This is a genomic window from Pseudomonas sp. p1(2021b), from assembly GCF_020151015.1.
GTDB lineage: Bacteria > Pseudomonadota > Gammaproteobacteria > Pseudomonadales > Pseudomonadaceae > Aquipseudomonas > Aquipseudomonas putida_K.
Genome location: NZ_CP083747.1, coordinates 1 through 57,094, shown reverse-complemented (window position 1 = coordinate 57,094; position 57,094 = coordinate 1). Strand labels below are relative to the sequence as shown.

Below are 57,094 nucleotides of genomic sequence, written 5' to 3'. Positions count from 1 at the left end.
ATTTCGTTAACACGTTGGCCAATTCCATCAAGAGCTGTAGCTGCTTCCTCTGCGTGAGCTACACTCGTGTGCGCTTGCCGACTACTTTGCTCCATGACTGTAACAGCGGATTGCGCTCGCTCTTGTAGAGCGCTGATCATGCTTTGAATATCCGTTGTCGATTGCTGGGTGCGAGCAGCAAGACTGCGAACCTCATCGGCGACAACAGCAAAACCACGCCCCTGCTCACCAGCACGCGCGGCCTCAATTGCTGCGTTGAGTGCCAACAAATTCGTTTGCTCGGCGATCCCTCGTATAACGTCAAGAACTTTTGATATCTCGTTACTTTGACCTTCAAGCTCATGAATAACCTGAGCGGCTTGCCTAATTTCACCTTCAAGGGCAATGATTGACTGGCTTGTGTGGGCTACCAGACGCTGGCCAGATGCCGTCTCAGTGTCTGCTCTTCCGGCCGCATCTGCAGCATGCTGTGCATTGCTCGCAACCTCTTGAATGCTTGCCGCCATTTGGTTTACTGCCGTTGCTATTTGATCTGTCTCTGCCTGCTGCTCAACTGTAAGTACATTGCTTGACTCAATATCCTTTAGTAGGCTTTGGGTGTGTTCGCTAAGCCGATTTGATGCATCACCTATGCGACCTACTACGCTGCCTGTTTCAGCTTGCATCATTCGTAAAGCAAACTCTATTTGGCCAAACTCATCGGTGCGCCCAGTGTAGAGGGATTGACTTAATGGGTTATTGGAAATATTCCTGGCTCTTTCAACCAGTCTTCCAAGAGGAGAGAGAATAGCCAAAACACTAACAGAGCTTAAGCTTCCTGACATTAAAGTAGCTAACAATAAGCTGCTTATTGATGTATCAGTAAGCATGCCGGCAGCCATTGCGCTTGATATAATACTACCCCATATGAGCAAGAGTATTTTCACGGAAAAGCTAGCAGCCCATTTCGGCCTCGCGGCCTTCCCGCTTCTCAATTGAGCATATAATTTTTCCGCAGCCAAAACCTGCTCAGGTTCAGGCTTGGTCCTTACAGACTGGTATTCAACAATCGAACCATTCTTAGCTATTGGCGTTACATAAGCACTTACCCAATAGTGGTCGCCATTTTTACAGCGATTTTTTATTAGCCCCATCCATGAGCGGCCAGATTTTAATGTACTCCACATATGCTCAAATGCAGCAGGCGGCATATCTGGGTGTCTTACGATGTTGTGAGGCTGGCCTAATAGTTCTTCCTCAGTGAAACCACTGATTTTAATGAAGTCAGGATTAATGTACGTGATATGGCTTTGAGGGGAGGTAGTCGAAAGAATATTGGTATCTTTTGGGAGTTCTAAGTTTCGACCCGTCACTGGTAAATTCTGGCGCATAAGAGCCTCAAGGGTTGGCTGTTTTATTTTATTGTATTCGGCATTAAGCCCAATTTCTTTAGCGTTACGATAAAGCTAGCATGGAAACGATAGGTGCAAGCAAGTTAAGGGTTGCATCGCGCATGTCAATCTAGGCTATACCCTAACTTGGCGTCAGACCATCCGGCGCTAAATCGTCAGAATAGAGTTGCCTTCCGAATTGATTGACATACGCCGTCAAGGGTCATAGATTTCTTCCTGACACATTTCCCTCAGGAGGATACCTTGCACGGTCAGCGCATCGGTTACGTCCGCGTCAGCAGCTTCGACCAGAACCCAGAACGGCAGCTCGAACAGATCCAGGTGGATAAAGTGTTCACCGACAAGGCGTCGGGCAAGGACACACGGCGGCCCGAACTGGAACGGCTGCTCGCCTTCGTGCGCGAAGGCGACACGGTCGTGGTGCACAGCATGGATCGTCTGGCGCGCAACCTCGACGACCTGCGCCGCCTGGTGCAGGGCCTCACCCAGCGCGGCGTACGCATCGAGTTCCTTAAGGAGCATTTGACCTTCACCGGCGAGGACTCGCCGATGGCGAACCTGATGCTGTCGGTAATGGGCGCGTTCGCCGAGTTCGAACGCGCCTTGATCCGCGAGCGGCAGCGCGAGGGCATCGCGCTCGCCAAGCAGCGCGGGGCCTACCGTGGCAGGAAGAAATCCCTGTCGTCTGAGCGTATTGCCGAACTGCGCCAACGTGTCGAGGCTGGCGAGCAAAAGACCAAGCTGGCTCGTGAATTCGGAATCAGTCGCGAAACCCTGTATCAATACTTGAGAACGGATCAGTAAATATGCCACGTCGTTCAATCCTGTCCGCCGCCGAGCGCGAAAGCCTGCTGGCGTTGCCGGACACCAAGGATGAGTTGATCCGTCACTACACGTTCAGCGAAACCGACCTCTCCATCATCCGGCAGCGGCGCGGCCCGGCCAACCGGCTGGGCTTCGCCGTGCAGCTCTGTTACCTGCGCTTTCCTGGTGTCATCCTGGGCGTCGATGAGCCGCCGTTTCCGCCCTTGTTGAAACTGGTCGCCGACCAGCTCAAGGTCAGCGTCGAAAGCTGGGACGAATACGGGCAGCGGGAGCAGACCCGGCGCGAGCACCTGGTCGAACTGCAAACGGTGTTCGGCTTCCAGCCCTTTACCATGGGCCACTACCGGCAGGCCGTCCAGTTGCTGACCGAGATGGCCTTGCAGACCGACAAGGGCATCGTGCTGGCCAGCACCTTGATCGAGCACCTGCGGCAGCAGTCGGTCATTCTGCCTGCCCTCAACGCCGTCGAGCGGGCGAGCGCCGAAGCAATCACCCGCGCCAACCGGCGCATCTACGATGCCTTGGCCGAACCGCTGTCGGACGCGCATCGCCGCCGCCTCGACGATCTGCTCAAGCGTCGGGACAACGGCAAAACGACCTGGCTGGCCTGGCTGCGCCAATCGCCCGTCAAACCGAATTCGCGGCACATGCTGGAACACATCGAACGCCTCAAAGCGTGGCAGGCGCTCGACCTGCCTTCTGGCATCGAGCGGTCGGTGCACCAGAACCGCCTGCTCAAGATCGCCCGTGAGGGTGGCCAGATGACGCCCGCCGACCTGGCCAAGTTCGAGGCGCAGCGACGCTATGCCACCCTGGTGGCGCTTGCCATCGAGGGCATGGCCACCGTCACCGACGAAATCATCGACCTGCACGACCGCATCCTGGGCAAGCTGTTCAACGCCGCCAAGAACAAGCATCAGCAGCAATTCCAGGCGTCCGGCAAGGCGATCAACGCCAAGGTGCGGTTGTTCGGCCGCATCGGCCAGGCGCTGATCGAGGCCAAGCAGGCGGGCCGCGATCCGTTCGCCGCCATCGAGGCCGTCATGTCCTGGGATGCCTTCGCCGAGAGCGTCACCGAAGCGCAGAAGCTTGCGCAGCCCGAGGACTTCGATTTCCTGCACCGCATCGGCGAAAGCTACGCCACGCTGCGCCGCTACGCGCCGGAATTCCTTGCCGTGCTCAAGCTGCGGGCCGCTCCCGCCGCGAAGGACGTGCTCGACGCCATCGAGGTGCTGCGCGGCATGAACAGCGACAACGCCCGCAAGGTGCCCGCCGACGCGCCGACCGAGTTCATCAAGCCGCGCTGGCAGAAGCTGGTCATGACCGACACCGGCATCGACCGGCGCTACTACGAACTATGCGCGCTGTCGGAGATGAAGAACGCGTTGCGTTCCGGCGACATCTGGGTGCAGGGGTCGCGCCAGTTCAAGGACTTCGAGGACTACCTGGTGCCGCCCGCGAAATTCGCCAGCCTCAAGCAGGCCAGCGAATTGCCGCTGGCCGTGGCCACCGACTGCAACCGGTACCTGAACGACCGGCTGACGCTGCTGGAAACACAGCTTGCCACCGTCAACCGTATGGCGACGGCCAACGAGCTGCCGGACGCCATCATCACCGAGTCAGGCTTGAAGATCACGCCGCTCGACGCGGCGGTACCCGACACCGCCCAAGCGCTGATCGACCAGACGGCAATGATCCTGCCGCACGTCAAGATCACCGAACTGCTGCTGGAGGTGGACGAATGGACGGGCTTCACTCGGCATTTCGCGCATCTGAAATCGGGCGACCCGGCCAAAGACAAGAACCTGTTGCTGACCACGATCCTCGCCGACGCGATCAACCTGGGCCTGACCAAGATGGCGGAGTCTTGCCCCGGCACGACCTACGCCAAGCTGGCTTGGCTGCAAGCCTGGCACATCCGCGACGAAACCTACGGGGCGGCGCTGGCCGATCTGGTCAACGCACAGTTCCGCCATCCCTTCGCCGAGCACTGGGGCGACGGCACCACCTCATCGTCGGACGGCCAGAACTTCCGCACCGGCAGCAAGGCCGAGAGCACCGGCCACATCAACCCGAAATACGGGAGCAGCCCAGGGCGGACGTTCTACACCCACATTTCTGACCAGTACGCGCCATTTCACACCAAGGTCGTGAACGTCGGCGTGCGCGATTCGACCTACGTGCTCGACGGCCTGCTGTACCACGAGTCCGACTTGCGGATCGAGGAGCATTACACCGACACGGCGGGCTTCACCGATCACGTCTTCGCCCTGATGCACCTCCTGGGCTTCCGCTTCGCGCCGCGCATCCGCGACCTGGGCGACACCAAGCTCTACATCCCGAAGGGCGACGCCGCCTATGACGCGCTGAAACCCATGATCGGCGGCACGCTCAACATCAAGCACGTCCGCGCCCATTGGGACGAAATCCTGCGGCTGGCCACCTCGATCAAGCAGGGCACGGTGACGGCCTCCCTGATGCTCCGAAAGCTCGGCAGCTACCCACGCCAGAACGGCCTGGCCGTGGCGCTCCGCGAGCTGGGCCGCATCGAGCGCACGCTGTTCATCCTGGACTGGCTGCAAAGCGTGGAACTGCGCCGCCGCGTGCATGCCGGCCTGAACAAGGGCGAGGCGCGCAATGCGCTGGCCAGGGCAGTGTTTTTCAACCGCCTGGGTGAAATCCGCGACCGCAGTTTCGAGCAGCAGCGCTACCGGGCTAGCGGCCTCAATCTGGTAACGGCTGCCGTGGTGTTGTGGAACACGGTCTATCTGGAACGGGCTGCGCACGCGCTGCGTGGCAACGGCCATGCCGTTGATGACGCGCTGTTGCAGTACCTGTCGCCGCTCGGTTGGGAGCACATCAACCTCACCGGCGATTACCTCTGGCGCAGCAGCGCCAAGATCGGCGCGGGCAAGTTCAGGCCGCTACGACCGCTGCAACCGGCTTAGCGTGCTTTATTTTCCGTTTTCTGAGGCGACCCCCTTCATCGCGAATTGCACCGCCCAAGACGATCTGCACTGAAATCAATACTTTCTGATGCCTCTTGATTAGAGATGCCAGCCATAATAATCTCATCGCCAACGCATACGGCGTTCGGCAGCCAACACACTCTCACTCACTACTGGAAGCTCAGACATGAAAACCATAGGCATTGAAAACTCGAAGTCCAGCGTACAGGCCCACTTAACGCTTGGAACCAAAACTATGGGGCTAGGTATCTATGGCGCGTACTTGGCTCTCGCTATTATTTACTTCTGGTTCGGCGGCATGAAATTTACCCACTACGAGGCCGAGGGCCTGGTTCCACTGGTGAGCAACAGCCCGCTTTTGGGATGGGTGTATAGCATTTTTTCGGTCGACATGTTCTCCAGCCTGCTCGGCATACTAGAGATTTCGATCGGCACTCTGATCGCAGGCCGCATGCTGTCGCCCAAACTATCCGTGGTAGGAGGCGCTCTGTCTGCAGGCCTGTTCTTCACAACCCTTAGCTTTATGTTTTCCACTCCGGGCGTCATTGAGCCTAGTTTAGGGTTTCCGGCGATTTCCGTTGCGCCAGGTCAGTTTCTGCTTAAAGACTTAGGGTTGCTTGCTGTTTCGATATTTGTGGCAGGCCATTCGCTGGTTGAACTGGAAAAACGTAAAATTAATGCATAATTTTTTCAATGGCTTAAGGCAGTAATGCCTTAGGCCTTTTTGCCATCATTTTCCCCCGCCAGATCTTTCAACCAGTCACGAGGGCTCAACCCCGTCTTGCGTCTAAATGCGCGAGACAGCGCCGAAGGACTTTCGTAGCCGACTTGAGCTGCAATCAGCGTAATCGAGCGCCCTTCTCGCATCAGCTTCTGAGCCAGGCTAACTCGCCAACTCAACAAATAATCAGCAGGCGTCTGTCCGATGACACTCTTGAAATGCACGGCATACGCAGCGCGTGACATATTTGACTCACTGGCCAGCTCTGCTATTGACCAGGCATGTTCCGGGGAGTTGTGCATCTGTAAAAGCGATCGGGCAAGCCGCATGTCGGCCAGTCCAGCCATCATTCCGGTGCGCAACTGGTGATGATCGAGCAGGTAACGGAGCAACAGAATGATTAGGAGCTCAAATAAGCGCTCAAGCGCGGCTTCCCTTCCACAATGCACATTTGCCGCCTCGGCAAACATCCACTCCAACGTGTCTGCCAGCATGGGCAGATCATCGAGTGCGAGCACCAAACAGTCCGGTAATGAAGCCGACAAAGGATTATCAATTCCGCCCTCAAACTCCATGGAAGCACACAACAACTTTGCGCCATCGGACTCACCCGCAAACAATTGATGCTTGGCGGGGCGTGGCATAAAAATCAAGCTAGGGCGAGTGAGCTGCAAATCCTTGCGATCGGGACCAAGCAACGTCACGCTGCCGGCCTGAAGCAGATGGATATAACCTCGCCGCTCGGCGCCATCGTAAGATGCAGAGCCGCATAGGTCGCCGTCATAGAACAGATTGGCCCGCACGCCGAACCGCGAGAGCAAATTAGACAAACGATCCATTGGCCGATCCTTGACGAGTCAGAACGCACAGACCATACCATTGTTGCCGCTGACCGAAAACTGACCCAGTAGAGGCTGTTCTGCCGACTGAAAACTGACCCAGGTGTTCAACTGCTTCTGCTCAATTTTTGAGCAGGAGAACACAGGGTGATCAGTATGGAAATGATGGGCAAAATTCGCCGGATGTATTTCCGCGACAAGCTGTCGCTGCATGAGATAGCCAAGCGCACCGGGTTGGCGCGCAACACGATTCGCAAGTGGGTCAGAGCACCTGAGGCCAAGCCGCCGGTCTACCAACGCCGCGCGATCTTCAACAAACTCAGCCCTTTTCACGCCACGCTGGAGCAGGCGCTAAAAGCCGATTCGCTGCGGCCCAAGCAACAGCGGCGCAGTGCCAAGGCGCTGTTGGCGCAAATCAAAGCCGAAGGTTATGACGGTGGCTACAGCCAGCTCACCGCGTTTATCCGTGCCTGGCGAGGGGGACAGGGCAAGGCGTCGCAGGCCTTTGTGCCGCTGACCTTTGCTCTTGGCGAGGCGTTTCAGTTTGACTGGAGCGAGGAAGGCTTGCTGGTCGGCGGCATTTACCGGCGTATGCAGGTGGCACATCTGAAGCTGTGTGCCAGCCGTGCGTTCTGGCTTGTGGCGTATCCGAGCCAGGGCCATGAGATGTTATTTGACGCCCATACACGCTCGTTCGGCTCCTTGGGCGGCGTGCCGCGCCGGGGCATCTACGACAACATGAAGACCGCCGTCGACAAGGTCAATAAGGGCAAAGGCCGGGCGGTGAATGCGCGCTTTGCGGTGATGTGCGCGCATTACCTGTTCGATCCGGACTTCTGCAACGTCGCCGCTGGTTGGGAAAAGGGCATCGTTGAAAAGAACGTGCAAGACAGCCGCAGGCGTATCTGGCTAGACGCCCAGGACTGCCAGTTTCACTCCTTCGAGGAACTCAATGCCTGGCTGGGCCAGCGCTGCCGCGCGCTTTGGAACGAGCTGACGCACCCTCAATACAGCGGGCTGAGTGTGGCCGAAGTGCTGGAGTTGGAGCGCGCTGAACTGATGCCTGTGCCAGCGCCATTCGACGGTTACGTCGAGCGGCCTGCGCGGGTCTCCAGCACCTGCCTGGTCAGCGTCGGGCGCAACCGCTACTCGGTGCCGTGTGAGTATGCGGGTAAGTGGGTCAGCAGCCGTTTGTATCCGACGCGAATCGAGGTGGTGGCTGACGACGCGCTGATCGCCAGCCATGTCCGCTTGCTGGATCGCGACCAGGTCAGCTATGACTGGCAGCACTACCTCCCGCTGATCGAACGCAAGCCCGGTGCGCTGCGCAACGGCGCGCCCTTTGCTGATCTGCCGGCGCCGCTGCGTCAGCTTAAGCACGGTCTGGGGCGTCATGCCGGCGGTGACCGGATCATGGCGCAAGTTCTGGCTGCCGTACCGGTCGCCGGGCTCGATGCGGTGCTGGTGGCTGTTGAGCTGGTACTGGAAAGCGGCAGCCTGAGCGCCGAACACATCCTCAATGTCGTGGCGCGCCTGGCCGCGACCGAACCACCACCCAGCGTCGAAACCCACTTGTCGCTCAAGGAAGCCCCGTCGCTAACACGGCGCGCTACGACCGCCTGCGTGGCCAGACCGAGGAGATCGGTCATGCGTGATTTGATGGCGGAACTCAGGAGCTGCGCCTGCACGGCATGGCCACGGCCTGGGCGGAGTTGACTGCGCAGGGTGAGTCGAACACAGCCTCGTCCAAGTGGCTGCTCGAACACCTGCTGGAACAAGAGCACACAGATCGCGCCATGCGCTCGGTGAGCCACCAGATGAACATGGCCAAGCTGCCGATGCACCGCGACCTGGCCGGCTTCGACTTCAGCGCCTCCAGCGCAGACGCTCGTTTGATCAGCGAACTGGCCAGTCTGGCCTTTACCGACACCGCGCAGAACGTGGTGCTGATCGGTGGGCCTGGCACCGGTAAAACCCACCTGGCCACTGCGCTGGCCGTGTCCGGCATCACCCGGCACGGCAAGCGCGTGCGCTTCTACTCCACGGTCGATCTGGTCAATCTGCTGGAGCGCGAAAAGCACGACGGCAAAGCCGGGCGGATCGCCCAAGCTCTGCTGCGCATGGATCTGGTCATCCTCGACGAACTGGGTTATCTGCCCTTCAGCCAGGCCGGCGGTGCGTTGCTGTTTCACCTGCTATCCAAGCTGTACGAACACACCAGCGTGGTGATCACCACCAACCTGAGCTTCGCCGAATGGTCGAGCGTGTTCGGCGACGCCAAGATGACCACCGCCCTGCTGGATCGGCTGACCCACCACTGCCACATCGTCGAAACCGGTAACGAGTCCTATCGCCTGCAACACAGTAGCTTGGCGGCCCAGGCCAAGATCAAATCACGGGAGCGAAAGCGTAAGGGCGGCCAGGAACCGGAGGACGATGAGCCGTTCTGATTTCATGGCGACGACGGCCTGCTACATGGCTGCGTGTGGCAGGTCTTAAACAACTGAACTGGGCTAGCGAAGGAGTGGGGGCAACAGCAGCTGCGCTGGTAGACTTATCCACAGTTGCTGGTAACAAAATCAGCAATCCGCCCTGGGTCAAATTTCAATCGGCAGGGTGGGTCAATTTTCCATCAGCGCCAACAGCGCTACCGGGCTAGCGGCCTCAATCTGGTAACGGCTGCCGTCGTGTTGTGGAACACGGTCTATCTGGAACGGGCTGCGCACGCGCTGCGTGGCAACGGCCATGCCGTTGATGACGCGCTGTTGCAGTACCTGTCGCCGCTCGGTTGGGAGCACATCAACCTCACCGGCGATTACCTCTGGCGCAGCAGCGCCAAGATCGGCGCGGGCAAGTTCAGGCCGCTACGACCGCTGCAACCGGCTTAGCGTGCTTTATTTTCCGTTTTCTGAGGCGACCCCGAGAACACCGAGGGCAAGACCGAACTGTCGCTCGGGGCGCTGGACAAGCTGGACGAGCCCTGCTCGTTGCTGCAACTGCGGGCGGCCGTGTCTGACCTGATGCCGCGTGTCGATCTGCCGGAAATCCTCTTGGAAATCGCCGCCCGCACTGGCTTTTCCGAGGCCTTCACCCATGTCTCCGAACGCAATGCACGCGCCGACAACCTGGTCACCAGCCTCTGCGCGGTGCTGTTGGGCGGGGCCTGCAACACCGGCCTGGAGCCCTTGATCCGCACCGACAACCCGGCGCTGCGCCGTGACCGGCTGTCCTGGGTCAGCCAGAATTATATCCGCGACGACACCCTGTCAGCGGCTAACGCCATCCTGGTCGGAGCGCAAAGCCAACTGGAACTGGCCCAAGTCTGGGGTGGCGGCGAGGTCGCCTCCGCCGATGGCATGCGCTTCGTCGTACCGGTGCGCACCGTGCATGCCGGCCCCAATCCGAAGTATTTCGGCACCGGCCGGGGTGTCACCTGGTACAACCTGATTTCCGACCAATTCTCCGGCCTCAACGCCATCACCGTGCCCGGCACGCTGCGCGACAGCCTGGTGTTGCTGGCGGTCGTGCTGGAACAGCAGACCGAGTTGCAGCCGACGCAAATCATGACCGACACCGGGGCCTACAGCGATGTGGTGTTCGGGCTCTTCCGCCTACTTGGCTACCACTTCAGTCCGCGGCTGGCCGATGTCGGCGGTACCCGCTTCTGGCGCACGCGCCCGGACGCGGACTACGGCAAGCTCAACGGGCTGGCCCGCCAGTCGGTCAAACTCGACCTGATCGCCGAGCACTGGGACGACCTGCTGCGCCTGGCCGGCTCGCTCAAACTCGGCCGGGTGCCGGCGACTGGCATCATGCGCACGCTGCAAACGGGAGATAGACCCACCCGGCTGGCCCAGGCGCTGGCCGAATTCGGGCGGATCGAAAAGACTCTGCACACGTTGACCTATATCGACGACGAGTCCAAGCGCCGCGCCACCCTGACCCAGTTGAACCGAGGCGAAGGCCGGCACAGCCTGGCCCGCGCCGTGTTCCACGGCAAACGCGGCGAGCTCCGCCAGCGCTACCGCGAAGGCCAGGAAGACCAGCTCGGTGCTCTGGGCCTGGTGGTGAACATCATCGTGCTGTGGAACACCCTCTACATGACGGCGGCCGTGGAACGGCTCAAGCAGCACGGCTATCCAGTGCTGGAAGAGGATTTGGCCCGGCTATCGCCGCTGATCTACGAGCACATCAACATGCTCGGGCGGTATTCCTTTGCGGTACCGGAAGAAGTTGCGCGCGGCGAGCTGCGGCCACTGCGTAATCCAGACGACGACCTGTGATCCCCCTAAACGCTATGAGCAACACCCAAGCTGCTGCTGGATCGGCGGGCACTTCACCGAGCCGAACGAACAGAAAACGCAGCAATCCCCTGGGTTGGGGCGCAGCAGCGCCTTGCAGTTGCTGCACTCGTAATAGAACTGGCAGGCGTCCGTGGGCATGGTTTCCGGCTTGGCGAAGCCGCAGCGCGGGCAAGTCAGCACGGACTCAAGGACAATGGCGCTCATCGTGACCTCACTTCTGCACTGTGGAGGGGTATCCCGCGTTCGCGGTCGCCTCAGTCAGTGCCTCGGGCTGGGCCTTATCGGGATCGTAGGTGACGGTCGCCGTCTTCTGGTCGAAATTGACCTGGACGTCACTCACGCCGGACACCTTCTCCAGCGACTTCTTGACCGTGATCGGACAGAGTCCGCACGTCATGTTCTGCACGTCGAGCGTGACGGTTTTCGGGGGAGCCGCCAGCGCCACGAAGGGCAAGGCGAAAAGCACGGCGATCAGCAGTTTGCGCATGGTTAATCTCCTTCAGTAGAACAGCGGGGCGAGCCACGGCACGGCCAATAGGCCGAGCAGCAGCACGCTGACGATCCAGAACACGAGTCACTGTCGCACGAGCGTGCGCGGATCGGCGCAGGGTGTACCTGGCGTACAAACCTGTGGCACCAGGTAGAGCTTGCGGAATGCCAATCCCAGGAACAGTAGAGTCAACCCGATGAAGAGGGGGCGTAGTGGCTCCATCATGGTCAGAGCGCCCACCCACGTACCGCCGACACCGAGTGCCAACAGCACCAGTGGCCCGACACAGCACACCGACGCACCGATGGCGGTCAGCGAACTCGCGACCAGCGAGCCTTTCCCGGTGAGTTGCATCCCCATTCCCATCTCCTGAGCCTGATTGCCTAGGTGCTATTCTAAACTCCGTACCAAAGTACGGAATCAAGGAGAAAGTGATGGCCACAGAGCTGACCATTGGCAAGCTGGCAGACGCCGCCGGGGTGAACGTCGAGACGATCCGCTACTACCAGCGACGCGGGCTGCTGGATGAACCAGCCAAACCCTTGGGTGGCCATCGGCGCTATCCGGTGGACATGGTGAAGCGACTGCGTTTCATCAAGCGGGCTCAGGCGCTGGGTTTCACGCTCTCGGAAGTCGGTGGACTGCTGACGCTGGATGAGTCGTGCGCCTGTGCCGAAACGCGAGCACGGGCTGCACGCAAGCTCGCGTTGATCGAGCAGAAGATGGCCGACTTGGTCGTCATGCAGCAACTGTTAGGCGAACTGGTGCAGCAATGTGATGCGGGAGACGGCGGAACGATCTGCCCGATCATCGAGGCACTGATCAGAGAGTAATGCCTGGCGGGTGAGCTGGAGATCGGAAAGCCCCTTTACGGTGGGATTCAGAGCTTACGTTGGTTTTTGGTTCCATTGCTCCCCAAACCCCAATGCTCTTTTCGAGTGCGGCGATCAGCCTGGACGTCGATGGCTGAGAGATCCCCGGTTCGCGTTCGGGCGAGGAAAGCTTCCGGTACGCGCGATCCGGACAGACAATCTGAGTGCTATTAGAACTGTCGATATGCATTTTCAAAGAACCGCCCAAGTCAAGTTGATTCTGAAAACGGTTCAGATGTGGGTCCGTGCATCGGATGCGTCTGTCTCCCTTCCGGCGCTCGATCTTGCCACTTTTCTGGAGAGAAGTAGCCGCTGCTCGACCTTCTGAATCTCAGACCGTCCACCTGATTTGACAATACGAGCATTCATGCGGAAACGTGAGGTCAATACGAAGTAGGGCGCCGTCCTTGGTCGGCTTTGAACTGCAATGGGCTCCGTCCGCCATAAATAGAAATACTTGCGCTTCCCAGTGGCAAAGGGTCCAGCCAAATTGGGATGGCAGGTACGCGGTCCCGCTCGATGTGCAAAACCTCGTATCTGCTTCTGATACGTTGCCAATGATCAGCCGGTAGGTATCTGATCCGGTTGTGGGGTGGTGCTTAACGCGCTCTGCTGGGATCCCCGGTGTCCGTTCCAAGTGCCCTCGGGCCCACGACGCACACTCAAGTGGATTTCGCAAAATGGGCGCGTGGCATTGCAGGGGATCGGCGCAAGGCGTTGGCGTGCCGACTTTCCTTTGCGCACGCTTCTCAGCACTCAGAACGCCTGGCAAATTTCGTCTTTGTTGTCGTGCGAAGTGGCAGTCCGACTCAGATCGCTGGCCGCCTCCGCAATCGTGTGTGCTGCTCGAAATCGAAGGCCAAGGAGAGAATCTCGCGATCGCTTCCTAAGCTTGTCCCAACGATGTCGACGGCGATTGGTCGGCCGTCGTCGAGGTATCCGGCGGGAACTGTGATTGCAGGAAGCCCCAGTTCGTTGACTTCTGTAGCGACCGACTGGTCGCCCAAGTATTTCGGTGTGTCACCGTCGAGGTCTGGCAGAGGATTTATCGAGCGAGGCATGAAAAGGGCGTCGATACGCTTGTCCTTCAAGATTGTTTGATAGTGCCGGAGAAGGCTCTTGGCTATCTCGATCACCCGATCCATCTCTGCACCGGAAATTGCCACGTTGATTCCGGTGTTGGCCAGCAACCCGTGCAAAGGCGCAGTGGTCCCGAGGCCAATGTCGAATCCGGTTCGAGCCCTGAAAGCGAGGCGTGAGTTCGGGTTGTCTCCACCCAGGGCAGCGAGGTAGGCGTCTACCCCAGCGAGATAACAGTTCGTGTCTACGAAGTTCTTGCGCGACGACCAGCGAGACTTCCAATCGGTATCACCAAAGACCACCGGGACCGTCTCCGCGCCAAGGTCCTCGATGATTCGAATCATTTTCGAGTAGTGCGACTGAACTTCAGGGTGCAAGGCGCCAGCCCATATCCCGGCTTCGAACAGGCCTATGCGCTTGCCCTTAAACGACCCGCGACGAAGCGAGTCGGCATACCTCAACGCGGACACGTCCGTCGATTCATTCGCTATCACATCCAGCGTGATTGCCGCGTCGGTCACAGTACGAGCAATAGGCCCCGCGACGTCGTGATTGGCAAGACCGGGAAAGATGCCTGCCGTCGGCACCAGATTGAAAGACGGCTTCAGGCCCACTAGGCTTTGCGCAGAAGCGGGGAAGAGTATCGACCCGGCTGTATCGGTCCCGATGCCGACCATGCCCATGCCGGTTGCGACCGCAGCCGCACTGCCGGAACTCGATGCGCCCGGAGCGTAACGGCGGTCGTAAGGGTTGAGGGTATCTCCCGCATGACTCGAATCGGCACGCAGGCCATCAAGCCCGAAGTCCGGTAGGTTGCTTTTGCCCAAAATGATGGCGCCTGCCGCCTTCAGCCGGCTCACCAACTCAGCGTCATGCCCGGGCATCAGATCAAGACCGTTGAACGCTCCCAGCTGAGAGTCAACGACTCGGTCCTCAGAGGCGAACCCTGCGTAGCCGGCCGTAGTTCTAACGCCAGCGATGTCCATGTTGTCCTTCAGTACGAGCGGGACACCGTGCAGTGGACCTCGCTGCTTCCCCTCGACGATCTCAGCATCCGCGCGTCGTGCGTCATCGAGAACGTCGGGATTCAGCCAAATGAAGGCATTGAGATACGGCTCCAAGTGATTGATGCGCATCAGGCATGCTGCCGCGAGTTCGCTCGGGAGGAAGGTTCGCTGCGTGAATGCTTCACCGACGTCCGATATCGACAGTTCTTCCACGTCAATGGCGGCAGCACTGCTCAAAAGCGGGGCAGGAATCGTGTACGGAATGAAGTGTCGCATGGTGGTCCTTATCTGGTAGGGAGCGCTGGGGAATTGCCGATCGACGAGCCCGAGCGATCGGCGATCGATCGGATGAGGCAAGCAAGTCTGGTGCCAGCGGGGCCTGTCGCGTTGCAGAGTTTGCGTTCGCTCAGTCGTGGCGGCTCGAGCCTGATGTCGACTTCGATGTGAGCTACGGCGATGAATACGGGCGTGGGGCCTTGACGTACGCCATCGATGAGCCATGTTGCGTATGAAATGAGCGACTCCGACTGATCAGGTCGATGCGTGATGTGACCGGAATGAGTGCACGCCTGTTGCCGCTGACCGAAAACTGACCCAGTAGAGGCTGTTCTGCCGACTGAAAACTGACCCAGGTGTTCAACTGCTTCTGCTCAATTTTTGAGCAGGAGAACACAGGGTGATCAGTATGGAAATGATGGGCAAAATCCGCCGGATGTATTTCCGCGACAAGCTGTCGCTGCATGAGATAGCCAAGCGCACCGGGTTGGCGCGCAACACGATTCGCAAGTGGGTCAGAGCACCTGAGGCCAAGCCGCCGGTCTACCAACGCCGCGCGATCTTCAACAAACTCAGCCCTTTTCACGCCACGCTGGAGCAGGCGCTAAAAGCCGATTCGCTGCGGCCCAAGCAACAGCGGCGCAGTGCCAAGGCGCTGTTGGCGCAAATCAAAGCCGAAGGTTATGACGGTGGCTACAGCCAGCTCACCGCGTTTATCCGTGCCTGGCGAGGGGGACAGGGCAAGGCGTCGCAGGCCTTTGTGCCGCTGACCTTTGCTCTTGGCGAGGCGTTTCAGTTTGACTGGAGCGAGGAAGGCTTGCTGGTCGGCGGCATTTACCGGCGTATGCAGGTGGCACATCTGAAGCTGTGTGCCAGCCGTGCGTTCTGGCTTGTGGCGTATCCGAGCCAGGGCCATGAGATGTTATTTGACGCCCATACACGCTCGTTCGGCTCCTTGGGCGGCGTGCCGCGCCGGGGCATCTACGACAACATGAAGACCGCCGTCGACAAGGTCAATAAGGGCAAAGGCCGGGCGGTGAATGCGCGCTTTGCGGTGATGTGCGCGCATTACCTGTTCGATCCGGACTTCTGCAACGTCGCCGCTGGTTGGGAAAAGGGCATCGTTGAAAAGAACGTGCAAGACAGCCGCAGGCGTATCTGGCTAGACGCCCAGGACTGTCAGTTTCACTCCTTCGAGGAACTCAATGCCTGGCTGGGCCAGCGCTGCCGCGCGCTTTGGAACGAGCTGACGCACCCTCAATACAGCGGGCTGAGTGTGGCCGAAGTGCTGGAGTTGGAGCGCGCTGAACTGATGCCTGTGCCAGCGCCATTCGACGGTTACGTCGAGCGGCCTGCGCGGGTCTCCAGCACCTGCCTGGTCAGCGTCGGGCGCAACCGCTACTCGGTGCCGTGTGAGTATGCGGGTAAGTGGGTCAGCAGCCGTTTGTATCCGACGCGAATCGAGGTGGTGGCTGACGACGCGCTGATCGCCAGCCATGTCCGCTTGCTGGATCGCGACCAGGTCAGCTATGACTGGCAGCACTACCTCCCGCTGATCGAACGCAAGCCCGGTGCGCTGCGCAACGGCGCGCCCTTTGCTGATCTGCCGGCGCCGCTGCGTCAGCTTAAGCACGGTCTGGGGCGTCATGCCGGCGGTGACCGGATCATGGCGCAAGTTCTGGCTGCCGTACCGGTCGCCGGGCTCGATGCGGTGCTGGTGGCTGTTGAGCTGGTACTGGAAAGCGGCAGCCTGAGCGCCGAACACATCCTCAATGTCGTGGCGCGCCTGGCCGCGACCGAACCACCACCCAGCGTCGAAACCCACTTGTCGCTCAAGGAAGCCCCCGTCGCTAACACGGCGCGCTACGACCGCCTGCGTGGCCAGACCGAGGAGATCGGTCATGCGTGATTTGATGGCGGAACTCAAGGAGCTGCGCCTGCACGGCATGGCCACGGCCTGGGCGGAGTTGACTGCGCAGGGTGAGTCGAACACAGCCTCGTCCAAGTGGCTGCTCGAACACCTGCTGGAACAAGAGCACACAGATCGCGCCATGCGCTCGGTGAGCCACCAGATGAACATGGCCAAGCTGCCGATGCACCGCGACCTGGCCGGCTTCGACTTCAGCGCCTCCAGCGCAGACGCTCGTTTGATCAGCGAACTGGCCAGTCTGGCCTTTACCGACACCGCGCAGAACGTGGTGCTGATCGGTGGGCCTGGCACCGGTAAAACCCACCTGGCCACTGCGCTGGCCGTGTCCGGCATCACCCGGCACGGCAAGCGCGTGCGCTTCTACTCCACGGTCGATCTGGTCAATCTGCTGGAGCGCGAAAAGCACGACGGCAAAGCCGGGCGGATCGCCCAAGCTCTGCTGCGCATGGATCTGGTCATCCTCGACGAACTGGGTTATCTGCCCTTCAGCCAGGCTGGCGGTGCGTTGCTGTTTCACCTGCTGTCCAAGCTGTACGAACACACCAGCGTGGTGATCACCACCAACCTGAGCTTCGCCGAATGGTCGAGCGTGTTCGGCGACGCCAAGATGACCACCGCCCTGCTGGATCGGCTGACCCACCACTGCCACATCGTCGAAACCGGTAACGAGTCCTATCGACTGCAACACAGTAGCTTGGCGGCCCAGGCCAAGATCAAATCACGGGAGCGAAAGCGTAAGGGCGGCCAAGAACCGGAGGACGATGAGCCGTTCTGATTTCATGGCGACGACGGCCTGCTACATGGCTGCATGTGGCAGGTCTTAAACAACTGAACTGGGCTAACGAAGGAGTGGGGGCAACAGCAGCTGCGCTGGTAGACTTATCCACAGTTGCTGGTAACAAAATCAGCAATCCGCCCTGGGTCAAATTTCAATCGGCAGGGTGGGTCAATTTTCCATCAGCGCCAACACCATACCGGCCGCGGCACCACCAGCAGCTGGGCCATGTCGGTCGAGGCGCCGTAGTGAACCAGCACCATCAGCGCCGACGCACTGCCCGCCAGACCGGCCAGCCGCATCGAACCGAGGCGCTTCAGCATGACGCCGGTGCCCAGATAGTACAGCGCATAGGTAACGGCACTCGCGAAGACCCAGGCCGCCCCCAGGATGACCTGCCCACCCATGCCCGCGGTGCTGATGTCGTGCAGGAGCGCCACCCCAAGCCCCATGTAGCAGACGCCCATGGCCAGCAGCGTGCGTCGGCTCGGCCGCTCGCGAAAAATCACGACCTGGAAGAGCAGGATCAGCGTCGGATAGGTGAACAGGATCAGGCGCTCCAGTCCGGCGCTGATGTATTCCAGCCCGTAGAAATCGAAGAGGCTGGACAGGTAATAGCCGAACATCCCCAGCAGCAGGATGCGCGCCCCATCCGCCAGCGAGAGCCGCCCTTCCCCCGCCCCGCGGCTCAGCCACAGCAACCAGAGGAACAGCGGCAACGCGAAGCCAAGCGTTCTCAACTAAGCATTCAGGCACCCCCGGGCCCTCGTACGAGGAAGCAGAGGAAGCAGCACAGTCGTTCATTGGGTTCAAAAGCCATAGGTTTCCTGGTTGCTTTGTGTGCGGGCCAGAGCGCACGCAAAACGACGGCCTATGTATCTTTCCTGGCCCGCTGAACAACACCTCCACGATTGCTGCGCCGTGGACGCCCGACGCGTCGCTCGCCGACAAATCGGGAAACCTGCGGCCAGAATTCTTGTGGGCGGCGCTCGACTGCACGGGAGCTTTCACTTCTTTCCCGCTACCCGATGGCGTCGCGATTGTTCTCGGCGAACTGGCCGCCTCCATCTTGGGCGTCGTCAAGCCTGGGGATCGTTGTATTGTCCTCGGCTGGCCTTTGGGGGTGGAGGGCCGCAAGCGTCTAGCTGGTACGGCCATCTACGCACCGAACGACCGCCTCGTTGCCTTGGCCCGGGCTGTTTGGATCGAAGTTCCCTCAAGCACCTGGAGCTGAGGACAAGAGGCATCTGCGTGGAGACGCCCACCCCTTCCATCGAGCGGACATCTTCCGGCAAGCCTCCTTTCGCGGAAGGGTCAATCGCGAAGCCAGGCTTCAACGGTGATTCTGCAGAAGGTTGATCCGCGCCTTCACGCAGCCTGGCAATGGTAAAGGGGACAGATTAATTTTAGCTTCTCTAATTTCACCCCACATGCATGCAAGCCAAACGCGCGCATTGTGATGGGGCCTTTAGTCAGTGAGGTTCCCGGGATCGACCACGGCGTGCGTATAGCCGCATCATCAGGCCCTCGAACCTTCGCAAGCGCGGACTATTGGTCTGCCTTGCTCCCGGATCCGCCATCTCCGTTGGCCTGACGAACGCTCCGGCGCAGTTCTTGTGGCGTCCGCCCAATGACTCGCACGAAGCAGCGCAGCATGTGATCGGCATCGCCGAATCCGGCGCTCCTGGCGATCTCCTCGAAAGTCTGATGCCCGCCCTCAACCAGCGGCCTTGCCGCCTCGATGCGAAGGCGCTCGATCGCTTTGGCCGGCGTCACCCCGATGGATGCCGCGAATACACGGCCAAACTGACGCACGCTCATATGCGCGACGTCAGCCAAGCGCTCGACTGACAGATCATCACGCAGATGATCGCGCGCATAGCTCAGCACCGTGCGGATGCGATCTGAGCCAGGGTCGAAATCCAGCAGCGAAGAGAACTGGTACTGACCACCTGGCCGTCGATAGTAGACAACCAGCATGCGTGCGACGGAGCGCGCCACCTCTTTGCCCAGGTCCTGCTCGATCATGGCCAAGGCCATGTCGATGCCAGCCGACATGCCTGCGGACGTCCAGACATTCCCGTCTTCGGTCCAGATTCGATCTCCGTCCACGCGCAGCGACGGATAGCGAGCCTGCAGTTGCGGAGCATAGTTCCAATGCGTGGTAGCGACACGACCGTCGAGCAGGCCGCTCTCGGCCAGCACGAAGGCGCCAGTACAGACGCTGGCCGTGCGGCGAGAGCGCAGGGACATGTGCCGGATCGCGGTCGCCATCGACATCGTCCAGTCACCGATCGGAGCGGCCGGTGCGCCGACGATGATGAGCGTGTCGAGGCGGTCGACGACTTCCAATGCTTCGGTCGCGACCTGCAGTCCGCTCGAGGCGCGGATCAACCCGCCCTCAAGCGAAGCGACCGTGAATCGATAGCCCGAAGGGCGCGCGCTATTGGCGTTGGAGAAGGCTTCGAGCGGGCCACTCAAATCCAGCAATACGAAGCCCGAATAAACCAAGAAACAAACGTGACGTGGCATGACCTGAACGCCAATAGCCCGGCAGAAGAGTCATTAGACGCGCCTCCTGTTTGGCAGGTCAACGGGTGCAACAACGGGGCTCGGCCGTTGCCAGATCCGGCCATTCGCCTGGAAGCGCTCGTCTGGCCATCCAAGTGCACCCGCCTCACTCGAGGTGGCTGCGCTTGTCGGCCGAAATCCAGGGACAAATGTCCTATTCGTACCAGCCTCTCGCCGTACCGTACTCGCACCACCCCACTTCGAGGACATGCAAATGACCTTCAACAAGACTCACCCCAAGACAATGCTCTCCTACGCCGCCGTGTTGGGGGCCATCCTGATGGCGCCTGGCATCAGCTTCGCCGCCGAGAACTCCTATGCCGACCCGGTCAAGCCCGCGCTCCCGGCCTCCACTTTTGAATGGGATCTAAGTCGAACCGCTCTGGTCGTGATCGACCCGCAGATCGACTTCATGAGCCCGGAGGGTGCAGGCTGGCCGGTGTTCGGTGCGAGCGTTACCGAGCAAAACCTGGTCCCGAATCTGCGCCGGCTCTTCGCGGCGTCCAAGAAGGCTGGAACGACCGTCGCCATCTCGCCGCACTACTACTATCCCCACGATCATAAATGGGAGTACGAGGCGCCGACGGAGACCGTTCAGCACAAGCTTGGCCTCTTCGATCGCAAGGGCGCCTTGACGCTGGATGGATTCCGTAACTCGGGTGCCGACTTCATGCAGGAGTTCAAGCCCTTCATTGAAGACGGCAAGACCATCGTCGCATCACCGCACAAGTTGTATGGCCCCCAAAGCAACGACCTGATGCTGCAGCTGCATAAGCAGCGGGTTGACAAGATCATCCTTGCCGGTATGGCCTCCAACCTGTGCGTCGAATCGCATCTTCGCGAGTTTCTGGAGCGCGGTTTCGAGGTGGTCGTCGTACGTGACGCCATCGCCGGACCGAAGCTTCCTGACGGCGACGGCTACGGTAGTGCACTGGTCGACTTCCGCTACATTGCCAACGGTCTGCTGACGACCGACGAGGTAGTGAAAAAGCTGGAAGGACGCTGACCGCGGGTAGAACCAATTTCCCAACCAGGCACGGGAGCCCTTGTTGCTCCCGTGCTAGCCAACTGACAAGGAGTCACCCATGAGCAATACCAAAACCTTCGGGCCTGCCAGCCCGGACCGGCGAGATTTTCTGGTGCTAGGCTTGAGTGCCGCGGCCCTGGCTGCCGTTTCCCCGGCGTCCTTCGCTGCACTCTCGTCCGTCCACTCTCCTTCCATCAACCGCGGAATCATGACCATGAGCACAGTGACTACCCAAGATGGCGTTGAGATCTTCTACAAGGACTGGGGCCCGAAGGACGCCCAGCCAATCGTGTTCCACCATGGCTGGCCGCTCAGCGGTGACGATTGGGATAGCCAGGCCCTGTTCTTCGTTGGCCTGGGCTATCGCGTCATCGCGCACGATCGGCGCGGCCACGGCCGGTCCGCTCAGGTGAGCGACGGCCACGACATGGACCACTACGCTGCGGACGTCGCGGCGTTGGACGGAGCCGCACACTGGTTTCACCAACGGCCTGCCGGCGAAGGTGCCGAAGCCGGAACCCATCAACCACTGGCAACGAGCAGCCCAGGCCATCGATGAGGCCATCATTGAAGCGCGACACAACCCGGAGACGGCCCGCTTGCTGTTCACACTGGCGTCCTACGGGCGACGCGACCCCGAATCCCTGGAACGTTTGCGCGCCACGTTCACCAAGGAGGGCATCCCGCCGGAGTTTTTGTCACATTACGAGCCTGAATGGCCGTTTGCAGGTCTTAGACTAAATGACGGGTTAAGTGACAGTTTTTGACGGCGAGAACTTTCTGGCTCACACTGTCACATAATCGAACGTATACGTGACGGGTGAAAAGGTGCTGATCGGCTACATGCGGGTATCGAAGGCGGACGGATCCCAGTCCACCAATTTGCAACGCGATGCGCTCATCGCCGCTGGTGTGAGCCTTGCGCACCTTTACGAGGATCTGGCCTCGGGCAGGCGCGATGATCGCCCAGGGTTGGCTGCTTGCCTGAAGGCGCTTCGTGAAGGGGACACGCTGATCGTGTGGAAGCTCGATCGGCTTGGCCGTGATCTGCGCCACCTGATCAACACCGTGCACGACCTAACTGCGCGTAGCGTGGGCCTGAAGGTCCTGACCGGTCACGGTGCGGCGGTCGACACGACGACTGCCGCCGGCAAGCTTGTGTTCGGTATTTTTGCCGCGCTGGCCGAGTTCGAGCGTGAGTTGATTTCCGAGCGAACAGTCGCTGGACTTATCTCGGCGCGCGCTCGCGGCAGGAAAGGGGGGCGCCCCTTCAAGATGACCGCCGCCAAGCTACGCCTGGCGATGGCCAGCATGGGGCAACCGGAAACCAAGGTGGGCGATCTCTGCGAAGAACTCGGGATTACCCGGCAGACGCTCTACCGGCACGTGTCGCCCAAGGGCGAACTGCGGCCAGACGGCGTAAAGCTGCTCTCCCTCGGTTCAGCCGCATAAATGGAGGCGACCTGGAACGGGGCGCTGTTCAGTGCGGCAACGATCCGATTACCGGTGTCGACCCAGAGCAGCCGTAGAGCTTTTGGGAAAGCTGTCGTTCAACGTTTGGTTAAGGGGCGGGCTTTAGCCCGTCCCGGCGAGCACAGCGAGCGATTTGAACCAATTGTTAGAAATTTTTCACAAGTCGGATATCTATTTCGCGTTCGACGTACTCCCACTCCTTTGATGAACGTAACTGTGCCAATAGTTTGTTAAATAAGGCAGTATGCTCCGGGGCGAACTCGAACCAAGTTAAGAAATCGAACGGTTCACCGAGATCACGAGAATGATGCAGTTGTCTTGCGATTTCTGGAAGATAAGCCAGCCCAATCTCTGTGTGGTGTGACTGTGCTTCAAAAATATTGCGCCGTTCCTCTTGCGACATGGCCCACCACTCTGGACTTTTCTTTATTGGAATGAGCGCTGCACATGATGACGTAGGACGATTTAAGTCTTCCTGCTTTGCACGAAGTTGATTGATCTCCTGCCGTTCAGCGTACCGTACATTGCTTGTAAAGCCTTGAAGTGTCCAGGTGCCACGTTCGACCAAATTGATTGAGGGCATATTAACGACATTGACCCTTTGCACCATTTCAAGAGGCATGCCAATGACGGTTTCACAGCTTGTGACTCGCCATGAACCTTCGGAACCGCCAATGAATGAATAATGATTGTTCATGTGATGGGTGCCCTAAATGTCTAACTTTGTTTTAGGGCGACTGCCCTGCTGCGTAACATCGTTGCTGCTCCATAACATCAAACATCGACCCACGGCGTAACGCGCTTGCTGCTTGGATGCCCGAGGCATAGACTGTACAAAAAAACAGTCATAACAAGCCATGAAAACCGCCACTGCGCCGTTACCACCGCTGCGTTCGGTCAAGGTTCTGGACCAGTTGCGTGAGCGCATACGCTACTTGCATTATAGCTTACGAACCGAACAGGCTTATGTCCACTGGGTTCGTGCCTTCATCCGTTTCCACGGTGTGCGTCACCCGGCAACCTTGGGCAGCAGCGAAGTCGAGGCATTTCTGTCCTGGCTGGCGAACGAGCGCAAGGTTTCGGTCTCCACGCATCGTCAGGCATTGGCGGCCTTGCTGTTCTTCTACGGCAAGGTGCTGTGCACGGATCTGCCCTGGCTTCAGGAGATCGGAAGACCTCGGCCGTCGCGGCGCTTGCCGGTGGTGCTGACCCCGGATGAAGTGGTTCGCATCCTCGGTTTTCTGGAAGGCGAGCATCGTTTGTTCGCCCAGCTTCTGTATGGAACGGGCATGCGGATCAGTGAGGGTTTGCAACTGCGGGTCAAGGATCTGGATTTCGATCACGGCACGATCATCGTGCGGGAGGGCAAGGGCTCCAAGGATCGGGCCTTGATGTTACCCGAGAGCTTGGCACCCAGCCTGCGCGAGCAGCTGTCGCGTGCACGGGCATGGTGGCTGAAGGACCAGGCCGAGGGCCGCAGCGGCGTTGCGCTTCCCGACGCCCTTGAGCGGAAGTATCCGCGCGCCGGGCATTCCTGGCCGTGGTTCTGGGTTTTTGCGCAGCACACGCATTCGACCGATCCACGGAGCGGTGTCGTGCGTCGCCATCACATGTATGACCAGACCTTTCAGCGCGCCTTCAAACGTGCCGTAGAACAAGCAGGCATCACGAAGCCCGCCACACCGCACACCCTCCGCCACTCGTTCGCGACGGCCTTGCTCCGCAGCGGTTACGACATTCGAACCGTGCAGGATCTGCTCGGCCATTCCGACGTCTCTACGACGATGATTTACACGCATGTGCTGAAAGTTGGCGGTGCCGGAGTGCGCTCACCGCTTGATGCGCTGCCGCCCCTCACTAGTGAGAGGTAGGGCAGCGCAAGTCAATCCTGGCGGATTCACTACCCCTGCGCGAAGGCCATCGGTGCCGCATCGAACGGCCGGTTGCGGAAAGTCCTCCCTGCGTCCGCTGATGGCCGGCAGCAGCCCGTCGTTGCCTGATGGATCCAACCCCTCCGCTGCTATAGTGCAGTCGGCTTCTGACGTTCAGTGCAGCCGTCTTCTGAAAACGACAAATCGGCTGGTTAACCTACCTGCGCTACGGTTCAAATAACTGGTACGCTTAATCAAAGTTCAACTATTACTAACGTAGTCGAGTAAACGGTACTTTTGATGAAGATCGGTTATGCGCGGGTGAGCACTCGGGATCAGAACGCCGACCTCCAGGTCGATGCCCTGAAACAGGCCGGGTGCGAACGCATCTATCAAGACATCGCCAGCGGCGCGAAAAGCGCCCGGCCGGAGTTGGACAAGTTGCTAGCCCATGTTCGAGCGGGCGACACCGTGGTGATCTGGAAGCTGGATCGCCTCGGGCGCTCCTCAAACACTGGTCGAGCTGGTCGGCGAGCTGGCAGAGCGCAAGGTCGGCTTGCAGAGCCTGAATGACCCAATCGACACCACCCACGCCCAAGGTCGCTTGGTGTTCAACCTGTTTGCCTCGCTGGCCGAGTTCGAGCGCGAGCTGATCCGCGAGCGGACTCAGGCGGGTTTGTCGGCCGCGCGGGCGCGGGGCCGGATCGGTGGCCGTCCCAAGGGCCTCCCAGCCAAGGCCGAGGCCACCTCCATGGCGGCCGAGACGCTGTACCGCGAGGGCCGCCTGAGCGTCAGCGCCATCGGCGAGAAGTTACACATCTCCAAGAGCACGCTGTACAGCTACCTGCGCCATCGTGGTGTTGAGATCGGCGCACACCAGAAGAGCGCCCAGCCGCGAGGTCAGCAACGCAATGTCGCGTCGCCGGCAGAGCCCGCCGCCGAGCAGGTGGCCACCGTCACGCTGCGCCTGGCGGTGGTGAACAACAGCAAGTTCGTTCGCGGCCGGAAACGGGCCAAGGAAAATATCGAGCGCTACTGCTTGGAGCCCTACAGTATGAAACGGCTGGAGTCGGGCAACTACGAACTGGCCATTCCGTATCGGAGCGACGATGAGCTGGACAAGACCGTGCATGACTTGCTGACCGAGATCAGCCAGGAAGCCGACATGCGCAACTGCTTTATCGAAGCCGATGCCTGGGAAGAAGGCTCTGAACGGCGCTGGTAGGGCTTAAGTGCACTTTCTGTTCCATTGCTCCCCAAACCCCAGTTACAGCTGCTATGATGAATGAGATCGAAAACTGAAATCCCCCACTAGAATTGTTGACTGGAGTCAAAATGAATAAAAAGCGGCCGGTTAATCTTGATATTCGAACCATTCAGCTTCCTCTCACGGCGCTTACATCGATTCTGCACCGGATTTCAGGAATTATGCTCTTTATTTTTCTGGGACTGATACTGTATATGCTGAGCAAATCGTTGGAGTCAGAAAAGGGTTTTAATGAAGTCAAGGAGATTTTTTCTTCACCTTTCGGCAAAGTTAGTTTCTGGTTGGTATACTCTTCATTTATTTATCATCTCGTAGCCGGAATTCGACACCTAGTTATGGATGTGGGTGTTGGTCATACTTTGAAAGGCAGCAATCGCGCCTCTACTATTGTTTTAGTAGTGTCGGGTGTTTTAATGGTTGCTGGCGCCGTATGGATTTGGTAGCTGTGGAGTCGTAATGCGTATTTACAAGGACTAAAAGCGTCCTTTAAAGCTAACTTACGAAAGTATTTATAATCGACGGTTCACGCTTAAACGGTTGAATCCTTTCGGGCTTCCGAATAGCTGTTAGCTGAAAGCTATCATGAGCTAAGTTTTCTGTGCATCATCAAATGTGTTAATGGGAGCGCCATAGTACTAGGTACAAATATGGCTCTAGGACAATGTTAGATGTTTTGGATTTTGAGGCGGATCGCTCTTATCGAAGATCGTCTAATTCGCTCTGAAGCGCAGGTTTTTTGAAACTATCACCTGGTTGGCACACTGTGCGAATCAACATCAGATATGAGAAAGCCAATCAGGTGAACACTACCCTCGAGGGCTCATCTGTCCAGTTAAAGCCTCGAGTCTTTCTGGGTGCGCAAAAGACAAGAAGGTTATATGGGAAAATTATGAGGCCTGGATACCATGCGTCATGGGCGTGCCGATGCTGTGAGTGACAGAGCGAGAAGCAAGTGAAAGTCCCTGAAGTAGGGGCGGGATGCGCCCGAGTGGCATTTTTTGTCTTAAGGTAGATCGCGTAGCTGTTCTTCAGAATAATCTTCAGAGCGTTGACGACAGCCATCGCTGTGCATTCCTCAAGAATAGAATGTGTCGGAAGGGTGGCGTCATTGGTGTTAGTCATCGCTTAGGATTTCTCAATCTGGCTTACACGGGCGCCTGTACCGATATCCCCGCGGATGGCGACGTATCGATGTTGAATTCCTCGCCAGACGAAGTGCAATGAGCTGCGGCTATAGGCTTGCGCAGCCTTAGATAGCCGGCCGTCGCAGGCGCGCCGGTTGGCCGGGATCTTCTTCTGCCCGTCAGGTGTCCGGTCGGAACTCCAGCACGAACGCTACGACCTTTTCGGCGGACATTTCGCACGGCTTCAACAATGTCCTATCTGATGTAACGCGGAAGAGGTTGAAGCTGACAATGTCAGTCCCGTCCAACTCCCTGGCGAACAGACTGTTGCGACGTCCGTCCCCAGATCGCCGGACGATCAAGCTGAAACGCCGGCCTTCATAAGTCCCTTCTCTGTATCCCTCCGCAAGCTTCGCGAAAGCGGCATCGAACTCGGAATGCTCCATGTCATCCATCCTTATTGATAGAACAGAGGCGCGGCGGGTGCGAGACCGCCAGTGCCGGGTCGCGCTAAGGTGCCGGGCAGATTCCTGCAGCCGACGAGGCCCGGGGTGGGCAGGATAATTGAGATGTCGGCGCCCGCATGGCTATCAGCGAAGTCGTCCGTCCAGTCTGCTAGGCAACGTCCACGCCTTTCCAGAAAGCGATGTAATCCCGGATACCCTCGGCATCCGGAGTGGGGGCGGGATAGGTCCAAGCGGCGTTCACGTTGAGCGCGTCACCCGCGCGAACATGAAAGAAGCGCGCGGCGCCTTTGATCGGACAGACAGATGTGTGCGGGCTCATCTCAAGCAGGCTCAGGTCGACTCCTGACGGTGGGAAGTAGTGATTTCCCTCGACGATGACTGTTTCGTCGCTTGTGGCGATAGTAGTGTCTTTCCAGATGGCTGAGACCAACGGACTCTCCTTTTGTATTCATCAACCGGCGAAGGCTCGCGGGCTGGCTGCCCCAAGCCGCACCTCCTCAGGTGGCAGGCGGGTTGCGCCCGAGAAGTTTGTCGAGCTCGCCTCTGACATCGAGCGCGAATAGCTCATCGGAGCCACCGATAAGGGTGCCATTGATGAAGATCTGCGGCACGGAGCTTCGCCCCGACGCTTCCGCCATGGCCTGCCGGTGAGCCGGATCCGCCTCAATATCGAGCTCCTTCCATCGCACGCCCTTTTCCTTGAGGAGCGCCTTCGCTCGGCGGCAGAACGGGCACCAATTCGTGGTGTACAGCAATACATCAGTTGTCATATTGCATCTCCGGCAGTTGCACGCGGATCGCTGTCATGGCGTTGATCTCCAATTCGCGGCGTTCAAAGATGGCGACTGCACCTTGGCCGACATCGGAGCAGATGCTGACGATTGGCCGCTATCCAGGCGACATGGCCCAAAGTGCTTTCACCGCCAGGCAGAGGCCGCACGCGCCTCCTGTAGCGCCGAGCCGATGCTCTAAGGTAACCGAGCCTCGATTGGGACGGAAGCGGTCCCGCTCGAATCGCCCATCATGCTGGTCGAGCATATCAGGACGACGGATAGTGCAGGAACTTTCAAATTGAGCTTGATGTCGAGCCAGGTATCGCGAGCGAAGGCGTTCTAGAGGCCGGGGGGTACGAAGACTGTGTTCGGCAAAACGGTTCACGTTGATCGCCAAAGCTTCCCAGGGCGCACGTCTACGATCGGCGCGACGTGAGATAGCTCGCGCCGCTAGCCCCCGTAGCGCTCCGTCTTGATGATGGAGGCGTCCAAGCCCGCCAGCAGCGCGCTATCGGTTGCGATGTTGACGAATCCGTTAGACCCGCAGACGAACACTTGCGTCGGCTTTCCCTGAAGCCTGGTTAGAATTTCTTGGACCATCATGCCGTCGATCCGTCGCGCAAAGTCCGATGCGCGAACCGGTTTCTCGCGCGTAATCGCGAGCGCCAGGACGAACGCCGGATCGCTGATTTCGATGCAATGAAGTTCTTCTGAGAAGAGAACGTCCTCGGCGGTTCGTGCGGACAGGAGCAACGCTGTCGGAACGGCTTGGGCCAATGCGCGGCGCTGCCGGATCATTGCCATCAACGGCACGAGGCCGGAGCCTCCCCCGATCAACAGAACCGGATCTATGGCAGGCTCAGGCCAAAGGAAATGGCCACCGAGCGGACCGCGAACTTCGATTTCGTCACCAATCGCCGCGATGTCGTGAAAAAACGGCGAAACTTCGGCATCCGGCATGCGCTCGATAGCTATCTCGACGATCGGGGTCGAAACTGCCGATGACGCGATCGAGTAGCTGCGCATTGCACTGTAGCCGTCGGGCGCGGTCAGCCGGATATCGACGTGCTGACCTGCGGTGTGCGCGAACGGCTTGCTCAACCGAAGGAAGAAGCTCTTGATACTCGGTGTTTGCTGGATGATGTCGTCGATCACGCATGATTGCCACGAACGGACTTGCGCTTCGTTTTCAGTCATGGGTGTATCGTTGTTCGCGCCACGGATCGCCGTAGATGTGATAGCCGTGCAGCTCCCAAAAGCCGGCCTCGTCACGCGTCGTGAATTGCAGCGCATTCACCCATTTGGCGGATTTCCAGAAGTAAAGGTGCGGCACTAGAAGACGCGCCGGCCCCCCATGATCGCGGGAAAGTGGCTTGCCCGCATAACTGAGGGCGACCATCGCTTTCCCGGAAAGCAGATCCGTCAGAGGGACGTTTGTCGAATAATTATCGTAGCAGTGCGCCAAGACGAAATCGGTAGGCCGATCAAGCTCTGCATCTGCAAGGATGTCTTCAATGAGTACACCCTCCCAAACGGTATCCAGTTTGGACCAAGAGGTGACGCAGTGAATATCCTTTGTCACCTGGGTCTTTGGTAGAGTGTTGAATTCGCCCCAATTCCACGTTTTGACGGGCTTCGGACCAATTTTGACTGTGAATTTCCAGTCGGAGGGCTCTACCCTCGGCGTAGGGCCGGCCGACAGAACAGGGAAATCCTCCACCAGATGCTGACCTGGCGGAATCCGATCGGACTGGTCGCCTGAACCGCGACCGGTGAAACCTCTGGTGACCATAGTGACCCCTCTTGCTCGATACGGCAGACCGAAGCCGGCCTTCATTTCAGTACTCTGCGTAAAGCATTTGCCCGCACATCCGCCGAATAAGCCAATCGACTAAAAATCAGATACAGATGCTCTATCATCGTAAAAAATCGCGTATCGAACATAGCGTCAGGCCAGCATGATTCCCAATACCCAATGGCTATAGGGTAGGCGGTTGCAGGAGCTGAGTGCAACACGGTTATTGAATTGAAGCCGGAGCATCATGCCGCATTGCCATGGAATTTTGCATGACCTCTCCCATCACCTCGATGGGGCATTTGAAGTCGAAGCGCTTGCGCGGTCGCATGTTCAGTTGCAGCGCAATGGCGTCCAGCTTCTCCTGGCTATGTACCGACAGGTCTGTGCCCTTGGGCAAGTACTGGCGAATCAGGCCGTTGATGTTTTCGTTGCTGCCGCGCTGCCAGGGGCTGTGCGGGTCGCAGAAGTAGATCGCCACGCCGGTTCTTTGGGTGATCTCGGCGTGTCGCGCCATCTCCCGGCCCTGGTCGTAAGTCATGCTCTTGCGCATCTCCAGCGGCATGCTATTGAGCGCGGCGCTGAAGCCTTCCAGTGCCGAAGTCGCCGTCGCGTCGTTCATCTTCACCAACATCAGGTAGCCACTGGTGCGTTCCACCAGCGTACCTACAGACGAGGCGTTGGCCTTGCCCTTGATCAGGTCGCCTTCCCAATGCCCCGGCATCAGCCTGTCTTCAATCTCCGGCGGGCGCACATGAATACTGACCATCTCGGGGATCTGGCCGCGCCGATCCACGCCACCAGAGCGCGGCCGGCGCGTCGTCTTGCCTTGGCGCAGACAGATGATCAGCTCCTTACGCAGCTCACCCACTGGCAGGGCATAGATCGCGTTGTAGATCGTCTCGCGACAGACGTAGGCATCTCGCAGGTTGGGTATGTTCATGCTGCGCAGCTTGCCGGCAATCTGCTCGGGAGACAAACGCTCACGCAGCATATGGGTCACCAGTTCGAAGCGCTCGCTACCCGGCAACAGTTTTCGCATCGGTCGACAAACCTGGCGGCGGGCCTGCATTTGCTGCTGGGCCAGGCGGGCCGAGTAGCCACCGCAAGCACCTCGGTTACGGCGCAGCTCACGGCTGATGGTCGAAGGGGATCGGTTGATCAAGCAGGCAATCCTGCGCAGGCTGAAGCCTTGGGTACGACCGATTTGAATGGTGGCGCGCTCTTCAACGCTGAGTTCGGTATAAGACATAGGGGCAGCACCGTACCGGAAAGGTCAGGTGTTGCACTCAGTTTTTGCCGCCGCCGTAGATAACCCCAAGGCTGCGTACGCTGATCTGCGGTATGCGGAGCGGAAGTTGCAGGTTCGCTCTCAAACGGATGGGCAGCGTGCAAAGCTCAAGGCTCACCAGCGCATGGTTGCCCAGTTCGCGCTCGCCGGCAGCTTGAGTATATTAAGGACGAAATGTCGATCTGATCTATTCTGGCTTCAGGAAATAGGGAAAATAAGGTCGGACGTTCGCGCACCGTCGCGACGCGCGATCATCCACTAAGCTTCTGTATCGGGGTTGGAGGATCAGATGAACGAGATCGAACGACAAGCGCCTGAGCTGCGGGTGCAAAAATGGATTGGCAAAGATGGGGAAAGTATCGCGCCGTTCAAACTGTCAGATATCGGGCCCGGCCCGAAAATCTTGTTTGCCTTCCAGCATTGGTGCCAAGGTTGCCATTTGCATGGGTTTCCGACGCTACAAAAGTTGCATGCAGCGTTGAGCTCAAAAGACGTGGGGTTCGCAGTGATCCAGACCGTCTTCGAAGGAACGCATGAGAATACCTTCGAGAAGTTGCGCGTGAACCAGCTCAAGTATGAGCTTCCTATCGTTTTCGGTCACGACGAGCAACCGACCGGCTCGCCGTTTCCAACCTTCATGGAAGACTACCGCACACGAGGAACTCCGTGGTTTACGGTTATCGACGCTGGCGGTAGCATTGTTTTCTCGGACTTCCATCTCGACGCGGAGCGACTAGTGAAGCAACTTGAGCAAGGTTAATCGTTGGAAGGTGGGCAATCATCCTGATTGCCACCCATCCCCTGATGCCCACTACAGGCGTTGCGCGCTGTAACTCTGTTGATCAGCGTGCGAAAACCCGGATCCGGATAGGAGGAGCGTCAACGATTGAATCAATCCGTTGGGAGAGGGCGGCTCCGCTCCGTCAGCTCGGCAATAGATAACCCATTCTCGCCGAGCAACTCTCTGATCCGATCGACGATATGAGCCCCTAGCGCCGCTGTCTTGGTCCCCCCCACAGATTCCCAAGATGCGAGTTCACACGCCGATACCTCGTGGTCAGCGCCGAAGTGCTTCTGTCGGTATGTCACCGCCGCCCTTCAATGATAAAGGCGCGGTAACGGGAACCGGCAAAGCGTTGAGCAGCGATGGTTTGGTAGGCGGGACTGTCATACCAGTCGCGAGCGGCCTGCATCGTCGGGAAACGCAAGATTACGGCCCCTTCGATGGGCGGCCCCTCCAAATGCTGGATCGCGCCATAAGCGGCGAGAAAGGTAACGTCGTGACCATCGAACGATGGTCCGACGCCTGCAGAATAGGTTGCGAGTGCATGTGGGTCGCTGGTTTCTTCCCGCGTAAAGACGACGAACGCTTCCATCATTAGGCCTCTCAAAGGTTGGATCTGTTGGCCATTACCACCGGTGATGGCCTCACAGTCGTCAGGCTGGCAACTGGAACCCGATTTTCATGAGTGCCTCGACGCACGCATCCTGATCCTGCTGATAGTTGCCTCCGGAGATGCCTATGCCGCCGATCAACTTCCCATCCTCCAGAATCGGATAACCGCCGCCGACAGCGACCATCCGAGGGCGATAGGCTAGCGGCGCCACTTTTGGATCGTTGGTCACATAGTCGTTCCAGACATGGGTCGGGAACCCAAACGAGGCGGAACTCCAGGCCTTGTCGATGGCAACATCGACGGTAAGGAACGGCGCATCGTCGGTGCGCTCGAACGCGCGCAGGTTACCGGTGGCGTCGACGACGGCGACGGCAGCCGGGATGCCGATGGCACGGGCCGCAGCGAGCGCCGCGTCGATGAGGGCGACTGCGGTTTCGCGGTTGATCGAGGCGGTGGCAATAGATTTGGTCATGGGATTCTCATCGCTGGGGCATAACCCGTTCGGCTTTTTGAGGTTGGACAAGATGTTTGGCGATCGCGGTCGTTAGAAGCCTTCGAGGACGATCTTGCCTTTAGCCGCGCCACTTTCGATCAGTGCATGCACCGTCTTCAGATTGGCGGCATTGATCGGCGACAGTCGCCGGGTCAGCGTCGTGCGGATTTTGCCGTCGTCAACCAGCGCTGCCATCGCATCCAGAATCTCGCCCTGCTCATTCATGTCGGGCGTGCCGTAGATCGACCGCGTGAACATCAGCTCGTGGTGGATCGACACCGCCTTGCGCTTGAAAACCATGATATCGAATGCCTTGGGATCGTCGATCAGTCCGAACCGTCCTTGTGGGGCGATCAGTTCGGCGATGTCGGCGACATGTTGCTCGGTATGTGTGGTCGAAAAGACGAAAGCGGGAGCACCGATGCCGAGTTCGGCGATCTGTGGCGCGAGCGGACGAGAATGGTCGATGACGTGGTGAGCTCCAAGCCCTCTTACCCACTCTTGGGTTTCCGGTCGAGAGGCTGTGGCGATGACGGTGAGGTCCGTGCGCTGTCGCGCGATCTGGACGGCGATCGACCCAACCCCGCCCGCGCCACCGATGATGAGGATCGCCTCCGCCGCACCGGGTACGGGCTTCGCCACGTCCAGGCGGTCGAACATCGCCTCCCAGGCCGTCAACGTCGTCAGCGGCAGCGCCGCCGCTTCCGCCCAGGAGAGCGACGCAGGTTTGTGACCGACAATCCGGGCGTCGACGAGATGGAACTCCGCATTGGTACCGGGCCGTGTGATCGATCCGGCATAATAGACCTCGTCGCCTAACTCGAACTGCGTGACGTCGGGGCCGACCTCGCGCACAATCCCGGCGGCATCCCATCCCAGCACCTTCCAATCGCCATCTGCCGGCGGCGTGCTGTTGCGGACCTTGTAGTCGACCGGGTTGACCGAGACGGCCTTCACCTCAACCAGGATATCGTATCCTGCAGCGACAGACCGAGGCAGATTGATGTCGACCAGCGCGGCATCCGCGGCGATGGGTCCCGGAACCTTGTAACCAATGGCTTTCATAAATGTCTCCAGCTTGCTTGATCGGATGACGCGAATGCTCGTTAGTCAACTTCTTCTACATTGAGGTCCCGACTCTTGAACTGGGTCGCGGTAGCAGATTTCATCGAACACGTCGATCAACAGGCCCTTATGCTCGGTCGCCGGATCGGTGATCGCGTAGAGGGTGGAGGCGTTATCGCCATCATCACCGCTTCCGAGGCGAAATGATCTTGCCCAGTCCCAGTGGACACCCCGTTAAGCGATAAACTGCAACGAGGTGAATCATGGCAAGACAAGCAACCCCAATGAAACAGACCCGCACCCGCCATTCCCAAGCCTACAAGGACGAAGCGCTGGCTTTGGCCGAGCGCATTGGCGTCAGCAAGGCTGCCGAACAGCTCGGCCTGCATGCTTCCCAGCTCTACGGCTGGCGGAGCAAGAAGCACCAGACTCAGGCCGGCAGCGAGCGCGAGCAGTCGCTGGCCGACGAGAATGCCCGACTCAAGCGGCTGTTGGCCGAGCACGCCGAGGAGCTGACCATCGTAAAAAAGGCCGCCGCGTACTTTGCCAAGAGCCTCAAGTGAAGTACGCCTTCATGAGGACTCATACCGCGCATTTCTCGATCCAGGCCATGTGTCGCGTGTTGGGCGTTGCCCGCAGCGGTTACTACGCTTGGTGCTCTCGCAGGCCGTCAATGCGCCAGCGGCGAAGAGCCGAACTGGATCGGCAGGTCGCTCAGGCATACAGCGCATGCAAGGGCCGCAGCGGGGCTCCACGGCTGTGCCACGACCTGCGGGAAGCCGGCCTACCCTGCAATCGCAAGACGGTAGCCGCCTCGATGCAACGGCAAGGACTGCGTGCCAAGGCCGCCAAGAAGTTCAAGGCCACGACCAATTCTCAGCACTCCCTGCCAGTGGCAGAGAACTTGCTCAAGCAGGATTTCAAGGCATCTGCGCCAAATCAGAAATGGGTGGGTGACATCACCTACCTGCATACAGAGGAAGGCTGGCTGTATCTGGCAGTGGTCATCGATCTATATTCACGGATGGTGATCGGCTGGGCCATGAACGAGCGCATGACGGCCGACTTGGTTTGCGATGCCTTGCACATGGCGCTGTGGCGACGCAGGCAGCCTAATGACGTGATCGTGCATAGCGACCGCGGCAGCCAGTACTGCTCAGCGGCTTACCAGGAGCTGATCCGCGCCCATCACTTGCGATGCAGCATGAGCGCCAAAGGCAACTGCTACGACAATGCCTGTGCAGAGAGCTTCTTCCACAGCCTGAAGGTCGAGTGCATCCACGGCGAGCGCTTCACGAGCCGCGCCCAGATGCGTGAAACCGTGTTTGAATACGTCGAAACCGATTACAACCGCCAGCGGCGACACAGCACGCTGGGGCACATCAGCCCAGAGGCCTTCGAGGCCAGGATGTGTGCTTAAACCCGTGTCCACGGCTGCTGGGCAAGATCAAAACGCCGCGTCGACGCAGATGCCGCACGGACCGATGGTTGATCCTGGCTCGAGATCGACGAGATTGCTGTCCTTGACGCGCTATTCGCGGTCTTAGCCCTTGGCGATGAAGGACTGAACTGCTTGTAGAGCGTCGGTCAGCTGCTATGTCATGGACGCACCTTCATCTTGAGTTGGATTGGACAAGCTTCCGTATAAGGCCCGCTGTAACCGTCAGATGACGGCGAAGAAAACGATGGGCAGTATTCACAGCCACTTAGCCTTCTTGAAGCGCACAAATAGGAAAACGCACGATATCGCTATCACTCCGAGCACGACAAAGTATCCGTAGGCCGTGTCCAGCTCCGGCATGTGCTTAAAGTTCATGCCGTATATTCCAGCGATCGCCGTCGGGACTGCCAGTATTGCCGCCCAAGCCGCCAGCTGGCGGGTGATCACCCCCGTCCTTTGCGCTTCAAGAAGGCTGCTGGCCTCAAAGACCGTGGACAGGACAAGCAGGAGGCCGTCGACCATGGACTGCACGCGGTGGACATGGTCCGCGACGTCGTGGAAATATGGTGTCATTTCGGCGCTGATGCAGGGAAAGTGGCCGCGAACGAGCTTTCGCACCAGCTCGGCCATAGCCCCGAGCGTGCGCTGGAACCGCGTGAGTTCGGACCTTAGTTCGAAGATTCGCGCCACCTCTTCTGGCCCGAGGAAATCGTGCAGCGACCGTCGCTCCATCGCCAGGACGTCGTCCTCGATCATTTCGAAGATGGGCAGATACTGGTCGACCACGCGATGCAAGATCGCGTGCAGCACATAGTCGACACCCTTGCCGAACTGCGTCGGCGATGCCTCGAGTTGCTCCCGAAGTTTGCCCAGCGCTCCGGCATTGCCGTGCCGCACGGTGATAAGGTGATTGTGACCGGTGAAGATCGCCATCTTGCCGTAGCTGATCCGGTCGCCGACCAGCTCGGCGGTCTGCGCGACGACGTACAACTCATCGTTGTAGACCTCGAGCTTGGGCGGGCACAGCGGGTGCATCGCGTTGTCGATCGCCAACGGATGAAGATTATATGTCCTTTGGATCGCGAGTAGTTCCTCGGGGGTGGGTTCGCTAAGCGCGATCCAGCAGAAGCCCGAGCGACTCTCGCCCAACTTGACGTGCTCATCGAGCGCGATTTCGCGAACTCGCTTGCCTTCGTTGTAATAATAGGCGGCGATGATGCTCATGCTGGCCTCGCGGGAATGTGGAGGCCACGCTGGACGGCCGGTCGAGCCAGCCCGCGTCCAAGCCATGCGCGGACGTTCGAAAAGCTGCTGAGGCCAAGGATGTCACCCGCAGCGTAGAATTCCACCAGCGCATTCACCCAGCCGAGCGTCGCGATGTCCGCGATCGAATAGTCGTCGACGATCCAGTCGCGGCCTTCCAGCCGGCGATCCAGAATCCCCAGCAGACGCGTGGATTCGTCGATAAAGCGCTGTTGCGGCCGCTTGTCCTCATAGTCCTTGCCGCCAAATCGCAGGAAGAAGCCGAGCTGACCGAACATCGGCCCGATGGCCGACATCTGAAAGAACACCCACGCTAGGGTCTCGTAACGCTGGCCTGGTTCGGTGGAGATGAACTGACCCGTCTTGTCGGCCAGATAGAGGAGGATCGCACCGGATTCCCATAAGGCGATGGGTCTACCGTCAGGGCCAGCCGGATCGATGATCGCCGGTATGCGTCCGTTCGGGTTCAGCGACACGAACGCCGGATCCTTCGACTCGTTGTTCGAGATGTCGATCAGGTGGGGCTCGTACGCCAGGCCAGTCTCCTCAAGCATGATCGAGACCTTGACGCCATTGGGCGTAGGGGCTGCGTAGAGTTGCAGGCGATCGGGATGAGATGCCGGCCAGCGCTGCGTGATCGGAAAGGACGAGAGGTCTGGCATAAATCTGCGATCCTGGTGTTGCGATGGCGACTGACTGGAACGAGCCGTCACTCTGAAGTAGGGTTCGATGACCGCGTCGCTGAACGACGCGGTCACGAAGATTGCGGACCGGATCGGCGCAGTGGCAACGGCAGTGAAGCCTATTCCGCCGCGGTCCCGGCCGCTGGCTGTACGTCGTCAACCTTTTGGCGCTTCGGAAGCACCCAGCCGGGACGGACGAAGTGGCAGGTGTAGCCGCCCGGGCGCTTCTCCAGATAATCCTGGTGATCGGGCTCGGCCTCCCAGAACTCGCCGACCGGCTGGACCTCGGTCACCACTTTGCCATCCCACAGCCCCGAGGCATCCACATCGGCGATCGTATCCTCGGCGACGCGCTTCTGCTCCTCGTCGACATAATAGATGCCCGACCGGTAGGAGAGCCCACGATCATTGCCCTGGCGGTTCAGCGTCGTCGGATCGTGGATCTGGAAGAAGAATTCCAGGATGTTCCGGTAGCTCGTCACTGTCGGGTCGAAGACAATCTCGATCCCCTCGGCATGCGTGCCGTGATTACGATACGTGGCGTTCGGAATATCGCCGCCCGTGTAACCCACACGGGTCGAGATGATGCCGGGCCGCTTGCGGATCAGATCCTGCATGCCCCAGAAACATCCTCCTGCGAGAACAGCGCGCTGATGCATGTTAAGCCTCCTCTACTTGATCGAGATATTCACCGTATCCCTCGGACTCCATCTCGTCGCGCGGGATGAAGCGAAGGGACGCTGAGTTGATGCAGTACCGCAGACCGCCGCGGTCGGAAGGACCATCGGGGAACACATGGCCGAGATGACTGTCTGCGTGTACTGACCTGACCTCCGTCCGGACCATGCCGTGTGCGCTGTCCCGCACCTCGTTCACGTTTGCCGAAACGATCGGCTTGGTGAAGCTGGGCCAGCCAGTACCCGAATCGAACTTGTCCGTCGAAGCGAACAGTGGCTCTCCCGACACTATGTCGACGTAGATGCCAGGCTCCTTGTTGTCGTTGTACTCGCCCGTGAAGGGCCTTTCGGTGCCCGCCTCCTGGGTAATTCGGTGTTGCTCGGGAGTCAGGTGGTCGATTGCTGTCTGTGACTTTTCAAACTTCATTACAGTCTCCAATACTTATCTAGAGGGCCAGGCACGCTACCGCTAATTTTTTATGTCTCCTGATTTGCTCCTACAATGGTAGTGGGATGGCAAACGAGGTTTTACTAAGTGTTGGAAAATTAGAGATTTAAATTTCGCGTCTATTAATTCTAGCGCAACTGAGTGGTTAAGCAAGTACGTAATCAGTAAATATTAAAAAAATAACACAAAAGCACGATTATATAATACAGTGTCAGTGTTTTATGATAATCAACAACGCCTGTCAAGGCAATCGCATGAAGCTCACCTGAGACCTAATAGTTCAGCCCGATAATCATCAGAGGTTGCAGCAATCAGCCTTCGTGCCTTGATGCCACCCTTGCGCTTGACCGGATCCAACCGGATCAAATTCAATGTAAGTTGCTTGAGAACGGCCATGTTGTGGGCAGCATGCCCGGTTCGGATCCGCATCTGATCGTCACCAAAAATGACATCCATGCACCAGTGGACGCGGTTCTCCACGCCCCAGTGCGCCCTGATGGCATGTGCGATGCGCTCTGCATCCGGAGCAAGACTGCTGATGTAGTAACGGCGCTCCAGGCTGGTCTGGTTGCCCACAGTCCGCTCGGACTCCAGCATCACGAAAGTGCGCAGTCCTGGCCAGCGTTCTGGCTGTGGCAGGCACTGGAGTTGGTCGAAAACATGGCTGCGACGAACCTCCAGCCGGCCATGGTCCTTCTCGACATGCTCGAAGTGCGCATGGGGTACCCGGGCAGGATCGCCGTCCAAAAAGGTGTCAGCGAAGTCATCGATCGCTTCGGCCAGCTTCGGCTGGTTTCCCTTGATGGCCAGCAGATAGTGCGCCCCGCGATCGAGAATGGCCTGTGCAATGTCCGGCTGGGTACCCATGGCATCGATCGTCACGGTGCAGCCCTCAAGCGCCAGTGTGGCCAGCAGCTCAGGAATGGCGGTCTTCTCGTTGGACTTCTGGGAGGTCGCCCTCTGCCCGAGAATCAGCCCTGAATCAGCCGCAAAAGCGCTGACCAGGTGCAACGGGGCCGTGTTTTTCTTGCCGGAGCGGCGACTGGTCTTGCCGTCTAGGGCAACCACTTGCGGAGAAAGGGCCGGTAGGATCGCCGCAACCCAACAGCGGAAGGCCTGCTCGAACTCCTCTGGATCGATCAGGCTGAATAGCCGTCCAAAGGTGTCGTGTGAGGGAATGCCGTGGGGTAGTTTCAGAATACGGCGGAACCAGTCCAGCCGCTGCTCAGCCCAGAGTTCGATTTCGATGAAGGTGTCAGCGCCGGCAAGCACGCCGCAGATAGCCACGACCAGTGTTTCGACCAGGTCGTGACGAATCTTGCCCTGCTGACGGGGATCATTGATGGCGACCAGAACATCGGAGATTGGTATGTGATGCGACATTGCAGGGCATCCTGAGTAGAGAGGCGCTCAGGATGCCCGCTGGGAAAGGACTCATTCAAATCGGCAGGCGTTCATGCGATTGCCCTGCAACGCCTGTTTAGATGCTGGTAGATGCGAATTTTTTGGCGTACAGTCAAAATTTTCTGATGGTTGCTTAGTGTGTTGGCGCTGATGGAAAATTGACCCAGGGCGGATTGCTGATTTTGTTACCAGCAACTGTGGATAAGTCTACCAGCGCAGCTGCTGTTGCCCCCACTCCTTCGCTAGCCCAGTTCAGTTGTTTAAGACCTGCCACACGCAGCCATGTAGCAGGCCGTCGTCGCCATGAAATCAGAACGGCTCATCGTCCTCCGGTTCCTGGCCGCCCTTACGCTTTCGCTCCCGTGATTTGATCTTGGCCTGGGCCGCCAAGCTACTGTGTTGCAGGCGATAGGACTCGTTACCGGTTTCGACGATGTGGCAGTGGTGGGTCAGCCGATCCAGCAGGGCGGTGGTCATCTTGGCGTCGCCGAACACGCTCGACCATTCGGCGAAGCTCAGGTTGGTGGTGATCACCACGCTGGTGTGTTCGTACAGCTTGGATAGCAGGTGAAACAGCAACGCACCGCCGGCCTGGCTGAAGGGCAGATAACCCAGTTCGTCGAGGATGACCAGATCCATGCGCAGCAGAGCTTGGGCGATCCGCCCGGCTTTGCCGTCGTGCTTTTCGCGCTCCAGCAGATTGACCAGATCGACCGTGGAGTAGAAGCGCACGCGCTTGCCGTGCCGGGTGATGCCGGACACGGCCAGCGCAGTGGCCAGGTGGGTTTTACCGGTGCCAGGCCCACCGATCAGCACCACGTTCTGCGCGGTGTCGGTAAAGGCCAGACTGGCCAGTTCGCTGATCAAACGAGCGTCTGCGCTGGAGGCGCTGAAGTCGAAGCCGGCCAGATCGCGGTGCATCGGCAGCTTGGCCATGTTCATCTGGTGGCTCACCGAGCGCATGGCGCGATCTGTGTGCTCTTGTTCCAGCAGGTGTTCGAGCAGCCACTTGGACGAGGCTGTGTTCGACTCACCCTGTGCAGTTAACTCCGCCAAGGCCGTGGCCATGCCGTGCAGGCGCAGCTCCTTGAGTTCCGCCATCAAATCACGCATGACCGACCTCCTCGGCCTGGCCACGCAGGCGGTCGTAGCGCGCCGTGTTAGCGACGGGGGCTTCCTTGAGCGACAAGTGGGTTTCGACGCTGGGTGGTGGTTCGGATGCTGTCAGCCGTGCCACGACATTGAGGATGTGTTCGGCGCTCAGGCTGCCGCTCTCCAGTACCAGCTCAACGGCTACCAGCACGGCATCGAGTCCGGCGACCGGTACGGCAGCCAGGACTTGCGCCATGATCCGGTCACCGCCGGCATGACGCCCCAGACCGTGCTTAAGCTGACGCAGCGGCGCCGGCAGATCAGCAAAGGGCGCGCCGTTGCGCAGCGCACCGGGCTTGCGTTCGATCAGCGGGAGGTAGTGCTGCCAGTCATAGCTGACCTGGTCGCGATCCAGCAAGCGGACATGGCTGGCGATCAGCGCGTCGTCAGCCACCACCTCGATTCGCGTCGGATACAAACGGCTGCTGACCCACTTACCCGCGTACTCACACGGCACCGAGTAGCGGTTGCGCCCGACGCTGACCAGGCAGGTGCTGGAGACCCGCGCAGGCCGCTCGACGTAACCGTCGAATGGCGCTGGCACAGGCATCAGTTCAGCGCGCTCCAACTCCAGCACTTCGGCCACACTCAGCCCGCTGTATTGAGGGTGCGTCAGCTCGTTCCAAAGCGCGCGGCAGCGCTGGCCCAGCCAGGCATTGAGTTCCTCGAAGGAGTGAAACTGGCAGTCCTGGGCGTCTAGCCAGATACGCCTGCGGCTGTCTTGCACGTTCTTTTCAACGATGCCCTTTTCCCAACCAGCGGCGACGTTGCAGAAGTCCGGATCGAACAGGTAATGCGCGCACATCACCGCAAAGCGTGCATTCACCGCCCGGCCTTTGCCCTTATTGACCTTGTCGACGGCCGTCTTCATGTTGTCGTAGATGCCCCGGCGCGGCACGCCGCCCAAGGCGCCGAACGAGCGTGTATGGGCGTCAAATAACATCTCATGGCCCTGGCTCGGATACGCCACAAGCCAGAACGCACGGCTGGCACACAGCTTCAGATGTGCCACCTGCATACGCCGGTAAATGCCGCCGACCAGCAAGCCTTCCTCGCTCCAGTCAAACTGAAACGCCTCGCCAAGAGCAAAGGTCAGCGGCACAAAGGCCTGCGACGCCTTGCCCTGTCCCCCTCGCCAGGCACGGATAAACGCGGTGAGCTGGCTGTAGCCACCGTCATAACCTTCGGCTTTGATTTGCGCCAACAGCGCCTTGGCACTGCGCCGCTGTTGCTTGGGGCGCAGCGAATCGGCTTTTAGCGCCTGCTCTAGCGTGGCGTGAAAAGGGCTGAGTTTGTTAAAGATCGCGCGGCGTTGGTACACCGGCTGCTTGGCCTCAGGTGCTCTGACCCACTTGCGAATCGTGTTGCGCGCCAGCCCGGTGCGCTTGGCTATCTCATGCAGCGACAGCTTGTCGCGGAAATACATCCGCCGAATTTTGCCCATCATTTCCATACTGATCACCCTGTGTTCTCCTGCTCAAAAATTGAGCAGAAGCAGTTGAACACCTGGGTCAGTTTTCAGTCGGCAGAACAGCCTCTACTGGGTCAGTTTTCGGTCAGCGGCAACACCCTGGCCCGCTACTCGTCCCCCGAGGGACACCTGATCTGCGACTACCGCTATGGCCTGAGGGAGGCCATTGCCGACGGGGTGTGCCGCGCGCCCCGCATCGTCCTTCTCGATAACCAGAAGGTGAAGCTAACTGAAGAACTGGAGACCGAGAGCACCGTCAGGCTGTTCCCCAGCATCGCCAAGCTGCTTGGTGAATCCCCCGTCACCTTCGAAGAGCTGTTGCGCCATGACGAGGTGATCGACCAACTGCTCGGCCTGGGATGCGCCAAGCTGGATGAGCTTCGCCAGATCAAGCCGGATGCAGCCGGCCTGGTGGTCGCCACCGATATTGAGCACGCCCAGCAGATTGTCCAGGCTCTGGAAGCCAGCGGGGAAGGTTGCCGCGTAGTGACCAACCGGACTCCGAATGCCCAACAGGTGATCAATGCGTTCAGGCACAGTGATTGCCGCTGGATCGTCGCTGTTGGGATGATCAGCGAGGGTACGGATATCCCCCGCCTGCAGGTGTGCTGCTACCTCAGCCGCATCCGTACTGAGCTGCACTACCGGCAAGTCCTGGGGCGCGTGCTGCGGCGGATGGGCGAGTCCGATGATCAGGCTTGGCTGTTCATGCTGGCGGAGCCAACATTGCGGCGCTTTGCGGAGCGCATTGCGGATGATCTGCCGGATGACCTGGCAGTGCTGAGCCGGGTGAAGATGCCCGCTGCCTCTTCTGGTTCGATGGCTGGTGGGATGGGGGCTACCTGCGATATCGATGGCTGCGGTGGAGGCGAGGCCGGGCAAAGCCTTGGTGCAGGTTTGGCGGGTGCCTACTCGCTGGGGGATTTTGCTGCTGAGCCGAGCTATCAGGTCAGTTTTTCTCAGCACTATCGGCAGTTGTTGTTGGCTTGCCTCTGATGGTCGGTAAGCAGTTAGCCCCAACTAGGGTGAGGCTGCCCGAAGTCTGACCGAGCCAACACAGGCCAGTCACCAGCCTTTCACCAATTCCGCGCCGAGCGGCCCAATGCGCTCTCGGGGCGTTCAGCTATTCGCGAAAGGCATCTCTTGGCCGATAGCTGGTCCGCTTTGTGCCACAAGCGGACGTTAAGTCGGTGAGTTATCTGTCTTGGCAAATCGGTTTGGGCCTAAGCCCTCGCTACACAGGAAATGGCGGCAACAACCTGGCCAGCAATAAAAAGCCGCCTTGCGGCGGCTCTATCCCTAAAGCAGTCATGCCCAAACTGGACGGTCAAAGGGAGGATTTCACTAAACAGGCTCTACTTATCGCTCCAGGGTTACCGGGGCCTGCGGGGCAATGTTCACCTTGAGTTCAAAGATGTCCGGCCGGGCATAATGGCCGACGACATCAAAGTCCAAGTTGGCTTGGCTAAGCAGATCCATATTGAGGTCTGCATAGATTTCTGTCTCGCAGTCGAACACCGGCCCTGCCAGTACTTCTCCGAGCGGACTTACAACCATGCTGCCCCCTCGCATCACGTAATCGTCCTCGTTGAACTCCAGGCCGAATGCATCGCGGTGCTGTTGTGGGTATTCACCAAGACGGATTGCCTGGCAGGCTGACAACACATAAACACGCCCTTCAAGAGCAATGTGCACCATGGAGCTGGCCCAGGACGGACGGTCATCTGCTGTCGGGGCGCAGTAGATCTGAACACCCTGGGCATACATGGCCTGGCGTAGTGCTGGCATGTAGTTCTCCCAGCAAATCACGCTCCCCAGGACGCCAAAATCAGTTTCTACAGGCTCGATTGTCGAGCCATCACCGAAGCCCCAAATTAGTCGTTCCTGGCCGGTGGGCATCAGCTTGCGGTGGTAACCGGCAATACCCCGGCCTGGGGCGATGGTGACCGCGGTGCAGTAAAGGGTGCGACCGAAGCGCTCGATTACACCAATCACAGTGGTAACCCCTGTGTGCTCGACACTTTCAGCAAGCAATGCCAGTTCCGGCCCATCCAGCGTCACAGCCCCATCGACATAGCGTTGGTACAGCTCACGCCCGCTGATGCTGCGATTACCCACTACGCTACCGAAAGCTATCCCCTTGGGATATCCGCCAATGAACGCTTCAGGGAATACGGCCAGCCTTGCACCTTGATCTGCTACGCGCCGCAGAATTGTGGAAGCCTTTTCAACGCTGGCTGCAGGATCATAAGGAACAGAGGCGGCCTGGATGACTGCAATTTTGGTCATGAAAAACTCCTGAGGGCAGTAAGAACCTAGAAACGTGTGATGTCGTTGTCGCGGGTTTCCGGCAAGGTCTTCCACAGCACGATGAGGCATGCCAGCGAGACGGCTGCTAGATAGGCGGCAGGGATGTTCGCGTCGCCAGCCTGGCTAATCAGGGCGGCGGCAATGAAGGGGCCTGGGCCTGCGAGTGTCGCCAGGGCCAGGTTGTGACCGAGCGCTGCTCCCGTGGAGCGGATGGACGCTGGAAAGACTTCAACCAGCAGCACCACATCCATCACCGCAGTTACAGCCACAAGTAGTCCCAGAACGATCAATCCTGCGAGGATTGCCACTGGGTTGCCGGTGTTGAGCAGCAGGAAGATTGGATAGGCCAGTACAGAGAGTGCGGCAGCAGCACTGAGCAGCAGCTTGCGTCGCCCGATGCTGTCGCTGAGCCGGCCGATCAGTGGATTGGCAATGACATAGACAACCAGCGCGATGCTGCACAGCCATAGTGCATTGCTTCGTGGTAGCCCAACGGTAGTGACCAGGTGGTTATTGGCGTAGGTGATGAAGTAGTAGAGCGAGACGCCGAACAGCGCTGAGAAGGCGAAAGTAGTGATGAAGGCGCGACGGTGTACAGACTTGCTCGGTGCTTCGAACTGTTGTGAATCGCGTTGACGTACCAGCTCTTCATACACGGGGGTATCACCCAGCTTCCGGCGGATGAAGATGGCGATACCGGTCATCACGATGGAGGCAACGAATGGGATCCGCCAGCCCCAGGACGCCAGTTGCTGGTCATCGAGTGTTGAGGTGAGGCTCGCGGCGGTGAACGTACCAAACAAGAAGGCCAAGCCAGCCGTTCCAGTGATAACGCTGGCTGCCGTCGCGCGGCGGTTGGACGGAGCACTCTCTACGATGTAGATACCTGCGCTAGACCATTCGCCCCCTACCATCATGCCTTGCACGAAACGCATGACGATCAGCAAGACAGGTGCAGCGATACCGATTGCCTCATAGGTGGGCAAAAGTCCGATGATCGTGGTGCACACACCCATACCGAAGACAGTGATGATAAGCACCGCGCGGCGACCGAGGCGGTCACCGATGGGCCCCAGAATCAATGCTCCAAATGGTCGCGATACGAAGCCTACGGCGAACACTGCCAGCGACGACAGCAGCGATACACCTGGGGCGCTAGAGGGGAAGAACAACATACCGATCACGGCAGCGAAGTAGCCGTAGATGGCGAAGTCGAACCACTCCATGAAGTTGCCGATACCCACCGCGATTGCACGCTTGCGAATGTCTGACTGCTCACCCTTGGTATGGATACTGCTTGGATTTACTTTTTTATTAATTGCGTCCACGGTGCTCCCCAGCTTTTCTTAGGTGTGTATGGGCAGCAGACTATGAATCCTCTCGGCCGCAGAGCAAACGATTAGAAAATATGAGCCGGATTAGTGTACGTAATATCTCGAGAATTGATCTGAACCTGCTGCTGACGTTCCACTGCCTGATGACCGAGCGCAGTGCCACCCGAGCCTCGGCCATGCTGCATGTGACCCAGGGGGCAGTTAGCTCGGCGTTGCGTCGTTTGCGTGAGCATTTCGGAGATGAGCTCTTTATCCGCACCGCTTCCGGAATGCAGCCAACCCGTAGGGCGATGGAGCTGGCGCCGAAGATCGCCGAGGCCCTTACGTCTATCTCAGGCGTGCTTGGGGCAGAGCCGGATTTCTCCGCACACGACTCGAGCTACATTTTCAACATCGGTCTGTCCGATGATATTGAGGCCTATCTCGCTCCGCGGATCGTTAACGCCGCAGCGGATCAGGGGCTGGGAGTGAGCTTTTCGTTCCATCAGAGCAACAGCTCACTGTGGAAACAGTCGCTACAAGATCCGGACATGGATCTAGTGATTTGCAGCGAGCCGAAAGACTTCAGCAGCGGGTATTCATCCAAGGTGCTGTTTTCCTCGTCATACTCCTGCTTGTACCTGCCTGGCGCAGACAACGCAGGCACACCTATCGGCCTGGAGGAGTACTTCGAGGCAAGCCATGTGCGAGTTTCCTATGACGGCCGCCGCGGCTTTATCGACGACATGTTCGAAGCGGCGGGCTATTCGAGGCGTGTTATAGCCTCATTCACCCACTTCAGTGGCGCGCTCACCACGTTGATCAGCAGCGGCGCGATAGCCACAATTCCCACGTTCGCCGCCGAGAGCTATTCGGCCATGACTCGGCTAAGTATTTGTCCGGCGCCGATTCCGGTTCCATCATTTCGATGCTTCATGGTTTGGGACATTGCCAAGAACAGTAAGCCTCAGCACGAATGGCTGCGGCTATTCATCGGGCAGCTGACACAGAAGCTTGCTTAGACTTGGTCGCAGGTAGCCAGGAGTTACGGGAAAAAGGGGGCGGATTTATTGGAATCATCGACCGCTTCTGACCGATTTGTGCCGGTCGTCAAGGACCGCTTCGGATCACTCTCAACCGGATCGCGGGCCAGCTGATTTGCTAAAAACCCGCGCCAAACTCAACGAAGGATTTCGCATGATCCGTTTTTTTTGGTTCTTCGCGGAGTCTGGGGGAAGAGCGAGTTGACAGTCAGGGAAGCAGGTAAATTGGCAGTCGCCAAACACACCCTTCACCTGTCCCTGCTGTCGCCGTGCATCCTATTGATCTTGCCGCTTTCTGGCCAGGCTACGACGCCGTTACCTGTCGCCCATCTACCGATAACACCCTCCTCATTGAGCTTGAACCTCAAGCCGGCTCTCTTCCTAAGTGCGGGCGTTGTGGCCAGTTCAGCCCGTTGATTCACGATCGCCGGATTCGTCTGGTGCGTGATCGTGATCTGTTCGATCAGCGCGTCCTGCTTCAACTACCAGTGCGCCGAGTCGATTGCCTGAGTTGTGGGCGGGTGACCGAGCGGATCGACTGGTTGGAGCCAGCATCTCGGCTGACCCAGCGGTTACGGATATGGCTCGAAAGCTTGCTGCGGCTGCTGCCGATCAGCCACGTCAGCCAGCTCACCGGCCTGCATTGGCACACCCTCAAAACGCTCGATAAACGACGCCTTCAAGCCGAGGTAGGCAACTTCGATTCAACCGGTGTCCGCCGCCTGGTGATGGACGAGTTCGCCCTGCACAAAGGGCATCGCTATGCCACGGTCATCATGGATGCCGAGCGAACGCGGGTATTGTGGGTCGGCCACGGCAACAGCCGCGAGGCGGTCCGCCCGTTCTTTGAATTGCTCGGCAAGCACTGCCAGCAGATAGAGGCGGTGGCCATGGACATGAACACGGCTTTTGATTTGGAGGTGAAGAAGCATTGCCCGCAAGCCGAAGTGGTGTACGACCTGTTTCACGTCGTCGCGCGCTACGGTCGGGATGTGATCGACCGTATCCGGGTTGACCAGGCCAACCTCCTGCGCGAAGACAAGCCGGCACGAAAGGCGGTCAAGCAAAGCCGCTGGCTGCTGCTGCGCAATCGCAACAACCTGAAGGACGGACAAGCCGTGCAGCTTCAAGAACTACTCGCGGCCAACCAGCCGCTGGCTACGGTCTATGTCCTCAAGGATGCGCTGAAGGATGTCTGGTTCGCCCCCAGCGTACGAGAGGGCTGGCGCCGCTGGCGAACCTGGTTGCGGCACGCCCGGGACAGCGGCCTCGCGCCGCTACAGCGCTTCGCTCGCAACCTGCGCAAATACGCCCGAGGCATCCTCGCCAGTGCCAACTTCCATATGCATACCAGCGTCCTTGAGGGCGTCAACAACCGCATCAAGGTGATCAAGCGTATGGCCTATGGTTTTCGGGACTCGGAATACTTTTTCCTGAAAATCAAGGCTGCCTTCCCCGGGAAAGCGCGATGAACCTATTTTTTGGTGTCCCAGAAGTCGGCCCAGGTCTTGGGTACGTCCGCGCCTTTGAACGCGTCCGTGCGATACGCCAGCACCGTGGAGTAGCTGATGTAGCCGACGCTGTATTCGTCCTTGAGGCTGTCGGGTATTTGCGCGGCATTGGGAATCAGCGCAAGGTCGAGCTTCTCGAACAGCCCTTCGGCTTCGCCACGGATGCAGTCGCCAGTGGGCAGGTCCACCACGTCCCAGGTGACCTTGCCGCTCTCGACCTGGGTCTTGATGATCGGGTAGGCCTTGGGCGAGCTGTCCTGTTTGAGCGTCAGACCGAGCTTTTTCGCCGCAGGCTCCAGGATCGCCTTGCTCTGGGCTTCCTGATAAGCACCGCCCTGGGATACGAACGTGATGTCCTCGGCCATGGCCTGGGTGGCGCTACCGATGAACAGGGCCAGACTCGCGAGTTGGAAAGCTGTAGTGCGCAATGTGCTCATGGAAAGACTCCGAATGGTTGGCAGATTTTCTTGGGCGAGCTGTAGGTTTTGTTGTCGGTCGCTCTGCGGGACCATGGAGGTCTAATGTACCGGCTTGTCCGTGAACGAAGCGGCTACAAATGCGCGGATGAAAAGTGGTTTATTGCGAAAATGCGAACGGGCACAGTATTTCGTGCGTCGGGTGCGGGCTTGCGCGCCTGTCGCGAGCAGCCCCGAAGCCCCCGGTAGGAGCGAGCATGCTCGCGATGGCGGTGTGTTGGGTGAGTCATAGCCAAGTCATTCAGCCCACCGTCATCCGCCTCACCACGCGCCGAATCATCGGCGCCGCCAGCACCACCACCGGCAACATCGATACCCACGACAGCGCCCACGCGTTCAACCAGCGGCCGGCAAAGGCCAGGTCGAGCGCATGGGGTGTGGTGGCGATGGCGGCCGCGACCGCGCAGGTCAGGCCGGATTGAACGACGCCGAAAACGAAATGCTCATAACGGGCGGGGATTTTCATCGGGGGTTCTCGAGAAAGAGCGGGGGGGCGCGATGCCCGGCCGCTCGGGCACGATCAAGCCGGTTGCAGTTGCGCGATAGTCTCTTCGGTGGTCCACAGCCCGTGGGCGAGGAAGCGGTAATTGATGATGGCCGCCAGGTAGCCGTCGCCATCCGGCAGGCGCGGGCCGGCGGTGGCGTCGCGTACCACGACTATTTCAAAGCCCTGTTCGAGCAGTTCGCGCAGGTGTGATTCCACGCAAAGGTTGGCCGCCATGCCGGCGAGGATGATCTGCGACACGCCTTTCTTGCGCAATTGCAGCGCCAGGTCGTTGGTTTCCGGGCCGTAGACCTTGTGCGGCGAGGCGATGATGGTCTCGCCGTCGAGAATGTACGGCTTGTAGATCTCGAGGAAATCGGCGCCGGAGCCTTCGAAGTTTTCCAGGGTGTTCGGTCCCTTGCGATCGAACATGCAGATGCTGTGCATGACCTTTTCCAGCGGACCGCCAAAATGCCAGTCGTGGTCGTGCGGGTAGTAATAGTGTGGCGACACGGCCACGGGCAGGTCGTGAGCCTTGAAGGCCTTGAACAGTTTTTCCAGGTTTTCGACGGTGTTGTTCTCGACGATGCTCTCACCGAACACCGCCCAACTGGCGCCGGCAGGGCTGAGGAAGTCGTTCTGTGGGTCGATGACCACCAGGGCGGCTTTGCTCAGGTCGAGCTTGAAACCAGTGGCAGGCAGTGCGGGTTCGGCGGGGTCGGCGTACAGATGGCTCATGACGATTTACCTCTTGGGTGCTTGCGTGGATGAGACGTGAATGTTGCTTTATATAAATGACCAGTCGTCTTATTAATGAGGAAAAAAAACTCACTCCAATAGCCGAGGCAAGACCATCGATACGAAACGCTGCAGAGGTGCACCGTCGCGCAGGACCTTGCCGCGCATGACCGCACCTTCCCAGCCTTCGACGATGACACTGGCCAGCGCTTCGGCGTCGTGAGTTTCAGAGAGTTCGCGGCGCTGCTGCGCTTCACGCAGGCAGCTCGCGAGCAAACCTTCCCAGCGCGCCAGCACATCGGCCAGACGCTTGCGGGTTTGTTCGCTGCCATTGGACATTTCCAGGGACAGGTTGCCAATCAGGCAACCCAGGCTGTATTCATGCTCGCCGTGCTCGAGCACCAGGGCCTGGAAGAACTGGCCGATGCGCTCCAGCGGCTTGACCCGGGCGTCGTAGAAGATCGGCCCGTGGCGGGTTTCGATCGAGGTCCAGTATTCCTCGAGGATCTCTGCCGCGAAGTCTTCCTTGCTGGCGAAGTAGTTGTAGAAAGAGCCCTTGGGAATCTCGGCAGCGGCGGTGATGTCCTGGACGCCGCAGCCGTTGAAGCCACGGTTGTGAACCACCTGGCGGCCAATCGACAGCAAACGGGATCTGACTTCGAGGTTGACCGGGCGAGCCATGACAGAGACATCCAGTGATGAGAAAGTTTTAATAAACTAACTGGTCATCTATGTTTCGTCAACAGTCGAATTGACTGCCAATCAGTCCGCCTGCGCCATCTCGATGTACTCGAGCATCTTCTCGTTGCCATCGAGAATGTCACGGCAGATGGCCGCCCGTGCCGCCGCGCCATCGCGGCGCTTGAGTGCGTCGAGCACTTCCCAGTGATGGTCGATGGCCATGCGCTCGTTGAAGTTGCCATAGGCACGGGCGATCAGTGGGCCGGTGCGCATCCACAGGCTATCGAGCAAACCCGCCAGCACCGGCATGCGCGCGATGGTGGTCAGCGCGTAGTGAAATTGCTGATTGCACTTGAGAGCGGCTTGCAAGTCCTGGGCGTTGATCGCGGCGATGTTGTTTTCGATGCAGGCTTGCAGGTCTGCGAGTTCGCTGTCGGTCACCAGCGCGGCGGCCGTCTCCGCAGCCAGGCCTTCAAGCGCCAGGCGGATGCTGCGGATCTCGCCGTATTGCGCGGCGGTGAGGATGGGTACGCGGATGTCACGCGGGGTCTTGAGGATCAGCGCCTGTTCCTTGGCCAGTTGCAGGATCGCGTCGCGCACCGGTGTGACGCTGGTGCCCAGTTGTTCGGCCAGGTCGCGGATGCGCAGGCGGTCATCGGGCTGGAAACGCCCGGTGATCAGTGCCTCGCGCAGCAACTCGTAGATGCCACTGCCCAGGTAAGAGTGATTGAGGGTTTGAATAGGGTAGGGGTTGCTCATTGATCGCTCATCTGCGGCGGATGCCCGGCCCGAATGATGGAAGTTTCCGGCCGGGATTTCCAGATTATTTCAGACGTGCTGACCACCGTTGACATGAATCTCCGAACCGTTGATGTACGACGCGCCTCGGGTGCAGAGGAAATGCACCAGGGATGCGACTTCTTCCGGCTTGCCCAAGCGGTGCATGGGGATCTGCTGATCGACGATCAGTTCGGTCCCGGCAGACAGGATCGACGTCTCGATCTCACCCGGTGCAATCGCATTGACGGGGTTTGGGGAGCAATGGAACCAAAAACCAACGTAAGCTCTGAATCCCACCGTAAAGGGGCTTTCCGATCTCCAGCTCACCCGCCAGGCATTACTCTCTGATCAGTGCCTCGATGATCGGGCAGATCGTTCCGCCGTCTCCCGCATCACATTGCTGCACCAGTTCGCCTAACAGTTGCTGCATGACGACCAAGTCGGCCATCTTCTGCTCGATCAACGCGAGCTTGCGTGCAGCCCGTGCTCGCGTTTCTGTGGGAGGAAAATAAAGTGTCATCCTAACTACAGGACCCTGCAACGTAGCAATTCCTGCAAAAATCCATTTAAAACAATGACTTATTTCAATTCTGCCATCTGCAAGCGTTTTGTGGGGATGGAGGCCGGAATCATTAAAGTATCATCCTAATTTTCGCTCAACCTTGGAAAATGCTGAGAATCGTAAAAATAAAGTTTCATCCTTTCCGCTACTAGTTCAAGGCTTTCCCGCCGCTTTCTTCCGGCCGCCGGCAACAACGCTGCTTGGCTGAGGCGATCCACTTGCGCTACCGCTCACTGATCAGATCGCACTTGAACTCGACGAGCAGCCAACCATCAGGCCGAGCGTGATCGCCAAAAAAAAGGTTCATCGCGCTTTCCCGGGGAAGGCAGCCTTGATTTTCAGGAAAAAGTATTCCGAGTCCCGAAAACCATAGGCCATACGCTTGATCACCTTGATGCGGTTGTTGACGCCCTCAAGGACGCTGGTATGCATATGGAAGTTGGCACTGGCGAGGATGCCTCGGGCGTATTTGCGCAGGTTGCGAGCGAAGCGCTGTAGCGGCGCGAGGCCGCTGTCCCGGGCGTGCCGCAACCAGGTTCGCCAGCGGCGCCAGCCCTCTCGTACGCTGGGGGCGAACCAGACATCCTTCAGCGCATCCTTGAGGACATAGACCGTAGCCAGCGGCTGGTTGGCCGCGAGTAGTTCTTGAAGCTGCACGGCTTGTCCGTCCTTCAGGTTGTTGCGATTGCGCAGCAGCAGCCAGCGGCTTTGCTTGACCGCCTTTCGTGCCGGCTTGTCTTCGCGCAGGAGGTTGGCCTGGTCAACCCGGATACGGTCGATCACATCCCGACCGTAGCGCGCGACGACGTGAAACAGGTCGTACACCACTTCGGCTTGCGGGCAATGCTTCTTCACCTCCAAATCAAAAGCCGTGTTCATGTCCATGGCCACCGCCTCTATCTGCTGGCAGTGCTTGCCGAGCAATTCAAAGAACGGGCGGACCGCCTCGCGGCTGTTGCCGTGGCCGACCCACAATACCCGCGTTCGCTCGGCATCCATGATGACCGTGGCATAGCGATGCCCTTTGTGCAGGGCGAACTCGTCCATCACCAGGCGGCGGACACCGGTTGAATCGAAGTTGCCTACCTCGGCTTGAAGGCGTCGTTTATCGAGCGTTTTGAGGGTGTGCCAATGCAGGCCGGTGAGCTGGCTGACGTGGCTGATCGGCAGCAGCCGCAGCAAGCTTTCGAGCCATATCCGTAACCGCTGGGTCAGCCGAGATGCTGGCTCCAACCAGTCGATCCGCTCGGTCACCCGCCCACAACTCAGGCAATCGACTCGGCGCACTGGTAGTTGAAGCAGGACGCGCTGATCGAACAGATCACGATCACGCACCAGACGAATCCGGCGATCGTGAATCAACGGGCTGAACTGGCCACAACGCCCGCACTTAGGAAGAGAGCCGGCTTGAGGTTCAAGCTCAATGAGGAGGGTGTTATCGGTAGATGGGCGACAGGTAACGGCGTCGTAGCCTGGCCAGAAAGCGGCAAGATCAATAGGATGCACGGCGACAGCAGGGACAGGTGAAGGGTGTGTTTGGCGACTGCCAATTTACCTGCTTCCCTGACTGTCAACTCGCTCTTCCCCCAGACTCCGCGAAGAACCAATTTTATGCGGTGGTACAACAACGAGCACCGACATAGCCGCATCCGGTTCGTCACACCGGCTGAGCGGCATCGAGGGCTGGACCATCAGGTCTTGGCCCGGCGACATGAGTTGTACGAACGAGCCAAGGAAAACAAACCGGAGCGGTGGTCAGGCCGGACGCGTAACTGGGAACCGATCGGCACCGTGTTGTTGAACCAGGATCGAGAGCAACAGAACGAGAAAATGGCGGCATAGTTAGACGGTTGACGCGACAACTACCTTGAAAAATGCCGTCATGGTAGCTAAGCTAGCACCCCACTAACAATATCGCTATCAGCACATACCGCACCCTGTTCGAACTAATGGATTGTGATGGACACACCAAATAACTCACTGTATGAGGCAACCCATGAAAAAGCAATTAAAAATAATTCTGCTCGCGTCCCACCTGGCTCTGTTTGGCGCGGGAGTTGGGCTAGGGATCTATATACTTCCGATTTTGACAGCACAAGAAAACGCCACCATCGCCGAAATTGAAGAAGTGCAAAAGGTGGCAAAGTATAGCGGAGAGTTCAAGAAAGATCAGAAAGGCAGCGACGCCCTTCACTGGGCGAATGGACAACTTTTTGTTACGGATAACGAAATTGTATTTAAAGGTGATGTAGCACCTGGTCCAGACTACAAAATTTACCTGACAAAGAAACAAGCCACCGACAAAGAATCGTTTTTGGACATAAAGAAAGAAGCAATTCTGATTGGCGAATTGAAAAACTTCGGGAATTTCAAGAAAACCATTCCTGCAAGCGTCAACGTCAACGAGTTTACAACGGTCCAAATATGGTGCGAGCATTTCTCTAAGTTCATCGGCTCCGCAAAATATCAGTAAACAAGCTTAAACTTGGATCTTGCCTGTTCACGAATAACATGCGCCTCATGCCAATGGAAATTAAAGTCTTGCCGGGCATGAGGCCTCCCCTCCACGTCTAGATTCTTGAAGTCAAAATTGACCTCAACCGACCCTCAGACACTGACTACGATGCCTGCATACCCTGAAGCGGTTCACCAGATGGGCTTGCGACAGAGATAAGTACGCGCCAACCTCAGATGCCGCTAAGGCTCTATACGCCGCCTTATCGGAATGGGTGGAATTTTGCGCGCGAGCGTCTAATGTTATCCAAGAGCGAGGGCTCTGATTAGTCCCGTCTCCCATGAAGATTCGCAGACTAAGACCCCTATTAAATCTGTAACATTTCGCTAGTTAAACGTTCATAGTGGAGATAAATAAAATGATTTCTTTACTGTGGGGTGAAATTAACCATATCGACAATGTTAGACCCATAGACGATGAGGACCTGCCATGTCTAAATGAAATATTTGAAATATTGAAAAAGCACAACTGCATAGACAGATTTGGCGTGGCACTACTGCACAAACACTTTGATCTACAAGAAGATGAGGTGCTTCTGGAAACAACCGATGTGGATGGGCGCGAACAGTGGATCAGGCCGATTAAAGAAAGTTACTTAAAAGAAAACCGCATTGAAGCGCAAACAACCCTCGTATGTTACTCCGATGCAGGCCTGTCTCGGATGTGTGTTTGCGCGCGAGGGCCTGATGGTCATATAGGAAGACATGCCAGTACTCCAAGCATGGACTAAGTGTCAAAAATAGCTGGCGTGATAAGCGCAATGGAGGGAGCGTGGAGTGGATAAATATTGCCTCGGATGCCGTGAAAATTGGTATGGGAGCGTTGATCGCTGGAATGTTTGGCTATCTCGTCGCGCTGACCAATACTTCGGCAGAGACCAAAAAACTTCATATCACTAAAAAACAACTGCAGCTGGATAAGGTTATAGAAATACTCAATTCATTCCATAAAAATTATGCACACTATAGAGCCAATGTAAGAAATTACACAGGGCGGTTACAGGAGCTGAGTGCAACACGGTTATTGAATTGAAGCTGGAGCATCATGCCGCATAGCCATAGCTTCCTGCATCACCTCGTCCATAACCTCGATCGGACACTTGAAGTCGAAGCGCTTACGGGGGCGCATGTTCAGTTGCAGTGCGATGGCATCCAGTTCCTCCTGGCTATGCACCGACAAGTCCGTGCCCTTGGGCAGGTACTGGCGGATCAGGCCATTGATGTTTTCGTTACTGCCGCGCTGCCAAGGGCTGTGCGGGTCGCAGAAGTAAATCGCCACCCCGGTCTGCTGGGTGATTTCAGCATGCCGCGCCATTTCTCGGCCCTGGTCGTAGGTCATGCTCTTGCGCATCGCCAGCGGCATGCCATTGAGCGCTGCACTGAAGCCTTCCATCGCCGAGGTCGCCGTCGCGTCGTTCATCTTCACCAGCATCAGGTAGCCACTGGTGCGCTCCACCAGCGTACCTACAGACGAGGCGTTGGCCTTGCCCTTGATCAGGTCGCCTTCCCAATGCCCTGGCATCAGTCGGTCTTCGATCTCCGGCGGACGTACATGAATACTGACCCTCTCAGGGATCTGACCGCGCCGATCCACGCCGCCAGAGCGCGGCCTGCGCATCGTCTTGCTTTGGCGCAGGCAGATGATCAGCTCTTTACGCAGCTCGCCGACTGGCAAGGCATAGATCGCGTTATAGATCGTCTCGCGACAGACGTAGGCATCTCTGAGGCTGGGAATATTCATGCTGCGCAGCTTGCCGGCAATCTGCTCGGGAGACAAACGCTCACGCAGCATATGCGCCACCAATTCGAAGCGCTCGCTACCCGGCAACAGCTTTTGCTTCGGTCGACACACCTGACGGCGGGCCTGCATCTGCTGCTGGGCCACGCGGGCCGAGTAGCCGCCACAGGCATCTCGATTGCGGCGCAGCTCCCGGCTGATGGTCGAAGGGGATCGGTTGATCAAGCAGGCAATCCCGCGCAGGCTGAAACCTTGGGCATGACCGATTTGAATGGTGGCGCGCTCTTCAACGCTGAGTTCGGAATAAGACAT

General features: G+C 58.6%; 47 protein-coding genes and 16 pseudogenes (1 of these 63 cut by a window edge). 26 read left to right on the top strand and 37 right to left on the bottom strand.

Annotation, left to right across the window (positions count from 1 at the left end; translation table 11 throughout):
- Positions 1–317 (bottom strand): annotated as a pseudogene (locus K8374_RS26635) (methyl-accepting chemotaxis protein); its annotated part reaches 208 nt to the left of the window's first position; the annotation flags it as partial.
- A 399-nt stretch (positions 318–716) separates the two neighbouring features.
- A pseudogene (locus K8374_RS26630) lies at positions 717–1,370 on the bottom strand (PAS domain-containing protein); the annotation flags it as partial.
- A gap of 264 nt (positions 1,371–1,634) precedes the next feature.
- On the opposite strand from K8374_RS26630, the gene K8374_RS24615 reads away from it, so the two are divergent.
- The 3 genes from K8374_RS24615 to K8374_RS24605 all read left to right on the top strand — a co-directional run bounded on the left by K8374_RS24615 (position 1,635) and on the right by K8374_RS24605 (position 5,870).
- Positions 1,635–2,195, top strand: a complete 561-nt coding sequence (locus tag K8374_RS24615) for a recombinase family protein (protein WP_003124096.1) — start codon at positions 1,635–1,637, stop codon at positions 2,193–2,195.
- Between the two features lie 2 nt (positions 2,196–2,197).
- On the top strand, positions 2,198–5,164 hold the full coding sequence (locus tag K8374_RS24610; protein ID WP_001138070.1) for a Tn3 family transposase: 2,967 nt from the start codon (positions 2,198–2,200) through the stop codon (positions 5,162–5,164).
- Positions 5,165–5,351: 187 nt separating this feature from the next.
- The gene (locus K8374_RS24605) at positions 5,352–5,870 is read left to right on the top strand and encodes a YkgB family protein (protein WP_003464991.1); all 519 of its coding nucleotides are present in this window, start codon (positions 5,352–5,354) and stop codon (positions 5,868–5,870) included.
- Positions 5,871–5,899: 29 nt separating this feature from the next.
- On the opposite strand, the gene K8374_RS24600 is transcribed toward K8374_RS24605, so the two are convergent.
- Entirely contained in the window at positions 5,900–6,745 is an 846-nt protein-coding gene (locus K8374_RS24600; protein ID WP_003464995.1) for an AraC family transcriptional regulator, read from the bottom strand.
- Positions 6,746–6,901: 156 nt separating this feature from the next.
- On the opposite strand from K8374_RS24600, the pseudogene istA (K8374_RS24595) reads away from it, so the two are divergent.
- From istA (K8374_RS24595) to K8374_RS24580, 4 pseudogenes are all read left to right on the top strand, one after another.
- Positions 6,902–8,400, top strand: a pseudogene (istA, locus tag K8374_RS24595) (IS21 family transposase).
- Positions 8,393–9,195, top strand: a pseudogene (gene istB / locus K8374_RS24590) (IS21-like element ISPst3 family helper ATPase IstB). Before istA (K8374_RS24595) ends, istB (K8374_RS24590) begins: the two co-directional pseudogenes overlap by 8 nt.
- A 189-nt stretch (positions 9,196–9,384) precedes the next feature.
- A pseudogene (locus K8374_RS24585) lies at positions 9,385–9,633 on the top strand (Tn3 family transposase); the annotation flags it as partial.
- Positions 9,634–9,666: 33 nt separating this feature from the next.
- Positions 9,667–11,028 (top strand): annotated as a pseudogene (locus K8374_RS24580) (Tn3 family transposase); the annotation flags it as partial.
- Positions 11,029–11,040: 12 nt separating this feature from the next.
- Here the strand turns inward: K8374_RS24580 and K8374_RS24575 are convergent.
- The 3 genes and pseudogenes from K8374_RS24575 to K8374_RS24565 all read right to left on the bottom strand — a co-directional run bounded on the left by K8374_RS24575 (position 11,041) and on the right by K8374_RS24565 (position 11,899).
- Positions 11,041–11,253, bottom strand: a complete 213-nt coding sequence (locus K8374_RS24575; RefSeq protein WP_003089113.1) for a GDCCVxC domain-containing (seleno)protein — start codon at positions 11,251–11,253, stop codon at positions 11,041–11,043.
- Between the two features lie 7 nt (positions 11,254–11,260).
- Complete coding sequence (gene merP / locus K8374_RS24570; protein ID WP_003150552.1) at positions 11,261–11,536, bottom strand: mercury resistance system periplasmic binding protein MerP; 276 nt, start codon at positions 11,534–11,536, stop codon at positions 11,261–11,263.
- Between the two features lie 12 nt (positions 11,537–11,548).
- Positions 11,549–11,899, bottom strand: a pseudogene (locus K8374_RS24565) (mercuric transporter MerT family protein).
- A gap of 74 nt (positions 11,900–11,973) precedes the next feature.
- Here K8374_RS24565 and merR point away from each other — a divergent pair.
- Positions 11,974–12,372, top strand: coding sequence for an Hg(II)-responsive transcriptional regulator (gene merR / locus K8374_RS24560; protein WP_003089120.1), 399 nt, complete (start codon positions 11,974–11,976; stop codon positions 12,370–12,372).
- Positions 12,373–13,220: 848 nt separating this feature from the next.
- Here merR and K8374_RS24555 read toward each other — a convergent pair.
- Complete coding sequence (locus K8374_RS24555) at positions 13,221–14,774, bottom strand: amidase (protein ID WP_224459417.1); 1,554 nt, start codon at positions 14,772–14,774, stop codon at positions 13,221–13,223.
- A 409-nt stretch (positions 14,775–15,183) separates the two neighbouring features.
- Between K8374_RS24555 and istA (K8374_RS24550) the strand changes: the two genes are divergently transcribed.
- Together istA (K8374_RS24550) and istB (K8374_RS24545) are read left to right on the top strand one after the other, a co-directional pair.
- The gene (gene istA / locus K8374_RS24550) at positions 15,184–16,683 is read left to right on the top strand and encodes an IS21-like element ISPst3 family transposase (RefSeq protein ID WP_024012635.1); all 1,500 of its coding nucleotides are present in this window, start codon (positions 15,184–15,186) and stop codon (positions 16,681–16,683) included.
- Positions 16,676–17,479 (top strand): IS21-like element ISPst3 family helper ATPase IstB, encoded by an 804-nt coding sequence (gene istB, locus K8374_RS24545; protein WP_010454871.1) that lies wholly within the window; start codon positions 16,676–16,678, stop codon positions 17,477–17,479. Before istA (K8374_RS24550) ends, istB (K8374_RS24545) begins: the two co-directional genes overlap by 8 nt.
- 194 nt (positions 17,480–17,673) lie before the next feature.
- On the opposite strand, the pseudogene K8374_RS24540 reads toward istB (K8374_RS24545), so the two are convergent.
- Both K8374_RS24540 and K8374_RS24535 read right to left on the bottom strand, forming a co-directional pair.
- Positions 17,674–18,210 (bottom strand): annotated as a pseudogene (locus tag K8374_RS24540) (DMT family transporter); the annotation flags it as partial.
- An 817-nt stretch (positions 18,211–19,027) separates the two neighbouring features.
- Complete coding sequence (locus tag K8374_RS24535) at positions 19,028–20,011, bottom strand: GlxA family transcriptional regulator (protein ID WP_054895170.1); 984 nt, start codon at positions 20,009–20,011, stop codon at positions 19,028–19,030.
- Positions 20,012–20,264: 253 nt separating this feature from the next.
- On the opposite strand from K8374_RS24535, the gene K8374_RS24530 reads away from it, so the two are divergent.
- The 4 genes and pseudogenes from K8374_RS24530 (at position 20,265) to K8374_RS24515 (ending at position 22,529) form a co-directional block, all read left to right on the top strand.
- Complete coding sequence (locus K8374_RS24530; RefSeq protein WP_082412262.1) at positions 20,265–21,056, top strand: cysteine hydrolase; 792 nt, start codon at positions 20,265–20,267, stop codon at positions 21,054–21,056.
- A 79-nt stretch (positions 21,057–21,135) separates the two neighbouring features.
- A pseudogene (locus K8374_RS24525) lies at positions 21,136–21,585 on the top strand (alpha/beta fold hydrolase); the annotation flags it as partial.
- Positions 21,536–21,844, top strand: a pseudogene (locus K8374_RS24520) (TniQ family protein); the annotation flags it as partial. The pseudogenes K8374_RS24525 and K8374_RS24520, both read left to right, overlap by 50 nt.
- 61 nt (positions 21,845–21,905) lie before the next feature.
- Positions 21,906–22,529: a recombinase family protein gene (locus K8374_RS24515; RefSeq protein ID WP_003155741.1), complete on the top strand. Its 624-nt coding sequence runs from the start codon at positions 21,906–21,908 to the stop codon at positions 22,527–22,529.
- Between the two features lie 166 nt (positions 22,530–22,695).
- Here K8374_RS24515 and K8374_RS24510 read toward each other — a convergent pair whose 3' ends face one another.
- On the bottom strand, positions 22,696–23,247 hold the full coding sequence (locus K8374_RS24510) for a chlorite dismutase family protein (RefSeq protein ID WP_082412261.1): 552 nt from the start codon (positions 23,245–23,247) through the stop codon (positions 22,696–22,698).
- Between the two features lie 160 nt (positions 23,248–23,407).
- Here K8374_RS24510 and intI1 point away from each other — a divergent pair, with 160 nt between their 5' ends.
- From intI1 to sdhC, 3 genes and pseudogenes are all read left to right on the top strand, one after another.
- The gene (intI1, locus tag K8374_RS24505; RefSeq protein WP_000845048.1) at positions 23,408–24,421 is read left to right on the top strand and encodes a class 1 integron integrase IntI1; all 1,014 of its coding nucleotides are present in this window, start codon (positions 23,408–23,410) and stop codon (positions 24,419–24,421) included.
- A gap of 300 nt (positions 24,422–24,721) precedes the next feature.
- Positions 24,722–25,646: pseudogene (locus K8374_RS26360) on the top strand (recombinase family protein).
- Between the two features lie 110 nt (positions 25,647–25,756).
- Positions 25,757–26,131 carry a succinate dehydrogenase, cytochrome b556 subunit gene (sdhC, locus tag K8374_RS24495; RefSeq protein ID WP_005005993.1) on the top strand — a complete coding sequence of 125 codons (375 nt, stop codon included), beginning with the start codon at positions 25,757–25,759 and terminating at the stop codon, positions 26,129–26,131.
- A gap of 860 nt (positions 26,132–26,991) precedes the next feature.
- Here the strand turns inward: sdhC and K8374_RS24490 are convergent.
- From K8374_RS24490 to K8374_RS24465, 6 genes are all read right to left on the bottom strand, one after another.
- Positions 26,992–27,258: a hypothetical protein gene (locus K8374_RS24490; RefSeq protein WP_003464988.1), complete on the bottom strand. Its 267-nt coding sequence runs from the start codon at positions 27,256–27,258 to the stop codon at positions 26,992–26,994.
- Between the two features lie 169 nt (positions 27,259–27,427).
- Positions 27,428–27,709: a DUF427 domain-containing protein gene (locus K8374_RS24485; RefSeq protein ID WP_003464986.1), complete on the bottom strand. Its 282-nt coding sequence runs from the start codon at positions 27,707–27,709 to the stop codon at positions 27,428–27,430.
- Positions 27,710–27,776: 67 nt separating this feature from the next.
- Positions 27,777–28,049, bottom strand: coding sequence for a glutaredoxin 3 (gene grxC / locus K8374_RS24480; RefSeq protein WP_005005995.1), 273 nt, complete (start codon positions 28,047–28,049; stop codon positions 27,777–27,779).
- Between the two features lie 453 nt (positions 28,050–28,502).
- Positions 28,503–29,249: a ferredoxin reductase gene (locus tag K8374_RS24475; protein WP_002118292.1), complete on the bottom strand. Its 747-nt coding sequence runs from the start codon at positions 29,247–29,249 to the stop codon at positions 28,503–28,505.
- Complete coding sequence (locus tag K8374_RS24470) at positions 29,242–29,844, bottom strand: sulfite oxidase-like oxidoreductase (protein WP_003464980.1); 603 nt, start codon at positions 29,842–29,844, stop codon at positions 29,242–29,244. The genes K8374_RS24475 and K8374_RS24470 overlap by 8 nt, the downstream gene beginning before the upstream one ends.
- A 226-nt stretch (positions 29,845–30,070) precedes the next feature.
- Positions 30,071–31,099 (bottom strand): IS30-like element ISPsp7 family transposase, encoded by a 1,029-nt coding sequence (locus tag K8374_RS24465; protein WP_003283602.1) that lies wholly within the window; start codon positions 31,097–31,099, stop codon positions 30,071–30,073.
- A gap of 328 nt (positions 31,100–31,427) precedes the next feature.
- Between K8374_RS24465 and K8374_RS24460 the strand changes: the two genes are divergently transcribed.
- Complete coding sequence (locus tag K8374_RS24460) at positions 31,428–31,898, top strand: TlpA family protein disulfide reductase (RefSeq protein ID WP_003464979.1); 471 nt, start codon at positions 31,428–31,430, stop codon at positions 31,896–31,898.
- A 325-nt stretch (positions 31,899–32,223) separates the two neighbouring features.
- Here the strand turns inward: K8374_RS24460 and K8374_RS24455 are convergent, their stop codons facing one another.
- The 3 genes from K8374_RS24455 to K8374_RS24445 form a co-directional block, all read right to left on the bottom strand.
- Positions 32,224–32,517, bottom strand: a complete 294-nt coding sequence (locus K8374_RS24455; RefSeq protein ID WP_010591688.1) for a DUF1330 domain-containing protein — start codon at positions 32,515–32,517, stop codon at positions 32,224–32,226.
- Between the two features lie 58 nt (positions 32,518–32,575).
- A complete protein-coding gene (locus tag K8374_RS24450) occupies positions 32,576–33,007 on the bottom strand; it encodes a GlcG/HbpS family heme-binding protein (RefSeq protein WP_005006001.1) in 432 nt (143 codons plus the stop codon).
- 72 nt (positions 33,008–33,079) lie between these two features.
- The gene (locus K8374_RS24445) at positions 33,080–34,093 is read right to left on the bottom strand and encodes a zinc-binding alcohol dehydrogenase family protein (RefSeq protein ID WP_060495436.1); all 1,014 of its coding nucleotides are present in this window, start codon (positions 34,091–34,093) and stop codon (positions 33,080–33,082) included.
- Between the two features lie 263 nt (positions 34,094–34,356).
- On the opposite strand from K8374_RS24445, the gene K8374_RS24440 reads away from it, so the two are divergent.
- Positions 34,357–35,513 (top strand): IS3 family transposase gene (locus K8374_RS24440; protein WP_096010363.1). Its coding sequence is split into 2 segments (ribosomal slippage): positions 34,357–34,615 and positions 34,615–35,513, totalling 1,158 coding nucleotides; the frame shifts between segments, so codons are not numbered across the junction.
- A 276-nt stretch (positions 35,514–35,789) separates the two neighbouring features.
- Here the strand turns inward: K8374_RS24440 and K8374_RS24435 are convergent.
- The 7 genes from K8374_RS24435 to istA (K8374_RS24405) form a co-directional block, all read right to left on the bottom strand.
- Positions 35,790–36,758 (bottom strand): magnesium and cobalt transport protein CorA, encoded by a 969-nt coding sequence (locus K8374_RS24435; protein WP_003464971.1) that lies wholly within the window; start codon positions 36,756–36,758, stop codon positions 35,790–35,792.
- Complete coding sequence (locus K8374_RS24430; protein ID WP_003464969.1) at positions 36,755–37,459, bottom strand: glutathione S-transferase N-terminal domain-containing protein; 705 nt, start codon at positions 37,457–37,459, stop codon at positions 36,755–36,757. Before K8374_RS24430 ends, K8374_RS24435 begins: the two co-directional genes overlap by 4 nt.
- Positions 37,460–37,599: 140 nt before the next feature.
- The gene (msrA, locus tag K8374_RS24425) at positions 37,600–38,139 is read right to left on the bottom strand and encodes a peptide-methionine (S)-S-oxide reductase MsrA (protein ID WP_003464967.1); all 540 of its coding nucleotides are present in this window, start codon (positions 38,137–38,139) and stop codon (positions 37,600–37,602) included.
- Position 38,140: 1 nt separating this feature from the next.
- Positions 38,141–38,584, bottom strand: coding sequence for a peptide-methionine (R)-S-oxide reductase MsrB (gene msrB, locus K8374_RS24420; RefSeq protein WP_003464965.1), 444 nt, complete (start codon positions 38,582–38,584; stop codon positions 38,141–38,143).
- A 282-nt stretch (positions 38,585–38,866) separates the two neighbouring features.
- The gene (locus tag K8374_RS24415) at positions 38,867–39,988 is read right to left on the bottom strand and encodes an ISAs1-like element ISPa60 family transposase (protein WP_076611919.1); all 1,122 of its coding nucleotides are present in this window, start codon (positions 39,986–39,988) and stop codon (positions 38,867–38,869) included.
- A gap of 330 nt (positions 39,989–40,318) precedes the next feature.
- Entirely contained in the window at positions 40,319–41,122 is an 804-nt protein-coding gene (istB, locus tag K8374_RS24410) for an IS21-like element ISPst3 family helper ATPase IstB (RefSeq protein WP_071890699.1), read from the bottom strand.
- Positions 41,115–42,614: an IS21-like element ISPst3 family transposase gene (gene istA / locus K8374_RS24405; protein WP_110992713.1), complete on the bottom strand. Its 1,500-nt coding sequence runs from the start codon at positions 42,612–42,614 to the stop codon at positions 41,115–41,117. The genes istB (K8374_RS24410) and istA (K8374_RS24405) overlap by 8 nt, the downstream gene beginning before the upstream one ends.
- Positions 42,615–42,731: 117 nt before the next feature.
- On the opposite strand from istA (K8374_RS24405), the pseudogene K8374_RS24400 reads away from it, so the two are divergent.
- A pseudogene (locus K8374_RS24400) lies at positions 42,732–43,628 on the top strand (DEAD/DEAH box helicase); the annotation flags it as partial.
- Positions 43,629–43,991: 363 nt separating this feature from the next.
- Here K8374_RS24400 and K8374_RS24395 read toward each other — a convergent pair.
- Positions 43,992–44,921, bottom strand: a complete 930-nt coding sequence (locus K8374_RS24395; protein ID WP_003464945.1) for a carbon-nitrogen hydrolase family protein — start codon at positions 44,919–44,921, stop codon at positions 43,992–43,994.
- A gap of 26 nt (positions 44,922–44,947) precedes the next feature.
- A complete protein-coding gene (locus K8374_RS24390; RefSeq protein ID WP_049273832.1) occupies positions 44,948–46,270 on the bottom strand; it encodes an MFS transporter in 1,323 nt (440 codons plus the stop codon).
- An 80-nt stretch (positions 46,271–46,350) separates the two neighbouring features.
- On the opposite strand from K8374_RS24390, the gene K8374_RS24385 reads away from it, so the two are divergent.
- Together K8374_RS24385 and K8374_RS24380 are read left to right on the top strand one after the other, a co-directional pair.
- The gene (locus tag K8374_RS24385) at positions 46,351–47,277 is read left to right on the top strand and encodes a LysR family transcriptional regulator (protein ID WP_003464940.1); all 927 of its coding nucleotides are present in this window, start codon (positions 46,351–46,353) and stop codon (positions 47,275–47,277) included.
- A gap of 290 nt (positions 47,278–47,567) precedes the next feature.
- Positions 47,568–48,770 (top strand): ISL3 family transposase, encoded by a 1,203-nt coding sequence (locus K8374_RS24380; RefSeq protein WP_003464938.1) that lies wholly within the window; start codon positions 47,568–47,570, stop codon positions 48,768–48,770.
- A 5-nt stretch (positions 48,771–48,775) separates the two neighbouring features.
- Here K8374_RS24380 and K8374_RS24375 read toward each other — a convergent pair.
- The 8 genes and pseudogenes from K8374_RS24375 to K8374_RS24340 all read right to left on the bottom strand — a co-directional run.
- Positions 48,776–49,246, bottom strand: a pseudogene (locus tag K8374_RS24375) (extracellular solute-binding protein); the annotation flags it as partial.
- Between the two features lie 280 nt (positions 49,247–49,526).
- Positions 49,527–49,751 carry a DUF2798 domain-containing protein gene (locus tag K8374_RS24370; protein ID WP_003465037.1) on the bottom strand — a complete coding sequence of 75 codons (225 nt, stop codon included), beginning with the start codon at positions 49,749–49,751 and terminating at the stop codon, positions 49,527–49,529.
- 54 nt (positions 49,752–49,805) lie between these two features.
- Complete coding sequence (locus K8374_RS24365) at positions 49,806–50,507, bottom strand: cysteine hydrolase family protein (RefSeq protein WP_003465039.1); 702 nt, start codon at positions 50,505–50,507, stop codon at positions 49,806–49,808.
- Positions 50,508–50,597: 90 nt separating this feature from the next.
- The gene (locus K8374_RS24360) at positions 50,598–51,188 is read right to left on the bottom strand and encodes a TetR/AcrR family transcriptional regulator (protein ID WP_003465041.1); all 591 of its coding nucleotides are present in this window, start codon (positions 51,186–51,188) and stop codon (positions 50,598–50,600) included.
- Positions 51,189–51,269: 81 nt separating this feature from the next.
- Positions 51,270–51,947: a GntR family transcriptional regulator gene (locus tag K8374_RS24355; RefSeq protein ID WP_016487046.1), complete on the bottom strand. Its 678-nt coding sequence runs from the start codon at positions 51,945–51,947 to the stop codon at positions 51,270–51,272.
- A 69-nt stretch (positions 51,948–52,016) separates the two neighbouring features.
- Positions 52,017–52,214 (bottom strand): annotated as a pseudogene (locus K8374_RS24350) (SDR family oxidoreductase); the annotation flags it as partial.
- Positions 52,215–52,305: 91 nt separating this feature from the next.
- A pseudogene (locus K8374_RS24345) lies at positions 52,306–52,464 on the bottom strand (MerR family transcriptional regulator); the annotation flags it as partial.
- A 369-nt stretch (positions 52,465–52,833) separates the two neighbouring features.
- The gene (locus K8374_RS24340) at positions 52,834–54,036 is read right to left on the bottom strand and encodes an ISL3 family transposase (RefSeq protein ID WP_003464938.1); all 1,203 of its coding nucleotides are present in this window, start codon (positions 54,034–54,036) and stop codon (positions 52,834–52,836) included.
- Positions 54,037–54,135: 99 nt separating this feature from the next.
- Here K8374_RS24340 and K8374_RS24335 point away from each other — a divergent pair.
- The 4 genes and pseudogenes from K8374_RS24335 to K8374_RS24320 form a co-directional block, all read left to right on the top strand.
- Positions 54,136–54,372, top strand: a pseudogene (locus K8374_RS24335) (IS3 family transposase); the annotation flags it as partial.
- Between the two features lie 154 nt (positions 54,373–54,526).
- Entirely contained in the window at positions 54,527–55,003 is a 477-nt protein-coding gene (locus tag K8374_RS24330; RefSeq protein ID WP_011711661.1) for a DM13 domain-containing protein, read from the top strand.
- A 400-nt stretch (positions 55,004–55,403) separates the two neighbouring features.
- Positions 55,404–55,775 carry a hypothetical protein gene (locus tag K8374_RS24325; protein ID WP_052959448.1) on the top strand — a complete coding sequence of 124 codons (372 nt, stop codon included), beginning with the start codon at positions 55,404–55,406 and terminating at the stop codon, positions 55,773–55,775.
- A gap of 41 nt (positions 55,776–55,816) precedes the next feature.
- Positions 55,817–56,077 (top strand): hypothetical protein, encoded by a 261-nt coding sequence (locus K8374_RS24320; protein WP_047296649.1) that lies wholly within the window; start codon positions 55,817–55,819, stop codon positions 56,075–56,077.
- Here K8374_RS24320 and K8374_RS24315 read toward each other — a convergent pair.
- Complete coding sequence (locus tag K8374_RS24315) at positions 56,066–57,055, bottom strand: IS30 family transposase (RefSeq protein WP_254843782.1); 990 nt, start codon at positions 57,053–57,055, stop codon at positions 56,066–56,068. The genes K8374_RS24320 and K8374_RS24315 overlap by 12 nt on opposite strands.
- Between the last annotated feature and the right edge of the window lie 39 nt (positions 57,056–57,094).

Bases quoted from the DNA above. Each gene is read 5' to 3' on its own strand.
- K8374_RS24610 (WP_001138070.1), top strand. From the start codon at position 2,198: ATGCCACGTCGTTCAATCCTGTCCGCCGCCGAGCGCGAAAGCCTGCTG.
- K8374_RS24605 (WP_003464991.1), top strand. From the start codon at position 5,352: ATGAAAACCATAGGCATTGAAAACTCGAAGTCCAGCGTACAGGCCCAC.
- K8374_RS24600 (WP_003464995.1), bottom strand. From the start codon at position 6,745: ATGGATCGTTTGTCTAATTTGCTCTCGCGGTTCGGCGTGCGGGCCAAT.
- K8374_RS24575 (WP_003089113.1), bottom strand. From the start codon at position 11,253: ATGAGCGCCATTGTCCTTGAGTCCGTGCTGACTTGCCCGCGCTGCGGC.
- merP (WP_003150552.1), bottom strand. From the start codon at position 11,536: ATGCGCAAACTGCTGATCGCCGTGCTTTTCGCCTTGCCCTTCGTGGCG.
- merR (WP_003089120.1), top strand. From the start codon at position 11,974: ATGGCCACAGAGCTGACCATTGGCAAGCTGGCAGACGCCGCCGGGGTG.
- K8374_RS24555 (WP_224459417.1), bottom strand. From the start codon at position 14,774: ATGCGACACTTCATTCCGTACACGATTCCTGCCCCGCTTTTGAGCAGT.
- istA (WP_024012635.1), top strand. From the start codon at position 15,184: ATGGAAATGATGGGCAAAATCCGCCGGATGTATTTCCGCGACAAGCTG.
- istB (WP_010454871.1), top strand. From the start codon at position 16,676: ATGCGTGATTTGATGGCGGAACTCAAGGAGCTGCGCCTGCACGGCATG.
- K8374_RS24535 (WP_054895170.1), bottom strand. From the start codon at position 20,011: ATGCCACGTCACGTTTGTTTCTTGGTTTATTCGGGCTTCGTATTGCTG.
- K8374_RS24530 (WP_082412262.1), top strand. From the start codon at position 20,265: ATGACCTTCAACAAGACTCACCCCAAGACAATGCTCTCCTACGCCGCC.
- K8374_RS24510 (WP_082412261.1), bottom strand. From the start codon at position 23,247: ATGAACAATCATTATTCATTCATTGGCGGTTCCGAAGGTTCATGGCGA.
- intI1 (WP_000845048.1), top strand. From the start codon at position 23,408: ATGAAAACCGCCACTGCGCCGTTACCACCGCTGCGTTCGGTCAAGGTT.
- sdhC (WP_005005993.1), top strand. From the start codon at position 25,757: ATGAATAAAAAGCGGCCGGTTAATCTTGATATTCGAACCATTCAGCTT.
- K8374_RS24490 (WP_003464988.1), bottom strand. From the start codon at position 27,258: ATGGAGCATTCCGAGTTCGATGCCGCTTTCGCGAAGCTTGCGGAGGGA.
- grxC (WP_005005995.1), bottom strand. From the start codon at position 28,049: ATGACAACTGATGTATTGCTGTACACCACGAATTGGTGCCCGTTCTGC.
- K8374_RS24475 (WP_002118292.1), bottom strand. From the start codon at position 29,249: ATGACTGAAAACGAAGCGCAAGTCCGTTCGTGGCAATCATGCGTGATC.
- K8374_RS24470 (WP_003464980.1), bottom strand. From the start codon at position 29,844: ATGGTCACCAGAGGTTTCACCGGTCGCGGTTCAGGCGACCAGTCCGAT.
- K8374_RS24465 (WP_003283602.1), bottom strand. From the start codon at position 31,099: ATGTCTTATACCGAACTCAGCGTTGAAGAGCGCGCCACCATTCAAATC.
- K8374_RS24460 (WP_003464979.1), top strand. From the start codon at position 31,428: ATGAACGAGATCGAACGACAAGCGCCTGAGCTGCGGGTGCAAAAATGG.
- K8374_RS24455 (WP_010591688.1), bottom strand. From the start codon at position 32,517: ATGATGGAAGCGTTCGTCGTCTTTACGCGGGAAGAAACCAGCGACCCA.
- K8374_RS24450 (WP_005006001.1), bottom strand. From the start codon at position 33,007: ATGACCAAATCTATTGCCACCGCCTCGATCAACCGCGAAACCGCAGTC.
- K8374_RS24445 (WP_060495436.1), bottom strand. From the start codon at position 34,093: ATGAAAGCCATTGGTTACAAGGTTCCGGGACCCATCGCCGCGGATGCC.
- K8374_RS24435 (WP_003464971.1), bottom strand. From the start codon at position 36,758: ATGAGCATCATCGCCGCCTATTATTACAACGAAGGCAAGCGAGTTCGC.
- K8374_RS24430 (WP_003464969.1), bottom strand. From the start codon at position 37,459: ATGCCAGACCTCTCGTCCTTTCCGATCACGCAGCGCTGGCCGGCATCT.
- msrA (WP_003464967.1), bottom strand. From the start codon at position 38,139: ATGCATCAGCGCGCTGTTCTCGCAGGAGGATGTTTCTGGGGCATGCAG.
- msrB (WP_003464965.1), bottom strand. From the start codon at position 38,584: ATGAAGTTTGAAAAGTCACAGACAGCAATCGACCACCTGACTCCCGAG.
- K8374_RS24415 (WP_076611919.1), bottom strand. From the start codon at position 39,988: ATGTCGCATCACATACCAATCTCCGATGTTCTGGTCGCCATCAATGAT.
- istB (WP_071890699.1), bottom strand. From the start codon at position 41,122: ATGCGTGATTTGATGGCGGAACTCAAGGAGCTGCGCCTGCACGGCATG.
- istA (WP_110992713.1), bottom strand. From the start codon at position 42,614: ATGGAAATGATGGGCAAAATTCGGCGGATGTATTTCCGCGACAAGCTG.
- K8374_RS24395 (WP_003464945.1), bottom strand. From the start codon at position 44,921: ATGACCAAAATTGCAGTCATCCAGGCCGCCTCTGTTCCTTATGATCCT.
- K8374_RS24385 (WP_003464940.1), top strand. From the start codon at position 46,351: ATGAGCCGGATTAGTGTACGTAATATCTCGAGAATTGATCTGAACCTG.
- K8374_RS24370 (WP_003465037.1), bottom strand. From the start codon at position 49,751: ATGAAAATCCCCGCCCGTTATGAGCATTTCGTTTTCGGCGTCGTTCAA.
- K8374_RS24365 (WP_003465039.1), bottom strand. From the start codon at position 50,507: ATGAGCCATCTGTACGCCGACCCCGCCGAACCCGCACTGCCTGCCACT.
- K8374_RS24360 (WP_003465041.1), bottom strand. From the start codon at position 51,188: ATGGCTCGCCCGGTCAACCTCGAAGTCAGATCCCGTTTGCTGTCGATT.
- K8374_RS24355 (WP_016487046.1), bottom strand. From the start codon at position 51,947: ATGAGCAACCCCTACCCTATTCAAACCCTCAATCACTCTTACCTGGGC.
- K8374_RS24330 (WP_011711661.1), top strand. From the start codon at position 54,527: ATGAAAAAGCAATTAAAAATAATTCTGCTCGCGTCCCACCTGGCTCTG.
- K8374_RS24325 (WP_052959448.1), top strand. From the start codon at position 55,404: ATGATTTCTTTACTGTGGGGTGAAATTAACCATATCGACAATGTTAGA.